Here is a 53,529-nt window from a genome sequence, read left to right on the forward strand (position 1 = left end):
GGCCCAGGTGTCGACGGTGGCCTGGAGTTCGCGGGCGTGGTCGGTGTCGCCGCGCAGGGCGGCGAGCAGACCGAGATACGCCCGGCTGTGATGGGAGAGCAGCAGATATCCGTGGGTCGCGGTCAGCTCCAGCACCCGCTGTCCGGTCCGCTCGGCCTCCTCCCATTCACCTACCGCGATCTGGTCCAGCATGATCAGGTGCAGCATGGTCATGCTGTTGCGCACGAACCCGGTCTCGGTCTCACGGTCCATGGTGCGCTGCAGATGCGACCGGTACCGGCTCAGGGTGTCCACGTGGTACGCCGCCACCCCCAGCCGGGTGACGTCCCAGGGGTCCATCTCCGTAAGGCCGTGGAACTGGGTCTCCACCCGCTCCCGCACCCCCGCGCCGTGCAGGACCACGTCGCCCCACGCGTCCCGGTAGATCAGTGAGCGCGCCGGAACCGCTTCGCCGAGCGATCCGAGCAGCGCGCGGGTCTCCTCCCACTGGGCCGTGTCGGCGGCGTACTGGTCGATCGCCAGCAGCAGGTCGACCAGCCGTGTGAGCGTCTCCGAGGCGCGGGGTGCGCCGTCGTCGCGGAGGTTCTCGATCGCCGACGCCACCTGGCGGTGCGAGTGCCGTACGTCCCCGTCCTCGAAGAGCGCCATGTACGCGGAGGTGACCACGGCGGCCGGCGACTCGTCCGTGCCCGCCCCCCGGTCGGACCGGACGAGCCGCTGCGCCTGGTCGAAGAGTCCCGCGTGTCCGGCGACGAAGGCGGCGTCGGCGATCCTGCGGGAGCGGTCCTCGCGCTGCTCGCTGAGTTCGGCGGCCCGGGTCAGCCAGGCGACGGCGGCGAGCGCGCCGCCGCGCCGGGTCGCGGACTCCGCGGCCTGCTCCAGGGCGGCGGCCACCTCCTCGTCCGGGTCCACGGCGGAGGCCGCCAGATGAGTGGCCCGCCGCTCCACGTCGTCCCGGTGCACCCCCGCCAGCACCGCGTGCGCAGCCCGCCGCTGGTTGGGCGTGGCGGTCCTGACCACGGCCGAGCGCACCAGCGGGTGCCGGAAGACGTAGTCGCCGCTGACCGGGTCGACCCCCAGCAGCCCGGCCGCCACCGCCTCGTCGGCGTCGCGCATCCGGTAGCGCCCCCGCGCGGGCACGGCCGTCGGTGCCGCTGCCACACCGTCGAGGGCGCCGCGCAGCAACTCCTCACGGACACCGGAGGCGAGACCGGTGAGCCGTGTCCCGAACACGTGCTGAAGGCGCCGGGACAGCGGCTGCGATGCGTCGCGCGGGCCGGGGACTCCGACGACCGCCGGGTCCGTACGGCCGGCCGTGACATGAGCGGGCAGTTCGAGAAGCGCCAGCGGGTTGCCCCGGGCCTGGTCCAGCACCAGCCGCCGTACGGCCGCGTCCAGATCCGGGTGACGCAGGTCCAGAAGCCGTCGGGCGGCCGTCTCGGAGAGGGGCCCGACCGGCAACTCGGGCAGGGCGGTGGTGTCGAAGCCCGAGCTGATGTCCGCCCGCAGCCCGACCACCAGCTTCACCGAACTGCCGGTCAGCCGGCGCCCCACGAACCCGACCACCGCGACGCTGGAGGCGTCCAGCCACTGGCCGTCGTCCAGGACCAGCAGGAGCGGCCGCGCCGTGGAGGCGAGGGACAGCAGATCCAGTACGGCGATACCGAGGGACATGACGGACGGCGGCTTGCCGCCGCTGCGGCCGAAGACGGTCTCGAAAACGGTGCGGTGCACCAGGTCCAGACCCCCGACGGAGGGGAGCAGAGGGTGCAGCAACTGGTGCAGGCCCGCGAACGGCAGCCCCGTCTCCGCCTCCACCCCGGCGGTCCGGATCACCTCGTGCCCCGCCCGCTCCGCCAGCCGGGCGACATGGCCCAGCAGGGCGCTCTTGCCCACCCCGGTCTCCCCCCTGAGCACGAGGGCCTGCCCCTCGGCGGCCGCCACGAACGCGGACAACCGCCCCCGTTCGCCGTCCCGGCCGATCACCGTCACGAGCGATTCCACGGTGCCCCACTCCCTTCACCACCGGACCAGCCACGTGCCTGCACTCCGAGCCTAAGTGTGTGGAGCATCGCGCTCGCGGCGAAGGACCCTTCGAGGAACATGTCTCAAGCCTCGGGGCAATGGCACACACACGGCGCGGCGTCCTTGGTCACACATCTCCGGAGCAGAGTAAGGGCCGATGTGCAGATTCGTCATCAGAAAACCGGACAGCGGTCTGGGTGAAAGCATCCGCTCCCGCCCGAGCGGCCGGAAATGCCGACATCGCGTCAGACAACGGACGAGTTGCTCTCCGGCCGATCAATCGTGATCACATGTGAGACCGAAACCCACGTCCCAAGTGGATCACATGTGACAGGGTGCACCTCGGCGAGCCGACCGTTCCCTCTGGGTGTCACGACAGGTGTTCTCGCCGGCCGGCCCGTCCGTGTCGCGACGACCGGGCCCTCACCCGCTTCACTCTGGAGAGAGCATGCAAGGTCCGAGACGCCGACGGGGCGGCCGACGGGCGACCACGGTCGCCATCGCGCTCGCCGTCGGCCTGACGCTGGCGACCCCGTACGCCATCGCGTCACCCCTGGCCGCATACGGTGGAGACGCATCCGCATCGGCTGCCACCCCCATCTACAAGGACACGAGTCATTCGTTCGAGGAACGGGCGGCCGACCTCGTCTCCCGGATGACGCTGGAGCAGAAGGTACGCCAGCTCATCACCAACGACGCCCCGGCGATCCCCAGCCTCGGCGTCCAGGGGTACACCTACTGGAGCGAGGCCCTGCACGGCATCCAGTCGCTGGGCAACGCGAAGAACACCGGGGACGACACCTCCTGGCCCGTCAAGGCCACCGGGTTCCCGACCAGCCTCGCCACCTCGATGGCCTGGGACCCCTCGCTCCAGTACCAGGAGGGCTCGGCGATCGGCGACGAGGCCCGCGGCTTCCTGGACAAGTCGCTCTTCGGCACCGGCCGCAACAACCTCGGCAGCTCGGCCGACAACTACGGCTCGCTCACCTACTTCGCCCCGACCGTCAACAACGACCGCGACCCGCTCTGGGGCCGCCACGACGAGTCCTACGGCGAGGACCCCTATCTCCAGGGGCAGCTGGGCAGCCAGTTCGTCGACGGCTTCCAGGGACAGAACTCCGACGGCACGTCGATCAACGGCTACCTGAAGGCCGCGGCCACGGCGAAGCACTACGCGCTCAACAACGTGGAGGACGCCCGCACCTCCATCAGCTCCGACGTCAACGACTCCGAGCTGCGCGACTACTACACCAGGCAGTTCGCCACGCTGATCGGACAGGCCCACGTCGCCGGCCTGATGACCTCGTACAACGCCATCAACGGCACCCCTGCGGTGGCGAACACGTACACCAACAACACCCTCGCCAAGCGCACCTACGGCTTCGCCGGCCTCACCACCTCCGACTGCGGCGGCGTGGGCACCACGTACAAGCTCCCCGACGACGGCCACGACTGGGCACCGGCACCCTGGTCCACCAACGGCTCGAAGACCGACCCGCAGTGGATCGACGACGAGACCGGCGACACCGTCGACGCCCGCGCGGCGGGCCAGGCCTTCGCGCTGCGCTCCGGCAACGACCTCAACTGCAGCGGCGACGAGATGACCACCGCCAACGTGACGGAGGCCGTCCGCGCGGGCCTGCTCAGCGAGGACGTCCTCGACACCGCGCTGGTGCGGGTGTTCACCGTCCGGATGAAGACCGGCGAGTTCGACCCGGCCGGCAGTGTCCCGTACACCTCCATCGACAAGTCGGTCATCCAGAGTGCCGACCACGTGGACCTGGCCACCAAGGCCGCCGACGCGTCGATGGTGCTGCTGAAGAACGGCAACCTCGCCGCCACCGGCAAGCCGCTGCTGCCGCTGAAGGCGTCCGCCGTCAACAAGGTGGTCGTCCTCGGCGACCTCGCCGATTCCGTCAGCCTCGGCAGCTACGGCAACAATCCCGACCAGCAGATCTCGATGCGCCAGGGCATCACCGACGCGCTCAAGGCGGCCAACCCGAACGCCACCGTCACCTACGACGCGGCGGGCACCAGCACCACCAGCACCGCCGACGTCGCTCTCAGCGCCGCCACCCAGGCCGCCGTCAAGGCCGCCGACGTGGTCGTGGTGGTGGCCGGCACCGACCAGAACACCGCGAGCGAGGGCAAGGACCGCTCCAGCCTGGCGATGCCCGGCAACTACAACTCGCTGATCGACCAGGTCGCGGCCCTCGGCAACCCGAACGTGGTGCTCGACGTCCAGGCCGTCGGCGCCGTGGACATCTCCGCCCGCCAGTCCAAGGCCGCCTCGATCGTCTACAGCGCCTACAACGGCCAGAGCCAGGGCACCGCCCTCGCCGACGTGCTCCTAGGCAAGCAGAACCCGCAGGGCCACCTGACCTTCACCTGGTACAAGGGCGACTCCCAGCTCGCAGGGAAGAACGACTACGGGCTGACCCCCGCCGAGTCCGACGGCAAGGGCCAGACCTACCAGTACTTCACCGGCACCCCGTCCTACCCCTTCGGCTACGGCCTGAGCTACTCGACGTTCTCCTACTCGGCCGCGACGGCCGACAAGAGCAGCATCACCGCCGACGGCACCGTGAACGTCTCCTTCGACGTGACCAACACGGGCAGCGTGGCCGGCGCCACCGTCGCCCAGCTCTACGCCGCCAACACCTTCACCGTCTCCGGCGTGACCATGCCCAAGCAGCGCCTGGTCGGCTTCAAGAACACCGGCGTCCTCGCGCCGGGCGAGAAACTGCACGTCACGCTGCCCGTCAAGGCGTCGGACCTGAGCGTGTTCAACCCGTCGACCTCCAGGCAGACGGTCTTTCCAGGCGCCTGGGCGCTGAAGGTGGCCTCCGACTCTGCCACCGTGCAGAGCACCGTCACCGTCACCGTCTCCGGCACGCTGACCCCGAAGGTGTCCACCGTCACGGTTCAGCCCGGCAAGCTGGTCTACCACGCCGGCGAGACCCTGGACCTGACGAAGAAGAACCCCTGGATCAAGGACGACACCGACCCGGCCGAGGAACAGCGGGACACCTCGATCACGGCCGACGACATCGTCGAGGCGGTCAACAACGACCAGTCCCTCGTCGACCTGTCGAAGGCGTCGGTGACCTACGCCAGCAGCGACCCGGCCGTGGCCACGGTCAGCTCCTCGGGCATCGTGACCGCGGGCGCCGACGGCGTGGCTACGATCAAGGCGACCGTGGGCGGTGTGACGGGCTCCATGGTGATGGTGGTCAAGGACACCCTTGCCGTGCACACCCCGCAGTTCGTGACGGCGGGCCAGCCGGCCACCGTCACCACCACCCTCACCAACGGCACCGGCGCCGCGCTGAGCGGCGTGAACGTCTCGCTGCCGGCCCCGTCCGGCTGGACCGTTCAGGCCACCACCGCGACCTCGTTCACGACCGTCGCGGCAGGCGCGTCGGCCACCACCACGTGGCTGGTCACCCCGCCCTCCGGCGTCTCCGCGGGCACCTACCCGCTGACCGCCACCGCCACCCACACCGCCGGCTCCTACACCGCCGCCGGCACCCTCCTGGTCCCGTTCGCCTCACTGAAGGCGGCCTACACCAACGTCGGCATCACGGACGACGCGAACCCCACGCCCGGCAAGTACGACGGCGGCGGATTCAGCTTCTCCGCGCAGGCGCTCGCGGCCCAGGGCCTGGTCGCCGGCCAGTCCTTCACCCACGACGGCCTGACCTACCAGTGGCCCGACGCCACCGGCACCCCCGACGCCGTCGACACCAAGGGCCAGGCGGTGCTGATCTCCGGCACCGGCAGCGAGCTGGGCTTCGTCGGCAGCGGCACCAGCGGCCCGCACCAGGGCATCGGCACCATCGTCTACACCGACGGCAGCACCCAGCAGTACGGCCTGAGCTTCTCCGACTGGTGGGACAACGACAACGTCGCCCAGGGCGGCGGCCGGCTCGGCACCTACGCCTACATCAACTCCCACGACGGCAAGGTGAACCAGAAGGTCAGCCTCTTCACCACCAAGGTGGAGCTGGCGGCGGGCAAGACCGTCCAGGCCGTCGTCCTGCCCAGGTCCGAGGACGCGGCCGGCACCCCGCAGGGCCACGTCTTCGCCATGGCCATCGGCGGCACCCCGCACACCCCGGCTCCCCAGCCGGACGGCCCGACCGGTCACGTCACCGGCCAGGGCGGCAAGTGCGTCGACCTGGCGGCAGGTCCGGCCGCGGGCGTCCAGGCGACCCTGTCCACCTGCGACGACGACGCCTCCCAGCAGTGGACCATGGGTACCGACAAGACCGTGTGGAACCAGGGCAAGTGCCTGGCCACCGCCGACGGCGGCACCACCAACGGCACGGACGTCGTCCTCGACTACTGCGACGGGTCGAAGGTTCAGCAGTGGTCGGTGGATTCGGCGAACGGCTATCTGGTGAACGTGGCTTCGGGTCTGTGTCTGGAGAACGCGAACGGCTCTACGGCGGACGGTAATCCGTTGATCGTGTGGACGTGCAACAACGGTGATGTCGGTCAGAAGTGGACGGTTCCGGCCGAGGTGTCGGGTCCGTCGGGGCGGGTCGCGGGTTACAACGGCAAGTGTGTGGAGGTGGCGGGTGGTGCGACGGCGGACGGTACGGCGGTCCAGCTGAACGCGTGCGGTAGTGGTACGCAGCAGGTGTGGACGGCTGTGTCGGACGGGACGTTGCGGGCGCTGGGCAAGTGCATGACGGCCGCGGGCGGTGGGTCGGCGGACGGTACGGCGGTGCAGTTGTCGGCGTGTTCGGGTGCGGCGTCGCAGAAGTGGGCGTCGGATTCCAAGGGCCAGCTGGTGGGTTCGCAGTCGGGGAAGTGTCTGGACGCTGCGGGTCCCAGTTCGGCGAACGGCACGAAGTTGCAGATCTGGGCGTGTGCGGCCTCGGACAATCAGTTGTGGAGTGTGCCGTCGTCGCGTCCGGCGGGTGTGGTCAGCGGGTACGGCGGTAAGTGCGCGGAGGTGGCGGGGTCGTTGTCGGCGAACGGTACGGCGGTCCAGCTGAACGTGTGCGGGACGGGCAGCGGTCAGTCCTGGACGGTGGCCGCTGATGGCACGCTGCGGGCGCTCGGCAAGTGCATGACGGTCGCGGGTGGTGCGACGGCGGACGGTACGGCCGTGCAGTTGTCGGCGTGTTCGGGCGCGGCGTCGCAGAAGTGGGCCTCGGACAGCAAGGGCCGGCTCGTCGGCAGCGGGTCCGGCAAGTGCCTGGACGCCACCGGTCCCAGCTCCGCGAACGGGACCAAGCTCCAGATCTGGACCTGCGCGGCCAGCGCCAACCAACTCTGGAAACTCCCCGCCTGACCATCACCACTCTCCTCACAGACAAAGGCATGCACGTGTTGCGAAGACACAGGAACAGATCGGCGGCGCTGGGGCTCGCGGCCCTGACGATGCTCGGCGCGATGACGGTGAGCCCCACGGCCGCCGCCACCGCCGCAGACACCCCCGTCGTGGTGAACGGCGGCACCGCCCTCCCCGGCCGGGTCGCCGGAAAGACGGGTGCGCTCGGTGTCACCTTCGGCTTCTCCGACATCACCATGGCGGGCGGCCCCTACGACCAGCCGGTCAACAAGAACTACAACCAGCCGATGTACCAGCCCAAGGCCGACGACCCGGCCTCCTTCTGGGACAACTACGTCGAGGAACTGGTCACTGCTGGCGTCGACTTCGTCGCCGTCGACCTGCGCGGCTTCGGCCCCGACAACGCCGTACCGGACGGCGCCGGCGACCCCCGCGCCCTCACCCCGCTGATCGACGCGATCAACCGGCGAGGCGTCGCCGGCCGGCTCAAGATCGCCGCGCTGGACGACACCCCCGCCACCCTCACCGACAAGAAGAACCGGGCCGTCCACCACACCGGCGGCTACGACCCGCCCTTCGACGTCGGCGACGCCGACGGCACCGGCGAGGGCGGCTACAAGTACTTCTGGGACTACAACCAGCGCGAGTTCTTCGCCCGCGTCCCGAGCGACATGCTCTACAAGGTCGACGGCCGCCCGCTCGTCTACGAGTGGTCGATGAACGACTTCGCCTTCAGCAACCAGGGCGACGGCAACCTCTCCAAGCTGCTCCAGTACGCCCGTTCCCGCGCCCAGGCGGAGTTCGGGACGGACCCGTACTACGTCGTCGACAGCAGCTGGCCCGACCGGGACCCGAGCGTCGTCTCGCAGATCGACGGCATCAACAACTGGTTCCAGTTGCCGGCGGGCTGGTCCAACGACACCTACCGGCCGATCATCGACAACGGTCAGCTGAAGTTCGACGGCGCCTGGGACTACCTGACCTCGGACGGCGCGGGCGACTACAAGAACACCTACCAGAGGACCTCCACGGCAGGGGCCTCGGTCACCTACTCGTTCATCGGCACCGGCGTGCAGTACCTGGCCCGCACCGCGAGCGGCCAGGGCAGCGTCGACGTGTCGGTCGACGGCGGGACACCCGTCACGGTGTCGCTGTCGGGCAGCGCCCTCAAGACCCAGCAGACCGTCTTCGAGAAGACCGGCCTCACCGAGGGCACCCACACCGTCAAGGTGACGAACCGGGCGGCCGCCCCGGTCACCGTCGACGGCTTCAAGGTCCTCTCCAGCCGCCCCGCCTCCCTGGACGGCCGCACCTACGGCGTCGCGACACCCGGCTTCCGGGTCGTCAACGACACCACGAACATGGTGATGGACGCCGACCACGGCAACCACCTCAACCGGACGCTGGACGCGACGGTCAACGGCGGCGCGGACATCACCCTTGTCGAGGGCTTCACGGACTGGGAGGAGAACGCGATGCTCGCGCGTACGGCCGACGGCACGTACGACGAGCGGCTGACCGACTATCCGAACCAGATGATCGACATCCTCCGCCAGTACTCGACCGACCCGTTCCCGGCCGACCTCAAGATCGAGGCGGAGACGGCGGACGCGTACACCGGAGCCACCCCCGGCAACGACTGGGGTGTCTACCGCGGTGGAGACATCGACGTCCAGACCACCGGCGACACGGGCGGCGGCTGGAACGTCGGCGACATCGCCGCGGGGGAGACCCTGACCTGGGACAGCGAGCCGATGCAGGGCACGGTGAAACTCTCCGCCCGGGTCGCCACGCCCAACGACAACGCCCAGGTCCGCTTCGTCGTCGACGGCGTGGCGGGCCCGACCGTGGCCGTCCCGAACACCGGCGACTGGCAGACGTACACCACCGTCGACGCGGGTACCTTCCAGCTCCCGGCGGGCACCCACCACACGGTCCGCCTGGAGTTCCCGAACGGCTCCCTGAACGCCAACTACTGGACGGCGACCACCCTCACCCCGCCCGCCACTCCGGCCCCGCCGGGTCCGACCGGTCACGTCACCGGCCAGGGCGGCAAGTGCGTCGACCTCGCCGGCGGCAGCGCTGCGAACGGCACCCAGGTCGTCCTCGACACCTGCGGTTCGGCGACCACCCAGCAGTGGACGGCGGCCCCCGACAAGTCGCTCCAGGTGCTCGGCAAGTGCCTGAGCACCCAGGACGAGGGCACCGCCAACGGGACCAAGGTCCAGATCGCCGCCTGCGACGGGTCGAAGGCTCAGCAGTGGTCGGTGGATTCGGCGAACGGCTATCTGGTGAACGTGGCTTCGGGTCTGTGTCTGGAGAACGCGAACGGCTCTACGGCGGACGGTAATCCGTTGATCGTGTGGACGTGCAACAACGGTGATGTCGGTCAGAAGTGGACGGTTCCGGCCGAGGTGTCGGGTCCGTCGGGGCGGGTCGCGGGTTACAACGGCAAGTGTGTGGAGGTGGCGGGTGGTGCGACGGCGGACGGTACGGCGGTCCAGCTGAACGCGTGCGGTAGTGGTACGCAGCAGGTGTGGACGGCTGTGTCGGACGGGACGTTGCGGGCGCTGGGCAAGTGCATGACGGCCGCGGGCGGTGGGTCGGCGGACGGTACGGCGGTGCAGTTGTCGGCGTGTTCGGGTGCGGCGTCGCAGAAGTGGGCGTCGGATTCCAAGGGCCAGCTGGTGGGTTCGCAGTCGGGGAAGTGTCTGGACGCTGCGGGTCCCAGTTCGGCGAACGGCACGAAGTTGCAGATCTGGGCGTGTGCGGCCTCGGACAATCAGTTGTGGAGTGTGCCGTCGTCGCGTCCGGCGGGTGTGGTCAGCGGGTACGGCGGTAAGTGCGCGGAGGTGGCGGGGTCGTTGTCGGCGAACGGTACGGCGGTCCAGCTGAACGTGTGCGGGACGGGCAGCGGTCAGTCCTGGACGGTGGCCGCTGATGGCACGCTGCGGGCGCTCGGCAAGTGCATGACGGTCGCGGGTGGTGCGACGGCGGACGGTACGGCCGTGCAGTTGTCGGCGTGTTCGGGCGCGGCGTCGCAGAAGTGGGCCTCGGACAGCAAGGGCCGGCTCGTCGGCAGCGGGTCCGGCAAGTGCCTGGACGCCACCGGTCCCAGCTCCGCGAACGGGACCAAGCTCCAGATCTGGACCTGCGCGGCCAGCGCCAACCAACTCTGGAAACTCCCCGCCTGATCAGAGTATCTCGTGAGTTCCGGGCCCGGTGGACGTCGTTCCGCCGGGCCCGGAGCCGTTCGGTGGCCGGGACAGGTGCCTCATGACGCGCCGAGGCCGTTGAGAAACGTGTCGACCACCACGTCCGCCGCCTGTGCCGGGCTCAGATGAGCCTGCCGGCGTGGCACGAGGGTGACGAGGCCGGCCAGCAGCGCTCCGGCCCACCCCGGCTGCGGCGTGCGGCGCAGCAGCCCCTCGTCGACGGCCCGGTCGAGGAAGGTGTCGACCTCGGCGATACAGACGTCCCGGCGCCGCCGGATGGCGTCGTCGGCGAGCATCAGGGCCAGGTCGACCGGCCAGGTCCGGTTGACGTCGATGACGTTCTCCACGTAGCGGTGCAGGGCGACGGCCACGGGTGCCTCGCGCAGCCGGGCGTCCTCGATGGCCCGCTCCACGGCCGTGACGCGGCACTCGTGGATGGCGGCGAGCAGTTCCTCCCGACAGGCGAAGCGCCGGTAGACGGTACGCCGGTCCACGCCCGCCTCGGCGGCGATGCCCGCGATGCTCGCGCCGGGGTCGTCGGCGAGCATCCGTGCTCCGGTGGTCAGGACGGCTTCCAGGTTGCGTGCGGCATCGGCTCTCATTTTTCAAGAGTACCGATAGTGAGGCGAATGACCTGGCTAGAGCGATCGGTGTGTGCAGCTAGAGAGAGGAAGTGCTACATTGAAGTGGCAGTTGGATGGCACGTCCGAATGAGCTGAACCGAAAGCACCGGAAGAGAGAACGCACATGATCACCTACGACCGGCTTTTCATCGGGGGTTCCTGGGTCGAGCCGAGCAACCCCGAGCTGCTCGACATCGCCTCTCCGCACGACCGGTCGGTGGTCGGCCGCGTTGCGCAGGCCTACCCGGCGGACATCGACCGGGCGGTGGCCGCGGCCCGCGCCTCCTTCGACGCGGGCGACTGGCGGCTGACCCCGCCGGCCGAGCGGATCGCGGTGCTGCGGCGCTTCAACGCCGTCCGTGAGGAGAACGCGGAGAAGATCGCCCACCTGATCTCGCTGGAGAACGGTTCGGCCGGCTGGTTCACCCGTGCCGGTCAGCCGGGCCTGACCCGGCAGGCCAACGCCTATCTGAAGGCGGCGGAGGAGTTCGGCTGGGAGGAGACCCTGGTTCCCTCCGACCCCGCGTCGCCGGTGCGCAGCGTGGTGCGCCGTGAGGCCGTCGGTGTCGTGGCCGCGGTGATCCCCTGGAACTCGCCGTTCTCCTCGGCCACCTCGAAGATCATCCCCGCTCTGGTGGCCGGCAACTCCGTGATCCTCAAGGTGTCCCCGGAGAACTCGCTGAGCATGGCGTTCCTGGCCGAGCTGCTGGAGCAGGTGGGTCTGCCCGAAGGCGTGATCAGCGTGCTGCCCGCCGACCGGGAGACCAGCGAGCACCTGGTGTCGCACCGCGACGTCGACAAGATCGCCTTCACCGGCTCCACGCGCGCCGGCCGCCGTATCGCCTCGATCGCGGGTGAGCAGCTCAAGCGGGTCAGCCTGGAGCTGGGCGGCAAGTCCGCCGCCGTCATCCTGCCGGACGCCGACATCGCGAAGGCGGTCGCGGGCCTGAAGTTCGGCTCCCTGCTCAACAACGGCGAGTCGTGCATCGCGCAGACCCGGATCCTGGCCCCGCGCGAGAAGTACGAGGAGGTCGTGGCCGCGTTCAAGGATCTGGTGGAGTCGCTGAAGGTGGGTGACCCGAACGACCCCGACACCTTCATCGGCCCGATGATCCGCCCCGACCAGCAGGAGCGGGTGCGCGACTACATCCGGCTCGGCATCGACGAGGGCGCCCGCCTCGTCACCGGCGGCCCGCAGATCCCCGAAGGCCTGGAGAAGGGCAACTACGTCACGCCCACGGTCTTCGCGGACGTCGACAACTCCATGCGGATCGCACAGGAGGAGGTCTTCGGTCCGGTCCTGGTGGTCATCGCCTACGACGACGAGGACGACGCGGTCCGCATCGCCAACGACTCCGAGTACGGCCTCTCCGGCGGCGTCTGGTCCTCGGACGAGGCCCACGCCCTGGAGGTCGCCCGCCGCATCCGTACCGGCACCATCACGGTCAACGGGGCGTCCGTCGCCTTCGACGGCCCGTTCGGCGGCTTCAAGGCCAGCGGTATCGGCCGCGAGTACGGCGCGGTCGGCCTCGGCACCTACACCGAGTACAAGACGATCACCGTCTGATCCGGTCCCAGGGACCAGGAGTGCGGCAGGTCCGGACATGGCGGCGGCAGGTGGCGGAACCACCTGCCGCCGCCGTGGCGTTCCCGCTCGTGCTGTGACGACTCCGGCACGGAGCCGGCCGGCGGGGTTCAGAGCACGGCGTTCTCGGCCGCGCCCGGGAAGTCCGTGCTGAACGCCAGCTCCCGGCCCGCCTCGAACTCGGTCCGCAGCTGGTCGAGCTTGACGCCGATGCGCCGCTGGGCGTCGCTGCCCAGGACGACCCAGTGCGCCGGCTTCGAGGCGAGGACGGAGCGGTGGATGGCCTCGGCGGCCCTCTCCGGGTCACCGGGGAACATCTCCGGTGTCAGGCTGCCCATCATCGCGCGGAAGGCACCGGCCGTCGCGGCGTAGTCCTCGATGCCCTGGCCGGACACCCTCGTCCGGTTCTCGATGCCGGTGCGGAACGAACCCGGCTGGATGATCATCGCGTGCAGACCGATGGGCTCGATCTCCTGCCACAGGGCCTCGGTGAAGCCCTCCAGCGCGAACTTGCTGGCGGAGTAGTAGCCGTTGGCGGGCAGGCTCGCCAGGCCGTCCATGGAGGACACGTTGACGACGGTGCCGCTGCGCCGGGCGCGCATACCGGGCAGCACCGCCCTGGTGAGGGCGACCGCGCCGAAGAAGTTGACCTCGAAGAGCCGGCGGTAGTCGTCCTCCTCCTGCTCCTCCAGGGCGCCGACGAAGTCGATGGCGGCGTTGTTGACGAGGATGTCGATACCGCCGAAGCGCTCCTGCGCGGCGCGCACGGCCGCGGCACGGTCCTCGGCTTCGGTGACGTCGAGCTTCACCGCCAGCGCGGTCTGCGGGTAGCGGGCGGCCAGTGCGGTGGTGGCCTGTGTCGAGCTGGCCGTCGCCACCACCTGGTCCCCTTGGGCCAGGACGTGTTCGGCGAGGGCCTTGCCGAGGCCGCTGGACGCACCGGTGATGAGCCAGGTCCTGCGAGACATGAGTGATCTCCTTCAGCGGAGTGAGTGGGGTGAGAGGGGGTGTCGCGAGAAAAAGGGCGAAGACGGCGGCCGTCCGGCGGCCGGCCTACTCGCCGGGGAAGTCGGCCGCGCTGCCGGCCTCGGCCCACTTCCGGGTCTCCGCGGCGCGCGCCTCGCCCGCTTCCAGGGCCATGGCCACGGCCTGGGCGCCGAGCAGCAGCCGGCGCGGCGGGTCGTCGTGGCGGGCCACGTCGATGAGGACCTTGGCGGCGCGGACCGGGTCCCCGGGCTGGTTGCCGTTGTTCGACGCCCGGTAGGTGTTCATGACGCCGACGGTCTCCTCGTAGTCGGCGCCGACGGCGTGCAGCTCCATCGACGAGCCCTGCCAGTCCGTGCGGAACGCGCCCGGCTCCACGATGACGACCCTGAGTCCGAAGGGCGCGACCTCGTTCGCCAGGACTTCGGAGAAGCCCTCCACGGCGAACTTCGCGCTCTGATAGGCGCCCATGCCCGGAGTGCCGCCCACCCGTCCGCCGAGCGAGGAGAACTGCAGGAACGTCCCCGAGCGCTGCGCGCGCAGCACGGGGAGCGCGGCCCGGGTCACGTTGACGACACCGAAGAAGTTCGCCTCGAACTGCCCGCGGAAATCGTCCTCCGCCATCTCCTCGATGGGGGCGCTGTTGGCGTACCCGGCGTTGTTCACCACCACGTCCAAACGGCCGAAGGTGTCGACTGCCGCTTGTACCGCGCGCCGGGCCGCGGCGGTGTCCGTGACGTCCAGGGCGACCGCCCGCACCCGGTCGCCGTGGCGGGAGACCAGATCCGCGAGCTGCTCAGGACGGCGCGCGGTCGCCACGAGCCGGTCGCCGGACTCCAGTACCGCTTCCGCCAATGCGCGTCCGAACCCCCGGGACGCGCCTGTGACAAGCCAAGTCTTGATCATTTGTATCCTTTGCCGGCTTTCCGAGGAAGATGTCCTTATCGGCGGGACATCGCTCAGCTTTGGCGTACATCCGGCGCTGGGCGACAGTCGTTTGACTGCCGGGTCCGCACCCGTCGGCCACAGCCCGCGCACCTGAGTCATCGGCCGTGCGCCCTGACCGGCGGGTACCGATGCCCGGTCTGCCTCACCGGTTCCGCTTCGGACGCGGCGGGTCGGGCGGGAGCGGGACCTGGAGGGCGTACGGATCTGCTCACCGGCTCCGGGAAGTGACTCCGCGAGCGGTGTGGAGGTTCCGGGCCTACGAGTCGCCCGGTTCGGCCGTACCGTCCGCCGGCGCCTGCGGCGGCAGCGCCTCGGCCTTGGCCCGCATCGCCGCGGCGGCCCGCCTGCTGCCCAGCTCGTCCAACAGGCGTGTCGCCTCGATCCAGTTCGCCCGTGCCCCGGCGATGTCCCCCTGTTGCAGCCGGGCAGACGCCAGATCGTCCAGAACCAGGGCGGGCCGGTCGCTGGTGTCGGAGTTCTCCCGCTGGAACCGCAGGGCCTGTTCGTAGCCGGCGACAGCGGCCGTGGTGTCGCCCAGAGCCTGCTGCGCGTAGCCGATGGTGTGCCAGACGGCCGCCAGGTCCTGGTACTCCCCGTGGCCCCTCAGCAGGACCAGTGCCTCCTCGCACGCGGCGATGGCTTCCTTGTGCTCGCCCATGACCGTGAGGGACCAGCCCACGGCTCCGAGCGCGGGGGCGATCTCGTCGCTCTTCCCGAGTTCCCTGGCGATGGCCAGGGCGTTGCGCGCATGCCGCAGGCTTTCGGCACTGCGGCCCTGCCGGTCACGCACCAGGCTGATGTTCCGCTCGGCATGGGCCCGGTGGTCCGCGGGCAGCCGGTGCAGTTGCGCGAGCATCAGGTCGAGCGGCTCGTCGGCCTCGTCGGTCCGGCCGGTCGCGACCAGCGCACGCGACAGATGTCTGGCGCACCACATGACGGCGATCGGGTCGTCGAGCGCGAGGGCCGCGTCGAGTCCGGCCCGCGTGGCTGCCATCTCCTCGGTCCAGCGGCCCGTGGCCGCTGTGTAGCCGGCTCTGTCGTGCGTGAGGTCGACCCGGTGGCGCAGCAGCCGCGGATTCTGCAGGGTGCGCAGGGCCGCCGCGATGGTCGCCTCCTCCTGATGGAACCAGGCCAGTGCCTCGTCGCGGCTGTCGATCACGACGTGGACCAGGCCTTCGGTGAGCGGCGTGGTGAGTGTCGACCTGTAACGCGTCACGAACCGGCCGGCCGAGCGTGCGTTGTGCCGCAGGTAGTCCAGCAGGCGGGTCTCCGCACCGAGCCGGTCGTCCCGCTCCGCCACGACCAGCTCGGTGCCGTACGCCCTGACCAGGTCGTGCATCACGAACCGGCCCTCGGCGTCACGGGAGAGCAGGCTGGCCGAGGTCAGCTCGCGCATGTGCCGGCGTGCCGTCGGCAGTGCCACGTCCGCCAGCGACGCCGCTGCCTCCACGGACACCGTGGGACCGGGATGGAGGGACAGATACCGGAAGAACCGTGCGGTCCCGGCGGTCAGAGCCTGGTAGGACCAGGAGAACACGGCACGTATGTCGGTCCGGCGTTCATCGGCCGAGAGGGCGTCCAACTGCGGCCGGATCGCGCGCAGTTCACGAACGCTCAGCCGGAGCGGGATCTGCGGCACCGCGCTCAGCTGGGCGCCGACGACAGCCACCGCCAGCGGCAGCCGTCCGCACAGTTCGACCAGTTCGGTGGCGGCCTCCGGCTCCGCCGCGCAGCGCGCCTCGCCGATCCGGGCGGCGAGCGCGGCCACGGCCTCGGCCGTTGTCCACACGTCCAGACCGATCAGCGAGGCGGCCTCCGTCACGGCCACCCCGGGCAGCCGGTTGCGCGAGGTGATGATCGTCAGGCATCCGGCGCTGCCGGGGAGCAGCGGTCTGACCTGATCCGCGTCCCGGGCGTTGTCCAGGACGACGATCAGCCGTCGGGACGCCGTCCGCTCGCGGAACAGGGCACCGCGCTGCTCGGTGCTGGTCGGCATCTCGCCACCGGTCACCCCGAGCGCGTTCAGGAACCCGCCCAGGGCCTCCCCGGGATCCAGAGGTTCGCCCGCCTCCTCGAAGCCGCGCAGGTTCACGTACAGCTGTCCGTCCGGAAAGCGGTCCGCCACCCGGTGTGCCCAGTGCACGGCCAGAGCCGTCTTGCCGACCCCGGCCAGGCCTCCGATCGCGGCGACGACCGCGTGCTCGCCCCTGGCGCTCCGGTCGGTGATGTCGCGGGCCGCCGCCAGTATCTCGTCGCGCCCGCGGAACACCGGCAGGTCGGGGGGCAGCTGCCGGGGGATCCGGACTTGCCGTCCAGGCCGTACCGCCGCACGGACGAGTCGCTCTCGCTCGGGTCCGGCCAGGCCGAGCGCGTCCATCAGTTCGGCGAGGGTGGCCTGCCGGGGCAGGCTCAGCCCTCGCTCCATGTCGCTGATGGCGCGGACGCTGACTCCGGACGCCTCCGCGAGGCTCTCCAGTGTCAGCAACGCGCGCTGCCGTCCCTCGCGCAGCAGTTGGCCGAACGTGTCCCTGTCCATCCCCGTCCCTGGGAACCGCACTGCCGTGAGGTATCCATCGAATGCCGGAACGGACAACCTAGCAGTGCTGGAACGATCATTCAGGAGTGCCGTCCGTCCGGCCGCCCGACACCGCCACGGTCCTGGAAACGAGGCGTGGCAGGGACCGCAGGGACCCGGCCGCGGAACGGAGCGGAGCAACGGGGACCGCCGCCCGCGGACCCCGTACGGCGGCCGGCCGCACCCCGAGACGCGCACGTTAAAATGCGGACACCTCAGCATTTGGAGAGCGCAGCCCGATGAACGACCTGGACCAGCCGTCTCGTCCCGCTTCGGCGCGGCTGGTCGGGCGGGAGCGGGACCTGGAGTTCATACGGACCCACTTCACCGGCTCAGCGATCCACGGTGCGGCCCTGCTGCTGACCGGTGAGGCGGGCATCGGCAAGAGCGCCCTCCTCGACGTGGTCGCGGCACAGGCCAGGTCCGAGGGCACCCGTGTGCTGCGGGCGAACGGCGTGCAGTTCGAGACGGACGTGGGCTACGCCGGCCTCAACCAGCTCCTCGTTCCGCTCTTCGGCTCCATCGACCTGCTGGAGCCCGGCCACCGCGACGCCCTGCGCATCGCGGTCGGTATCGGGAGCGGGCCGCCGCCCAGCCGCCTGTTGACCTCTACCGCGGCGCTGCTGCTCCTGCGCCGGATCGCCGACGACACGCCGCTGCTGATCGTGGTCGACGACCTGCTCTGGCTGGACCGGGCCACCGCCTCGGTCCTGGGCTTCGTGGCCCGGCGGCTCGTCGGCAGCCGGATCAGCTTCCTCGCGGCCTCCCGCACCACCTCGGACAGCTTCTTCGAGTCCAGCGGTCTCACCGAGTACCGGCTCACGTCGCTGGACGACGCGTCGTCGGCCGCCCTGCTCGCCCGGACACACCCCGGGATGGCCCTCGCCCTGCGCCACCGGATCGCGGCGGAGGCGTACGGCAACCCGCTCGCGCTGGTGGAGTTGCCGGCCGCCCTCGACCGCGAGCAGCGTACGGCGGCGACGCCGGTGGTTCCCGCGGTGCTGCCACTCGGCGAGCGTCTCCAGACACTGTTCGCCGCCCGCGTGGCCGACCTGCCCCAACAGAGCCGCGAACTGCTGCTCATCGCGGCCCTCGAAGGCACCGGCGACCTGTCCGTCATCGAGGCGGCGGCGGGCGGCCGTACCGCCGTCGACCTGCTGGAGCCCGCCGAGCGCAACCGCCTGGTGGCCATCTCGGTGGCCGCGCGGCGGCTGTCCTTCCGGCATCCGCTGATCGGCTCCGCCGTGGTCGGTCAGGCGACGGCCGCCGACCGGCGCAGGGCGCACCGGGCGTTGGCCGATGCGCTCACCGATCACCCCGAACGCCGCGCCGGCCACCTCGGCGAGGCGACCACGAGCCCGGACGAGACGGTCGCCGAGCTCCTGGAACAGGCCGCCCGCCGCCGGCTCGGCCGCGGTGACGCGCTGGGCGCGGTGGCGGCGCTCACCCGTGCCGCCGTGCTCAGCCCCGCACCGGCCGACGAGAGCAGACGGCTGGCGGAAGCCGCCTACATAGGCGCCGACGCCGGCGGCGGACTGGCGGACGCCTCACGACTGCTGGCCGGAGCCCGCCGGGCGGCCCCCACCGCCCGGGAGTCGTTGCACGCGGCGGCCGCGTCGGCTCTCCTCCTGATCAACCAGGAGGGAGACGTCGGCACCGCCCACCGGCTGCTGACGGCCGCGATCGAGGCGGGCGGACACGGCTGGGACGCCTCGGACGACGCGCTGATCGAGGCCCTGTTCACCCTGATCACCCTGTGCTGGTACAGCGGTGACCCCGCCACCTGGCCGCCGGTCTTCCGGGCCCTGGACCGGGTGACCCCCCAGCCCCCCGACCTGCTGCGGGTGTGCGCCCAGACCTTCGGCGACCCGGCCCGCACCGGACACCAGGCTCTGGACGTCCTCGACGCGCTGCTCGCCGACATCGGCGAGGACCCGACCCGGGTCGTCCGTGTCGGTATCGGCTGCGTCTACCTGGACCGGCTCGCGGACGTACGGGAGCCTTCGCTGCGGCTGGTCGAACAGGGCCGGGCGGGCAGCGCGCCCGCCCGCCGGCACGTGGCCGCCCTGATGCACCTGTGCCTGGACTTCCACTCCGCTGGCCGCTGGGACGAGGCCGTACGGCTGGCCGGTGAGGGGCTGGACCTGTGCCGGGAGTACGGCTACCGCTTCTTCGACTGCAAGTTCCAGTTCGTCCAGGCCCTGGTGGCCGGGGCACGGGGCGACACGGACACCGGCGAGGCCCTGTGCGAGGAGATCATCCGCTGGGCCGTGCCCCGCGGTGCCCAGGGTGCGCGGGTCCTCGCCCTGCACGCCGGGGGCCTGACCGCGCTGGCGTGCGGCGACTTCGAGGCCGCCTACCGGCAACTGGCCGCGATCACCCCGCCCGAGCCCTTCGCCTCCTATCAGCCGCACGCCCTGAACTGCGCCCTGGACCTGGTGGAGGCGGCCGTACGCACGGGACGGGCCGCCGAGGCCGCCGCGTACACGGCGGCCGTGCGGGCCTCCTCGATGGCCCGGCTCTCGCCCCGCCTGCACATGCTGGCACTGGCCTGCGAGGCATTGACGGCTCCCGACGACGAGGCGCTGGGCCTGTTCGATCAGGCCCTGTCGCTGGTGAAGCCCGCCGACTGGCCCTTCGACGTCGCCCGGGTACGGCTGCTGCACGGCGAACGCCTGCGGCGCCGGCGGGTGACCAGGGAGGCCCAGGAACAGCTGGTGCGGGCCTCGAAGACCTTCGAGGAGCTGGGAGCGACGCCGTGGGCGTCGCGTGCCGCCGCCGAACTCCGGGCCAGCGGCCACGGCCCGTCCGCCGGCGCGCAGCGGGCGAGGGGTGTCCTGACGGCCCAGGAGTGGGAGATCGCGACCCTGGCGGCGACCGGACTGACCAACAAGCAGATAGCCGAGCGGCTCTTCCTGTCGCACCGGACCATCGGAACGCATCTCTATCAGATCTACCCCAAACTGGGCATCGGCTCCCGGGCCGCCCTGCATGACGCCCTGGCCGCCCTCAAGCCGGCGGACATCGGCTGAGGCCGGTCACGGCCGCCCAGTCAGATGACGTATGCGTTCGCCCGTCACCGCCCGCACACTGGGTCGGGGGGACGCGCTGAGACTGTCGTGCCGCCGGCACCGTCGCCGGCACAACGGAAAACGCACAGAAGTACGAAAGAGAACGCGGATGTACGACACCTCAGACAGCCACCCGGACATTCACTGGCCGTCCGGATTCTCGCCCGCCGACGCGCACAGCTTCCACCGGGCGCAGGCCGTCGTGCCCGGTCCGCCGGAGCGGTCGTTCACCCTGCTCACCGACGTGGCGAACTGGCCGAAGTGGGTGCCGGGCTGCGAGGAGGTCAGCTCCGTCACCCTGACGCAGACCTTCGAGGTGGTCTGGGCGGGACACCGGTTCGAGGTCTTCGTGGGGGAGAGCGTGCCGCCCCGCCGGATCGGCTGGCTGGGCATCGGCGGGGGCGTCATGCTGTACCAGGCCTGGCTGCTCACGGAGACCGCGGACGGCACGGAGGTCGTGGTGGAGAACGCCGTCCGCGCCGACGTACCCAAGCCCCTCGACACCCTGTCCCGCGACTGGGCCGAGCGGTTGAACGAACTGTGGCTCGCCCAGCTGGGGAAGCTGTCGGAGGACCCGCGGGACGGGGACCGGGCGTCCTGAGTGCCGCGTGGCGTCGCCCGTCAGGCGTTGGCCTCCGGCAGGCGTCCGCCATCCCCGGCCGCTCTCAGCAGGCTGTTGTAGCTCCGTCTCAGGAGCTTCGCCGACTGGCATGTGCCGGAACTGCCCGCACAGCTGCGGCAGGTCCGCAGATGTCCCTCCCAGACCGCACGCGCGTGTTCGAGGCGGTCCTGATCTGACTGCATGGCGCTTCCTCGCACGTACGGCCGTCTGGGGTATGACGGCGGGCTCCCGATCTTCGTGGCCGGGGGTCTCGGGTGCCGGAGCACCGAAGCCGCGAAGAGCTTTCAGCGGGTAGACGATCGTGATCCATGCCCGGGTTCACCTTCTTCCCGCGCCGTGCGCGGGCCAGTCCCCGAAGCCGGACCATTCCACATGTGCGGGTCGGGACGATCACACACCTGACAGGAACAAAGGTATCTCGTAGGCTCTCACGCAAACATGTGAATCCCTGGCGAGAGGTGTGCGGGTATGAGAAGAGTGTTGAGGGCGGTCGTCGCGGCGGTCGCGATGGTCGTCGCCACCGTGGTGTTCGTCCAGCCGGCTTCGGCGGCCACGTACAACGCCTCCTACGGCGGTGTCGAGGCCCAGCTGGACACCGCGCCCGGCAACGGCTACCAGAGCTGGATCTGGCTGTACGTGCCGGGCGACGCCGCGTCCGGGCGCGTGGAGTACAAGTACTTCGACGGCACGGGCGGTACCGAGTACACCGCACCCGACACCACGGCGACCTGGAACTTCACCAAGAAGGTCCAGACGATCCGAGCCTGCCGGTTCACGCTGTTCGGCGGTCAGTACTACTGGATCTGCTCGGCGTGGACGAGTTGCTGCGTCGACAGGGTGGCCGCCGCGGCGGCCCAGGAAGGCGCCGTGACCGACACACCTCGCGCGTTGGACCGCCGCGCGCGGATCTGAGTCCGGCCGGTGGTTTCCTCCGTGGCCGTGACGGCGCCCATGATCTCGTCCGTGACCTCCCGCAGGACCTCCGGCTCCGACGCCCTGCCCCGGAAACGGGAGAGATCCAGGGGAGGACCGGCCAGCACGTGGTGTGTGTGGCGGGGCAGGATCCGGCCCCTCTTCCCGTACGGCGGCAGCAGCAGGTTGGCACCCCACTGCGCCACGGGGATCACCGGACACCCGGTCTCCAGGGCGACCCGCGCGATCCCGGTGCGGCCCGCCATCGGCCACATCTGGGGATCACGGGTGAGAGTGCCCTCCGGACAGAAGACGACACCCTCGCCCGCGTGGACCGCGTCGGCGGCCGCCGCCAGCGCCGCCGCCGCGCCGGTGCCGCCCCGGGGGACGGGGATGTGCCGCATCGCGCGCATGAGCCGCCCGAACGCCCCCGGAACAGGCTCTGCTTCGCGAAGAACCGTGGGGGACGCCCGGTGGCGTACTGGAAGTGCCCGTATGCCACCGGGTCGAGGTAGGAGTTGTGGTTAACCGCCGCTATGAACCCACCGGACGTCGGGAAGTGGTGCATACCTGCCCAATTCCTCCTGAAGAGCAGCAGCATGACCGGGCGCGCGATCCCGGCCATCATCCGGTAGGTGGTTCCGATTCTTCGGCGTGGCATAGGTGTCGTCTCACCATGTGAAGGAGGTCTGTCCTCGGACGGGCCCGACACGAGGGGCCTGGCAGGGCAAGGCCAACGGTGCCGGGGCGGAGTCCCCCTTGTATACCGCTCCGCGGTGCATGGCACGGCGGACACATGTGACCGTCCCGCGCACCCGCACACCTGACGGCTCCGGTTCACCCGACCTGCCCGCCGACCGCCTGCGGTACCGGGAGCGCACTGGCGCGCGCCGCCGGAGCCAGCGCCGCGAGCGCGCCGAGCCCGCCCGCCCCCGCCACCAGCGCGGTCAGGGACGACCACGGCACCGAGACCACCGCGCCCGGCTGCCCCACGACCGCTGCCACCCCGGCCGCCCCACCCGCCAGGACGCCCAGGCCGGCACCCAGCACCGACACCACCACCGACTCCAGCAGCAGCGTCGACCGCACCTCGGCCCGGTCCAGCCCGACCGCGCGCAGCAGCCCGATCTCCCGACTTCGCTCGAAGACCGCCATGCCCGTGGTGTTGGCAATGCCCAGCGCCGCGACCGCCGCCGTGACACTGAGCATGGCGTAGAGCACGGACAACAGCGGGCCGTAGCCCGCGGCAGCAGCCCGGCCGGCGTCCACCCGGTCCTGCACGAGCAGCACCGGATCGCGCAGCGCGGCGCGGATCTCCCGCTTCACCTGCGCCGTGTGACCCGCTTCAGCCCGCACCAGCACGGCGGTCACCTCGACGCCCGGCGCCACGGCGCTCTCCGGCAGCAGGGCGGGGCCGAGGGCCTCAGGACCGTCGTAGACGGCCACGATCCGGCGGTCCAGCGCCGGACCGCCGGGACTGCCCGTGTCGGACAGCGCCGCTCCCGTGACACGGTCACCCACCCGCCACCCGTGCTCCGCGGCCAGTTCCCCGGTGACGGCGATGCCGTGGGCCAGACCGTCCAGATCTCCGGACCGCACCGTGAGCGCGGCCAGCCGGCCCCGGCCGACCGCACCCGGGTCCACCGCGACCGCCCACAGACCTGAACCGTCGTCCAGCCGGAAGCCGGCCTCGCGCACCGCGCTGACCGCCGCCACCTGTGGCAGCCGCGCCACCTGCCCGGCCGTCCCCGCGCCGATCCTGGCGAAGTCGACCGCGGTGATCCGCAGATCCGTGGGCATCCCCGTCTCCGCCTGCCGCTGTGCCGTGGCACTCAGCGAGGACATCGCCACGGTGACCGCGCCGACGAGCGCCACGCACACGGCGACGGCACCGGCGGTCAGCGTGGTACGCCGGGGATCGCGGCGGGCGTTGGCCAGGGCCAGGGCGCCGCGCACCCCGGCCAGGCGTCGCACCGGCGCCCGCAGCGCGGCCGTGACGACCCGGGTGACCTGGGGGACGAGCAGGATCAGCCCGGCGAGCAGGACCAGTGTGGCCAGGGACAGGAGGGCGAGATCCCCCTTTCCCGCGGCCAGCGACAGGGCACCGACCACGGTCGTCGCGCCACCGGACAGGCCCCGGCGCCGCCGCGTCCCGGCCGTGACAGGCCCGTCGGCACCCAGGGCCGCCACCGGAGCGACGGCGGAGGCCCGCAGCGCGGGGACGTAGGCGGCGGCGGACGTGAACCCCACCCCGACACCTACGGCGGTCAGCAGCGCGGTCGGAGAGAAGATCTCCAGCGGTGCCGCCGCCGAGGCCGCCGCGCCCGGTCCGAACAGAGACCCGAGCGCGGCGGCGACGCCGACGCCGAGCGCGTAGCCGGCCGTGGCCGCCACGGCGCCGACCAGTGCCGCCTCGGCGAGCACCATGCGCAGCACCCGCCCCCGGCTCGCGCCCACCGCCCGCAGCAGGGCGTGCTCACGGGCACGAGTCGCGCTGAGCATGGTGAAGGTGTTGCTCACCAGGAACGCGGAGACGAAGAGCGCGATCCCGGCGAAGAGCAGCAGCAGGGTGCCGAGTTTCCTGCGGTCGGGTGCCGCGGCTGCCTCCGCGTCCAGCCGGTCCCGGGCGACGGCCTCGTAACCGTGCGGCAGCACCCGCGCGGCCCGGTCCGCGAGCACATCAGGGGAGGTACCAGGGGCGGCCCTCAGGGTCAGCGACGCGTACCGGCCCGCGGCCGGCTCGAACAGAACCCGTGCAGTTCGGACGTCGAACGCGGTGACGGTACCGCCGGCGGCCGTGGCGGGGTCGTACACGGTGAACAGCCCGGTGAGCCGCGCCGTTCGGACCTCCCCGGCGACGACGATCCGCACCCGGTCCCCCACGCGGTACCCGGCGCGGCGGGCCGACCAGCGGTCGACGGCGACCTCTCCCGGGCCGTGCGGGCCACGCCCCTCGGTCACCGGGTAGCGGAGGTCCCGACCGCGTCCGCCGGGCAGGAAGTCGACGCCGACGTCGGCGGCCGGCGGGCCCACCAGGGTGCCGTCACGCGCCACCAGGAAGGCCGGCCCGCGCAGAGTGCCGCGTACCGATGCCACTCCTGGCAGCGCGGTCAGCCGGCGGCGCAGCGCCTCACCGGGCGGTCCGCCGCCCCCGGCCGGGCGTACCTCCACCGACACGTCGGGCCGGGAAGCCTGCTGCAGCCGTGCGGCCCCCCGGGTCAGTGACTCGGTGTACAGCAGCGAACCGCTGACACAGGCGACCCCGATCAGCACGGCCAGGGCGGGCAGCACGAAACGGCGCAGATCACGGCGGACGGAACGTACGACGGTGGGGAGCATGAGGCCTTTCCAGTGCTGCGGGCGCGGAAGAGGAGACCGTGGCGGTCGACGCCGTGGGGACACCCGGCCGGCGCCGGTTGCGGGGCACTGGTGGTCGTTGATCGGGTCGATCCTGGCCCGGCGGCCGTCCGCGCGGATCCACCGGACGACCGAATGCCCGACGGCCCGGTGCGTGCGCCTCGGCCGTTCGGCCGAGGCGGCGTCCGGACCGGGCCCGTAACCTCCACCTTCATGAACCAGCTCTTCGACGTCCCGGCGGGAGGCAGGAGGATCGCCGCGGTCTGCGTGGCGGTGCTGCTGACGGCCGCGATCGCCACCGAGGGCGCGGACACCGGCTCCGTGTTCGTGACCGTCGCCTGGACCGTGTCCGGTGGACTGCCGCTGGCGGCCCTGGCCGCCCGCCGCGACCGCTTCGGGACGGTGGCCGCCACGGGCGTCCTCGCGTCCTGCCTGGTCACCTTGGTGGAGACACGGACGGCGGTGCGGCCGGAGACGACCTTCGGCATGGTCGAGACCAGCGCTCTGCTCCTGCTCGTCGTCCGCGCGGTCCGCCGGTGTCCGCCGCTGCGGGCGGCGGGCCTGACCGGGGGAGCGCTGGCCGCGCTGACCGTGATCGTCCTGCGGCTGCCGCCTTCCGAGTACGAACGGCTGGTGCCGTTCGCCGTCCCAGCCCTGTGGTGCGCGGCAGCGCTGGCCGGCGTGCTCGGCCTGTATCTGCGTCTGCTCGACCGCTACCGGGCACAGGAGCACCGGACCGTGCTCCAGGCGGAGCGCCTGGAGCACGCGCGGGAGCTGCACGATTTCGTCGGCCACCACGTGACCGCGATCATCGCGCAGTCCAAGGCCGTACGCTACGCGACGGCGGCCGGACACCCGCCGACGCCCGGTGAGTTGGACGGCATGCTCGCGGACATCGAGGAGGCCGGGGCGCAGGCCATGCGGTCCATGCGGTCCATGGTGGCCGTCCTGCGCAGTCCCGGCACTGCCGCGCACCCCGGCGGCGACGTCACCGAACTGCGCGCACTGACGCAGCGGTTCGCGCGGACCGGGCCGGCCACGACGCTCGCCCTCGACCCCCGGCTGGAGGCAGGCGGCCTGCCGCCCGGTCTCGCCACCACCGTGCACCACATCGTCCGCGAGTCGCTGACCAACGTTCGCAAGCATGCGCGCCGTGCCAGGACCGTCACCGTCGACGTGCGCCTGGAGGGCGACACCGCCCGTCCGGCCGTCCTGGTGTCGGTGACCGACGACGGACCGGAAGCCGCCCGCGCCGGCGAGCCTGCCGGCGCGGGCGCCGGTCCGCGCTCCGGCTATGGCCTGGCCGGACTGGCCGAGCGTACGGCCATGGTCGGCGGCAGCGTCACCGCGGGCCCGCGGGCGGGTGTGGGCTGGCTCGTCGAGGCACGTATCCCGCTTCCCGGGCCGCTCCCGCAACCCGGGGACGACCAGACGAATGTCACCCTGGACGCATGACGATCAGGATCCTCATCGCCGACGACCAGCAGATGATCCGGTCCGCCTACGGCATGATCCTCGGCTCCCAGCCCGACATGGAGATCGTCGCCTCGGTGACCGACGGGGCATCCGCTGTCCGGGAGGCCCGCCGGCTGCGCCCGGACGTGTGCCTGCTCGACATCAGGATGCCGGGCCTCGACGGCCTGGAGGCGACCCGGCTGCTGGCCGGTCCCGAGGCTGCGGACCCCCTGCGTGTGCTTATCGCCACCACCTTCGACCTCGACGAGTACGTGTACCGGGCGCTGCGGGACGGGGCGTGCGGCTTTCTCCTCAAGGACGGCTCCCCGGCACTGCTGGTCGAGGCGGTACGGGCGGTGGCCGCCGACAACGCCCTGATCTCGCCGTCGGTCACCGTCCGCCTGCTGAGACACATGAGCGACGCCGCGGCGCAGGTCCTTTCCGAGGCTGCTCCGCGGGAACCGGCCGCCCGCAGCGGGCGCAGGTCCGGCGCCTCGGAACTTCCCCTCACCGCCCGGGAGCTGGATGTCGTACGACTGGTCGCGCGAGGCCGTACCAACGAGGAACTTGCCGTCCAACTCCACATCACCCTGTCCACCGTCAAGACACACCTCGGCAGCGTGCAGCGCAAGCTCGCGGCCCGCAACCGCGTCGAGATCGCCGCCTGGGCCTGGGAGAACGGCATCTGCACGAGCCGGGACACCCCCTGACACACTTGACACTTGTGGCACACAAACCGTAGGGCTCCCCCTATGGCCCGGCCGCGAGCGGGTTCGGCATGCTGAGGACATGTGCATCAACATCGTCGTCGTCGACGACGACCCGGGATTCCGCCGCATCGCCACGACGCTGCTGACGGCACGGGGCCTGCGTGTGGTGGCAGAGTCGGGGGACGGCGCCTCCGCTTTGGCCGCGGTGCGGGCACACCGCCCCGACGGGCTGCTTCTGGACCTGCATCTTCCCGACACGGACGGGCTGACCGTGGCCCGGCTGCTGACCGGGGAGGAGTGTCCGCCGCGGATCGTCCTGACCTCCACCGACAGAACGCTGTGGTCGCGGGAGGAGCTCCGCGTCGCGGGTATCGAGTGCTTCGTCGCCAAGGACCGTCTCTTCGACGCCGACCTGCGCGGGCTGTTCGCCCGGTCGGCACCCTGAGGGCACGTCATGCCGGGCCGTGCCCCGGCGCGGCCGGAACGGCGGGGAGACCGGTCTACTGCCCGTCATGGGCGGTGGACCGGTCCTGCGGCTGCGGCAGATCGTCCAGCCGGGCCCGTATCCCCTCGGCGCGCGCGACACGCAGGCTGCTGAACAGGTCGGCCGACCGGGTCCAACTCGCACGAGCCTTTTCCACCGCCCCCTTCCGCAGGTGAGCGGAGGCGAGACGGTCCCAGACCTCGGCCTGGCCGTAGGTGTCGAGGACCGCTTCGTACAGGCGCAGTGCCCTCTCGTAGTGGTCGATGGCCGCGTCCGGATCGTCCAGATTCTCCAGCGCCTGGCCGATGTTGGACAAGGCGACACCTTCGGTCCGGCGGTCGCCTGCCTCGCGCAGCAGGGGGAGCGCCTCCTCCGTTGTGGTGATGGCACCCCGGTAGTCGCCGATTTCGTCGAGGACGGCTCCGAGCCCGACGAGGGCGACCGGGATCTTGTCCCGCAGGCCGTGCGACCGGCAGAGCGCGAGGGCGTTGCGCGCGTGCTGGAGGGCCTCGGGAATGCGCTTCTGTTCGAAACGCAGCCGATTGAGGTTCTGCTCGGCGCGGACCTGGCGCGCCGGCGGCAGGCGGCCCAGATGGCGGAGCATCACGGTGGCGGGTTCGTCGGCTTCCCGGTGGCTACCGGTCTCGACCAGAGCGCGTACGAGATTTGCTCCGCTCTGCACGATGGCGACCGGATCGTCGAGGGTGAGCGCTGCCTCCAGGGCGATACGTTCGGCTACGATCTCCTCGGTCCAGCGGCCCGCGACGGCGTTGTAGCCGACCCATTCGAGGGCGAGGTCGACGCGGTGGCGCAGGAGCCCGGGGTCTTCGACGCCGCGCAGCGCGGCCGCGGTGGCCGCCGATTCCCGTTCGTACCAGTCGAGGGCGTCCTCGCGGCCGCTCACCGGGACATGCACCACTCCCGGGACCGCAGGGCCGGGCGGATCGGCTTTGTAGCGGGAGACGAAGAGCCCCGCCGAGTAGGCGTTGTGGCGCAAGTAGTCGAGGAGGCGGACCTCGGCGGCCCGACGGTCGTCGTGGTGCTCGTCCAGAAGTTCGAGGCCGTGGGCGCGGACCAGATCGTGCAGGACGTAGTGACCGTCCACGTCGCGGGAAAGCAGACTGGCGGAGGCCAGCTCCCGCAGACATCGCCGGGCCGTTGCCATGTCCACACCGGCGAGGGAGGCGGCGGATTCGGCTGATGCCGACGGTCCCGGGTGCAGGGCCAGCAGCCGGAAGAAGCGCGCAGAGCCGGGGGTAAGGGTCCGGTAGGACCAGGAGAAGACGGTCCGCACGTCGGCCCGCAGATCACCTGTCGACAGAACATCCAGCCGGGCCTCCGCCAACTCCCGCACGGCGACCCGCAGTGGCATGCCGGGCGCGGCGCTGAGCTGTGCGCCGACCACGGCCACGGCCAGCGGCAGGTATCCGCACAGCCGGACCAATTCTGCGGCTGCTCCGGGTTCGGCCCCGCACCGCTCCTCCCCGATGCGGGCGGTCAGGGCCGACAGGGCTTCGTTCTCGTCCCAGATGTTCAGCCCGACCAGGGTGCACCCCTCGGTCGCTGCCAGCCCCGAGAGCCGGTTGCGGGAGGTGATGATGGCCAGGCAGCCCGGCGAAGCGGGCAGCAGGGGTCTGACCTGTTCCTCGTCGCGGGCGTTGTCGAGTACGGCAACGAGCCTCCGGGACGCCGTCCGCTGCCGGAACAGCGCCGAACGTTCCTCGGTGCCCGATGGCATGTCCGCGCTGGGCACACCCAGAGCCGTCAGGAACCCGCCGAGTGCCTCGCCCGGGTCCAGGGGCCGCTCGGAGGCCTCGAACCCACGCAGGTTCACATACAACTGTCCGTCCGGGAACCCGTCCGCGACCTGGTGGGCCCAGTGCACCGCGAGGGTTGTCTTGCCGACACCCGCCATACCTCCGATGGCGGAGACCACGACATGACCGCCTCGTTCGGCAGTCTGTGCGGTGAGTGAGTGAACCCTGCGCATGACTTCTGCCCGACCACGGAAGACGGCCAGGTCGGGCGGCAGCTGCCGGGGGACGTCGTGGGTGTGACGGGCAGCGGCCCGCACCAGCTGCCTGCGCTCGTCCTCGGCCGGGTCCAGGGCCTCCAACAGCTCGGTCAGCGTCGCCTGCCGCGGCAGGCTCCTGCCGCGTTCCATGTCGCTGATGGCCCGCACACTGACCCCGGAGGCCTCGGCGAGGGCCTCCAGGGTCAGCAGGGCTCGCCGACGCGCCTCACGCAGCAGTCCTCCGAACGTCTCCTTGTCACTCATGCCATCCCCGGTGTGCGCATCAAGACATCCGCCGCGTTCAGTGTGTTTCTCGGATGCCATGAAACGTAGCAGTTCTGGAATGCTCGTGCAGCTACGGTCCCGGATCATGAACTGAGGCGCAGTCGGTCTGGTCCGCGGCCCGGATCCGGCCTACTGGCCGAGGTAACGCAGCACCGCCACCACCCGGCGGTGCTGACCGGTGGCTGCCTGGCTGAGGTTCAGCTTGGTGAAGATGCCGGTCACATGTCTCTCCACGGCGGCCACGCTCACGAAGAGCCGTTCGCAGATTCCAGTGTTGGAACGGCCCTCGGCCATCAGCGCCAGGACCTCGTGCTCCTTCGGCGTCAGTGTGGCCAGCGGGTCCTGCGGGCGGTTGCGGCCCAGCAGCGCGGATATAGGAACCGGGACAGGACGACGACGGCGGTTTCCGGCCGGGCGGCACGTATGGACCGTACGGCGCGCAGGCCGTCGTCCGTAAGGCCGGGCGGCATCCGAATGTCGGTGATGACCACGTCGTCCGAGGAGGACTGGGGGCCCAGGAAGGACGCGCGGGTGTGGCGGCACGCCGGCGACGTGCTTGCCGTGCCCCAGAGCTGCCGGATGTCCGGCGGCGTTGCGCCCCGGGCCGCGGCTCGCCCCGAGGACGTCTCGCGCGGCGAGGCGTCGCGGCTGGGGTTCTACTACATCTCCGGGTCGGCCCTGCGTCTGCTGGGCGGCCGGTGAGGGCGCGAACGCCCGGGGACCGTACTCAGTGCCTGACGTGTGCACGCGGTTGGTGAGCGTCCATGACGGCCGGCCAGCTGTGCAGACCCACCCTGTCGATGATCGTCGCGAGGGTTGGTGTTCTCCCCGGGCCCGGCCGGCACATTCGGCTCGGCGACGAGACAGCTGCCGTCGGCGGCCAGGGCCGCATCAGCACCGCAGCCCCGGGGTGTGGTCGGAGAGCCTGGGGACGACGTGTCCGCCCACCGTCCGCGGCGGCAGCTCAAGCCGTGTGAACTCCGCACACCCCGAATTACGTTCACTTCCCGCGCCGATGAGGCCCGGGTAATGTCCACATAAAGATGCGGATTTCTGTTCGCACACCTTATTTTGTCTACTTTTCACCGGGAAGAGGTCGTGTGAAAGCACGTTTCAGACGTTGGCGCCTCGCCGCCGTAGTCATCCTGACGGCCGTCTCGGTCCTTCTCTTCTCCAGCTCCGCCTATGCCGGACAGGTCGGGGAGAGCAGCCAATGGGCCAAAGAGGGGGTGTCGGCCGGAAGTGACATGACCGAGGCGCGGGATCCTGCCGGAAACGCGGTGGAGGTCTGGCGTGGTGCCGACAACTTCAACATCTACATCCGAGTCAATGGCTTCGCGCCGGTGGCACTGTCGAACGCACAGACCCACGTCACCCCACAAGTGATCTACGCGAACGGCAACTTCATTATCTTCCACACGGGAGTGGAAGGGAACGTGTACTACACGTTCATGGAACTTCGCTGGCCCTCGACCGGTGGCGTCGTCTACGTCACGTCGGGCTGGATCCAGGTTCCCAACGGTGTGCGGACGACGGACGCGCGGTCGGTGTCGGCCACGACCACGCCCGACGGCATGTATCTCGCTTTTCGCAGCGCGACGAACAACGATCTCTACGGCGCCTTCTTCAACGGCGTGACCGGCCAGTGGGAATCCCCTTCCAGAATCTCCGTCGCGGAGAGCGAGTCCTCACCCGCGGTCGCCTACAGCTCACGCAACAGGCGCCTGGTCCTCGCCTATCGGAGCCTGGACAACCGGGTGTTCGTCCGGTATGCGGCTTACGGCGGCAACGCGTGGTCGGACTCCGCGGTCCTGGTCGGGGGAGAGACCGGTGATCCGTACACGTACGCGCAACCCGCCCTGGCGATGGGGACCGACGGAACCGGACAGGTCGCCATGCGAGTCGGCGACAGCGACCAGATCCTGCTGAACACGATCACCGACACCGGCGTGGGGCAGGGCTGGACCTGGGACATCGGCGGCTTCATAGCGTGGTTCGCCCCCACCCTCGTGCGCTACGCGGCCGGCTACTACCTGATCGCCACCGCCGACGATGGGTCCGTGTGGTGGAAGAAGTCGCGAAGCTGAGACTCCCGCGCCGCGTGTCACATACGGCGGGGTGAGCGGGCATGCGCGGACCGGGTTCCGGGAATTCCCGGTCCGCGCATTCTCACCGACGGAACTGCCGTGTCGCGGCGTCCGGCGCCCGGTGGAGCGACTCGCGGCCCATCTGGGGCAGACCGTGACGGAGGGTCAGTTCGAGCAGTCGCCGTCGGGGCTCCGCACCGAGGAAGCCGTGGACGTGGATCACGGCCCGCATGCACACTTCCGGCTCCAACTGCGTCAGCAGCGTGTCCAGTTCGGGCCACAGGGAATCCCACGGCGTGTCGTCGAGCACCTGGTGCGGAACACCGATGTCGAGCGCGACGGAGTCCGCGCGGACGGGGCGGGTGACGGCGAGAAGCGGTGGCTCGGCGGCGCGGGGGCCGATCCACAGCCCCGCAGGGGTCACAGCTGCCTTCCAGTGCCGTCCGAGCGCCAGAGCGTCGGGCCCATTGCCCTCGCACAGCACAGGAGGCACCCGCCACTGGGTCACCCGCACCGAACCGCCGTCCCGGGCCGTGGCCGACGCGTGAACGACGGTCTGGGCGAAGGGGCGCCAGGCGGGCCGGCCGGCGGAGTCGAGCAGGTACTGGTCGGTGGCGGCGTCGGCCGCCGGGGCGCCGTCCGCCAGATCCACGGTGCGGCGCACGGGCGCTCCCACCATCACCTGGACGTCGCAGCCCAGCAGGTCCGCCGCCTCCTGCGCGGTCCGTGAGACGGGTCGTCCGGCCAGGGACACCAGCCGCAACGACCCGCGGACGTCCTCCGGGAGAGCCGCCATGACGACCGCGACGGCGGCGGCGGGGATCTCCGGTGAGGTGAGGATCAACTGGGGCCGGTCACGTTCTGGCGGAACGGCCTGCAACCGGGCCTGGACCGCGGGCGATGCGGGGCCGACAGGCCGGACGGCGAGTCCGGCCGCCACGGGCTCGACGACGTGCCCGGCCACTGTCTGACGACCCACCCGTCGCGTGGCGGTCTCCCAGGCCGGAACCGGCAGATGGCTGCTCACGTGCCGGGCGAGGCTGCCGGGCGAGAAATGCCACCAGCCGCCGGACGCATGCGTCGGTCCGGGGGAGAAGAGCGCTCCGTCCGCGGTCACGAGCGCGGGGCCGGCGGGGGCCAGGACGTCGTAACCCCACCGCTCGCAGATCAGCCGGGCCGCCGACGGACGGCCTCCGGCCTCGTCGGCTCCCTCGGACATCACCAGCGTCAGCAGACGCGGCCGCGTGTCCGGGCTCGCATCCAGCACGGGAGTCAGCAGCCGGCACAGCTCCTCCGCGCCGTCTTCACCCACAGGTGCGCCCACCAGGACGACGGCCTCGTTCGGCCGGGTGGGACCGAGGCGGTCGGCCAGCCGGGTGAGCCCCAGCGGCGGCCTGCTCCCCGTGTGCACCAGGTGCGGATGGGCGCCGTCGGGGGAGACGGTCAGCGTGGCGGCGGTGCCGGGGTCGGCACGGGCACGGTCGCTGTCGGGTTTCACCACCGTGTCTCCCGTGGGGATGACGGTCATGCGGTCCTCACAGTCCCTGTCGCGACGCCGGCATCACACGGATGACGGGACGCGGATCCGATGCGAGGCACCGTCATCGCCCGTGTGAACACATATGAAATGGAGTTCTGGTTAAGGCACGTGTGGCGAAGTCTACTGCCCACCCATGTGCCGACGTATGTGGGGACGACGGTCGGCCGTCCAGAGGAATGCCGGCCCTGCGATCATCACCCGTGCACGACACGTACCGCCGAGGGAGTACAGAGTGATTTCCGAGCCAGAGATGACAGAGGGGTCCGGCCCGCTGGACGCACCGGAGACCGTGGGCGACCACGCGGGGCAGCGAGGTGTGCGGCGCCTACGGCCAAGGCCGTGGTGGTGGGCCCTGGGGGGAGCGGCCATGGCGTCCGCGCTCTGGGCGCCAGCGGTGTCGGTGTACGACGTTGGCGGTCACAAGCCCGACACGCTGGGCTACCGGCTCGAGCACGACCCCTGCCGGTCGATCCGGTTGGCCTCGCTCGGGACGGCCATTGCGCCGGGAGCCACCGACTACATGAAGAGTTCGGGTCTCTTGCGGAGTGACGCTCTCGATCAGGTCCGGTGCTCCATACCGCTCGACACCAGCGAGGCGGACGGGAAGACCGGTGGCTGGCACATGAACTACACGGTGACCGTCACCGTGGCGCTCCACAAGGAGGCCGACCCAGGCATCGAGTTCGAAGCGGAGAGCCGGATGACCGAGCTGGGCGCTGTCCCGTCGATCGACGTGCTGGCCGTTCCCCGGCTCGGCAGGCAGGCGTACTACATTGCCGCGGACGCAAGTCATGCCGAACTCCGTGTCCTGGAAGGCGCGGCGGTCATGTCTGTGGGTCTCTCGGTCGGCCGCTACTACGACGGCGACGGCGACGTCGACGAGATCGGCGACGGGCCCGCCTTCCCCGACCTGTCGGAGTTCCGGCCCGCCATGATCGATGACATGCGGGACCTGATGGCCTCCCTCAAGAGCTAGGGAGCGGTTACCGGCTGCGAGGACACTCAGAACACGTATGCCCGTTAGTGGGTGTCTTGACGTAGATGTGTTTCAACATAGGATGTGTTCAGGTGTGTGCGTCCGGGGCAGACTCGCCCACCCGTATGCTTCCCGGCCAGGAACTGTCATGCCTCGACCCATGCGAAGAAGCACCGACCGAGGAGCCGATCTTGTCCGAGCACGACCACAATTGGCTGACGACGGCTGCCGGCGCACCGGTTGCGGACAACCAGGACTCCCTGACGGCCGGTCCGCGCGGCCCCATGCTGCTGCAGGACGTGTGGTTCCTGGAGAAGCTCGCCCACTTCGACCGTGAGGTCATTCCGGAGCGCCGGATGCACGCCAAGGGTTCGGGCGCGTTCGGGACGTTCACGGTGACCCACGACATCACGCGGTACACGAGCGCGAAGATCTTCTCCGAGGTCGGCAAGAAGACCGAGCTCTTCGTCCGTTTCTCCACCGTCGCGGGCGAGCGCGGCGCGGCCGACGCCGAGCGTGACATCCGCGGGTTCGCCGTGAAGTTCTACACCGACGAAGGCAACTGGGACCTGGTCGGCAACAACACCCCGGTGTTCTTCTTCCGCGACCCGCTGAAGTTCCCCGACCTCAACCACGCGGTCAAGCGCGACCCACGCACCAACCTCCGCGACGCCGAGAACAACTGGGACTTCTGGACCAACCTCCCCGAAGCCCTGCACCAGGTCACCATCGTGATGTCCGACCGGGGCATCCCCGCTTCCTACCGGCACATGCACGGCTTCGGGTCCCACACGTACAGCCTGGTCAACGCCGCAGGCGAACGATTCTGGGTCAAGTTCCACCACCGTACTCAGCAGGGCATCGAGAACCTCACCGACGCCGAGGCCGAGACCCTGATCGGCAAGGACCGCGAGTCCCACCAGCGCGATCTCTTCGACGCCATCGACAACGGCGACTTCCCGAAGTGGAAGCTGTTCGTCCAGGTCATGCCGGAGGCCGACGCGGCGACGTACCGCTTCCACCCCTTCGACCTCACCAAGGTCTGGTCGAAGAAGGACTACCCGCTGATCGAGGTCGGCCAGCGGGAGCTCACCCGCAACCCCGACAACTACTTCGCCGACGTCGAACAGGTCGCCTTCACCCCGGCGAACGTGGTTCCGGGCATCGGATTCTCCCCCGACCGGATGCTCCAGGGCCGCCTCTTCTCCTACGGCGACGCTCAGCGCTACCGCCTGGGCGTGAACCACCACCAGATCCCCGTCAACGCCCCGAAGAACCCGGTGAACTCCTACCACCGCGACGGCGCGATGCGCGTCGACGGCAACCAGGGCGCCACCCCGGGCATCGAGCCCAACTCCTACGGCCGCTGGCAGGAACAGCCCGCCTACCGTGAGCCGAGCCAGGCCGTGGGCGCCTTCGCCGACCGCTTCGACTTCCGCACGGACGACGACAACTACTTCGAGCAGCCCGGCGACCTGTTCCGCCTGATGACCCCCGAACAGCGGCAGAGCCTGTTCGAGAACACGGCTCGGGCGATCAACGGCGCTTGCCGGCCCACCGTCGAACGGCACATCCATCACTGCACCCAGGCCGACCCGGCCTACGGCGAGGGCGTCCGCAAGGCGATCGAGGCCCTGGCCGCCGGCGAGCTCTGAGGCCTGCCCCGTTGTGATCCGGCATGCTCCCGAGCGACACCCGCGAGGCCTTCCACCCCAATGCGTTGCGAGCCCCGGACGCACCCACACTGCACTCGTGGCCGGGCACGATGAGCCGTGTGGCGGGCACGGCCGTAAGGTACCCCGAGGCCGTGGGGCAGGGAACATGGAGGACGCACCATGAGTGGTGGCACGTTGACTCCTGAGCAGACGCGGCGAGTCATGGTCTTCGCCATGGATCTGGCCCGCGACGGCGACACCGATGAACTGGTGGACTTCGTGAACCACGGGCTCCCGGTGGACGCGAGCGACGGGGCGGGCAACACCCTTGTGATGCTCGCCGCCTACCACGGACACAGCGACACCGTACGGGCGTTGATCCGGCTCGGCGCCGACCCGGATCGGCGCAATGCCCGCAACCAGACCCCGATCGCGGGTGCGCTCTTCAAAGGCGCGGACGACGTGGTGGCGGTCCTGGTGGAGGCCGGGGCCGATCTCGACGCGGGCACGCCGACTGCCAGGGACACCGCGTCCCTGTTCGGCCGCACCCATCTGCTCACACCCTGACCCCGGAGGCCCGGAACGTACCGGCCGCCGCCCGGCCGGCCGGACGCCGGGCTCACACCACACACGTATGAGCGAACACATGCCCAGAAGTCGGCTAGGGTGTCCCCTGCCCGGCCGAGCCGGATGACGCCCACCGCCGTCTTCTGCGGATTCCCTAAGAGGTAGTGTGTTCAACAGAGTTACGCTCTTCACGTCCCGGGTCATCGAGGCGGTGCTGATCCTGCTCGGGGTCGCCATCGCCGTGCTGGAGAAGCACACGCTGCTCTACATAGGCCTGTGGGACCTGCTCGCCCTGATCTATCTGTCCACGCGGGTGTTCCGGCTCCGGACGCGGAAGAACCACGTCGACAGCGACGACATGGAGTGGCTCAAGAACATCCAGGGCCGGCGCACGGGCTACCTCTTCACCGTGCTGACCGCCGTCATCGGAATCACCGCGGGTGTGCTGATCGTCCTCAACAAGGGCAACGACGACGCGGAGGCCCTGTCGAAGCTGGTCGGTGTCCCGGCCGTCATTCTGGCCTGGGTGATCCTGCAGTTCGGCTATGCGGAGCGGTACGCCCAGGAGTACTACCGGGCGTTGCCCGAACAGGTCCTCGTCTTCCCCAACGCCGAGCGCCCGAACTTCGTCGACTTCGCCTACTTCTCCTTCACCCTGGGCACCACGTTCTCCGTGTCGGACGTGGAGACCCAGACGTCCAGGATCCGCTCCCGGATCCTGTCGCACAGCATCCTGTCGTTCATCTACAACACCGCGACGCTCGGTATCGCGGTGGGTGTCATCACCGGCTGACCTGTGCCCAGGGACCCAAGGGACCCGGTCGGCCGATTCCCGGTCCGCCGGGCGCCATCGCGGCCCGCACGGTGATGGCTCCCGGTGTGGGGCGGGCACCCTCTCCCACTCGGGGCGAGGGTGCCCGTCCCGTAACCGGCTCGCCCTGCGGTCAGCGGAGCGCGAGCCGGAAGACGCCCGCGTTGCCGGTTCCCGCGAACAGCCAGTGACCGTCGGGCGACGGCGACAGGGAACGCACGTCGCCGGTGACGAGACCGGCGGACACGACGGCGGTCCAGTGCCCGCCCCCGTCGCCGCTGCGGAAGACGCCCCCGCCCGGCTCGTACAGGTCGCGCGAGGCGGCGAACAAGGTCCCGTCCGGGGCGAAGACCACGTCGCCGTAGGTCAGGTCGGGGGTCCCGCTCCCGTCGCGGAACGTCTTCCCGCCGTCATGGCTGACCTTGACCAGGTGCTCGCCGACGGCGACCACGTGATCGGGGTCCGAGGGGTCGACAGCGATCCGGTTCACCGCACCGTCGAACACCTTGACCGCCGCGTCGCCGGAGTCCGTGCCGCGGTAGAGGCCGGTCACGTCGCCGATCCACAGCGCCCCGGGGGCACGCGGATCGATCGCGACCGACGTCACGCCCTCGCCCTGCTCCAGCGGGTGGAACAGCAGGGTCGTACCGCCGTCCCGGCTCGTGTAGACGCCGTTGGGGGAGTAGGAGGCGGCATAGAGCCACGACGGGTGGCGCGGGTCGACCGCCAGCGTCGAGGAGGTGCCGTCCGCCAGGGACAGCTGCCGCCAGGTACGACCCCCGTCGAGGGAGCGTTCCAGGGCGAAGCAGTCGAAGGAGCAGTACGTGCTGCGCGTCCTCAGCACCGTCGCGCTCGTGCCGGGCACGGCGGCCAGTGCCGTGACGGAGTTCCCGACGGTGTCGGGCGCCTGTCCGGTCCATCCCCAGTCCTGGTAGCCGGCGGGAAGGTTGCGGGCCAGCGGTGCCGCGGAGCGGTAGGTGCCGCTGGACGTGCCGGCGACCAGGGCCGGCCCGGAGACGGCCAGCGCGTCGACCTGCACGTCGGGTACGCCGATGCGCCGGTAGTCGGCGGAGTTCTTGGTGGTGTAGATGCCGGCGGACGCGGACACGACCTGTTCGGCGGGACGGTCCGGGAAGCTTCCGGTGTCGCTGTACAGGTCGACCTTGGCGGTGGCCTGCGGCTTGGCCCTCCAGGAGCGGCCGAGGTCGGCGCTCACCCAGAGGTTCTTCTCGCCCGATCCGTCCGCGGCCGCCCCGATCGTCTGCACCTGGAGTTCACCGGTCGCGGTGATCCCGGTGTAGGTGGTCGCGTCCGCGGCGTTCCACGGGCCGTCCGGGCGGGTCCAGCTCCTGCCGCCGTCGGTGGACAGCAACGCTCCGCCGTAGGTGTCCGAGGACAGGACGACCCGGCCGTGCGCCGACAGGTCCCTGACCGCGGGATCACCCGGAACGGGCAGGCGCCTGGCAGTCTTCGGGTGGTCCAGCGCGTCCTCGACGAGATAGGTCCCCGCGCCGGTGCCGACGAACAGGTCGTCGCCGTCCAGGGCCAGCCGGGTGACCCCGGTGGGGGGCGCCGGGCAGGTGTCGCCAGTGCCGGCCCCGGTCCGCGCTGGTGAAGACGCCCGTGTCACCGGCGGCGAAGACGTCGCGGCCCGATGCCGACGTCACCACGTCTGTGAAACCGGCGGTGTCGTCCAGCACGGGCCGGAAGGTGCGGGCGGCGTCGTCGCTGCGCAGGACGTACCCCTCACCGCTGCCCGTGACGGTGGCCGCCACGTACAGGGTGTCGGCGTCGCGGGGATCGGCGGCGAGCCGGTGCCCCACGGCTCCGGGGATGCCGAGGCCGGACTGCGTGACCCAGGTGATCCCGTGGTCGTCGGTCCGGTAGACCCGCTCGCCGACGTCGGGCAGCACATAGAGCCGTGCGGGACGGGCCGCGGTGAACGCCAGATGCCCGCCACTCGCGTTGGGTCCCGTCAGCTGCCACGATCCGGCCTGCACCGGCCCGGAGGCGGCCGTGGCCGTCGCCGCCGCGGCCGGCACGCACATCGTTCCGGCGACGGTCAGGCCCAGCGCCAGCAGGGAGCGTCTGAGATTTCTCGCACGCATGGTCGCCTTTCAGGTCACGAGCCGGGCGGCAACCTGCCGGTCCCAGACTCCGGCGTATGACCAAAACAGAAGGTACTTGATGATCACATGTTGATCCGTGCACACCTTAGAGTCGGTGCCGAGATACGTCCAGAGACCGCCAGGACAGACGGAGTTCGCCGGGTCGCGACATTCCGGAGCAGCACGTCGAGTCCTAGCATGGGCCGCATGTCTAGTGAACATGTATTAACTCGTAGAGGTGTCCTGAAGGCCGGAGTCGGCGGCCTTGGTGTCGCCGCGCTGGCGCTGCCCCCGGGAGCGGCCGCCGCCGCGACACCGGGGGATGAGTCCGCCGTGTCGGGCGGTGGCCGGATCCTCGAATTCACCGCCGGCACGAACGCATCGGTGATCGTCTCCCCCGATGGACGGCAACTGATCGCGGAAGTACAGGGAGTTCTGTGGTCGGTGCCCCGCGAGGGCGGAAGTGCCACGGTACTGACCCGGCCCGAACTGGAACCCGCCAGGACGGCCTGGTCGCCCGACGGCTCGCTGATCGCGGTCTGCGGATACCAGGGCGGGGGTTTCCACGTATGGACGATGCGTCCTGACGGCTCGCGGCTGCGGCAGTTGACCTCCGGCCCCTGGGACGACCGCGGGGTGGCCTGGTCCCCGGACGGGACCCGCATCGCGTTCGCGTCCGAAAGAGGCGGGGACCCGGTGACCGGCAGCTCCTACTCGATCTGGACGGTGGACGTCGGCTCCGGTGAGCTGACCCGGCTCACCGACCAGACCGGCGTGGAGGACTACGACCCGGCCTGGTACCCCGACGGAGACAGGCTGGTCTTCGTCCGGGCCGGCAGCGCGGGCGGCCGTACCCTCGCCTCCGTACCGGCCGGCGGCGGCACGGTGACCGTCCTGCGCACGGTGGACGCCGGCGTCCTCGTCGGCCCCGCGGTCGCCGCCGACGGCCGCGTGGCATACGTGCACCTCGGCGACGCCGTCCCCCCGTTCCATGCGGACAGCTCCACTCTGCTGATGGACGGCGAGCCGGTGACCGACGGTGAAGACGTCTCCCCGCACCCCCCGGCCTGGGGCACCGGCGGCGAACTCTTCTACGTCGCCGACGGGCAGTTGCGGCTACGGCGCCCCGGCCGGCTGACCCCGAGTCATACCGCCGAGCCGATCTCCTTCACGGCGGCCCTGAGCGTGCCCGCGCTCTCCTACCCGCAGAAGACGTACGACTTCGACACGACGGGCGACGGGCCGGTCCGGGGCATCCACCTCCCGGTGCTCTCCCCGGACGGCGCCTCCGTGGCGTTCGCCGCTCTCAACGCGCTCTGGGTCATGCCGATCGGCCGTCGCCCGCGCAGACTCGTACAGGCCGACCCCTCCGGCTACGTTCAGATGCCTTCCTGGGCACCGGACGGACGCAGCGTCCTGTACTCCTACGAAGGCGGCCCGAACGGCAACGGGCTGATCAGCGTCCACCGCCACTGGCTCGACGAGGACCGGGACGAGATCGTCGCGAGCGGTGGCCGGCTGAACGCCACGCTTTCGCCGGACGGCACCCGACTCGCCTGCCAGGACTCTTCCGGCAGTCTGCTGGTCAAGGATCTCGTGACGGGCACCGAGAAGACCCTCGTCACCCCCCTCGGCGCGAACGGCCTGCCCAGCAGGCCCACATGGTCACCGGACGGCCGGTACGTCGCCTTCTGCGACCGGAACCGGCTCAACCAGCGGTTCCGCGAGGGATACAACCTCATTCGCGTGGTGGACACCGCGACCGGGCAGTGGGCAGCGCATCAGCCGATGCCGCACGCCTCGCTCTCCGACCGCGGCAACGCGGGCCCGGTATGGGCCCCCGACGGGTCGGCCATGGCCTTCGTCATGGAGTCCGCACTGTGGATCCTGCCGGTCCACCCAGACGGCTCGCCCGCGGGTGAGCCCCGGCGCGTCACGGACGAGGCGGCCGACCATCCGTCGTGGTCCGGCGACTCACAGACCCTGCTGTACCAGGCCGCCCGCACACTCAAGCTCATCAGCCGCGACGGCACCCGGGCTCGTACCCTGTCCGTGCGGTTGCGCCACGGCCGCCGCGCACCCGCCCGCTCCGGCGTCACCCGCGTGCACGCGGGACGGCTGTGGGACGGAACGGGAGACACGGTCCGGGAGGACGTCGACATCGTCATCCACGGCAACCGCATCACGTCCGTGGAACCCCACCGGGCGGGCGCCCCCTCCGGCGAGACGTTCATCGACGCCTCCGCATCCACGATCATCCCGGGGCTGTGGGACTCACACACCCACCCCTGGCAGTACACCTACGGCGGGCGGCAGAACAGCCTCATGCTCGCCTACGGTGTCACGAGCAACGTCTCCCTGGGCGGCTTCGCGCACGAGGCCGTCCGCATCCGGGAGGCCGTCCGGTCGGGGCACATGGCGGGGCCGCGCCTGTTCGCCACCGGCGAGCTGATCGACGGCGCCCGCGTCGCCTACAGCATGGGACGGGCACACCGCACACGCGACGGTGTCCGGCGTTCCCTGGAACGGGCCGTCGCGCTCGACTGCGATTTCGTCAAGACCTACGTCCGCGCCCCCGCCGAGACCATGCGCGAAGCGGCCCGCACCGCGCACGAGAGACTCGGCGTACGGACCGGAAGCCACTTCCTGTCGCCCGGAGTCAACGTCGGACAGGACCTCACCACTCACCTGTCCGCAACCCAGCGGACGGAGTACGGACGTGCGTCCTCCCCGACGGGCCACTCCTACCAGGACGTCCTGGAGATCTACCAGGGCGGCGGCTTCGCCCTCGTCATCACCCCGTTCACCGCCGTCGCCCTCCTGGGCGCCGATCCCTCGCTCGCCGACGACCCCCGGGTCACCGCTCTCATGCCACCGTGGGACACCGCGCTCGTCGGCCACTACGCGGCGAACCCACCGACGCGGGCCGCACTGCAGGCCGTCGCCGACGAGGTGGCCGTCTACCGGCGCGTCCTCGATCAGGGCGGCACCCTGGCCCTCGGCACCGACGCGCCCATCGCGCCGATCGGCCTCCACGTCCACCTGGGACTGCGGGCGCTGCGCTCCCACGGGCTCTCCGCCGTGCAGGCGCTGCGCACCGCCACGGTCGTCCCCGCCCGCGTCTTCGGCGTCGCGGACGACCTGGGCACCGTGGAACCCGGCAAGCTCGCCGACCTCACGGCCGTCGACGGAGACCCCTTCGACGACTTCGACACGCTGATCCGCACCACGTGGGCCATGCGTGACGGCGTCGTCCACCGGCAGGACGACCTGGTCGGGGCGTTCGACACGGCCGAAGGGCGAAGGCAACGGGCGGACGCCGCCGACTGGCCGGCCGTCAGCCGCCGGCTCCGTCGCGAACCCTGCTGCGCCGAGCACGTCTTCGACGTCTAGAGGAGGGCACCCCGTGCGCCGGCGGTCGAACGGGCCGGTGGTCGCCGGCGCACGGGGTGTCCGGTCAGCCGGGGGGAGCGGCGGAACCTGCCGAAAATGCGGCAGATCCTCGGGCGCGAGCCCGGTTCCCACCCCGTGCTCACGCCGGGCGGTACCCGGCGTCCTGCGCGGCTCGGGTCAGCGCAGGAACCCCTCGTAGTGGCGCTGCTGGAGCTGGCTCTCGATCTGCCGGACGGTTTCCAGGCCGACACCCACGATGATCAGGATGCTGGTGCCGCCGAACGGGAAGTTGTTCGTCGCCCCGAACCCGACGAGCGCGATGGTCGGGACGAGGGCGATCACCCCCAGATACAGCGAACCCGGCCAGGTGATCCGGTTGAGCACGTACGACAGGTACTCGGCGGTCGGCCGGCCCGCCCGGATGCCCGGGACGAAGCCGCCGTACTGCTTCATGTTGTCCGCGACCTCGTCCGGGTTGAAGGAGATGGAGACGTAGAAGAACGCGAAGAACACGATCAGCAGGAAGTACAGGCTGATGTAGATCGGGTGGTCGCCCTTGGTCAGGTTCTGTGTGATCCAGGTCTTCCAGCCCGAGTTGCCGCTGGAGAACTGCGCGACGAGCGTCGGGATGGACAGCAGTGAGGACGCGAAGATGACCGGGATGACGCCCGCCTGGTTCACCTTCACGGGGATGTAGGTGGAGGTGCCGCCGTAGGACCGGCGGCCGATCATGCGCTTGGCGTACTGGACCGGGATCCGGCGCTGGGCCTGCTCGACGAAGACCACCAGGGCCACGATGGCGAGGATGACCAGGACGACCGCGCCGAACTCGATCCAGCCGCCGCCCAGCGTGCCCTGCTTCTTGATGGACCACAGGGCGGACGGGAAGGTCGCGGCGATCGAGATGAACATCAGGATCGACATGCCGTTGCCGATGCCGCGGTCGGTGATCAGCTCACCGAGCCACATGACGAGCGCCGTACCGGCGGTCATGCAGATCACCATCGTGACGGTGGTGAAGACCGACCGGTCCGGGACGATGCCGTCGGCGACGGTGCACCCGGAGAACAGCGCGCCGCTGCGGGCGGTGGCGACCAGCCCGGTGCCCTGCAGGACGGCGAGCGCCACGGTGAGGTACCGGGTGTACTGGGTGATCTTCGCCGTGCCCGACTGACCCTCCTTCTTCAGGGCTTCCAGCCGCGGGATGACCACGGTCAGCAGCTGAAGGATGATGCTGGCGGTGATGTAGGGCAGGATGCCGAGCGCGAAGATCGTGATCTGCAGCAGCGCGCCCCCGCTGAAGAGGTTGACCAGCCCGAACAGCCCCTGGTTGCCGGACGCCTGGCTCACACACGTCTGGACGGCCTTGTAGTCGACCCCCGGGATCGGGACATGCGTGCCGATCCGGTAGAGCACGATGATGCCCAGCGTGAAGAGCAGCTTCTTACGCAGGTCGGGCGTCCTGAACGCCTGGGTGAACGCGGTGAGCACGGAGCCTCCTGCTACGACAGCACAGCGGGACAGGCGACATACCTGGATGGCTCCACATGTGCGCAGCCCGACACCTGTTCAACGCAAATTACAGCAGATGGAGTCACACGTGTAGTTGTGCGCCATGCGGTGAGGTGAGGGGTGGATCACACGTATGTCCGAGATGCCTGATCGCGCGACGCACGACCAGTTCCGGCTCGCACCCGTCGAGGGCCCCTGACAACAGATACCTGCCCTGACTAGATATAGTAGACATGTCTATACGTATTATGGACAGGCGGCTCCCGGTGCCAGATGCCGGGAACCGCGGCAGGCCAGTTTCAACGCGGGTGTCCCTGGGGGCGCCGGGTTCTGCGCCGGTGCGCGGAGTCCTGGACGACGCTGGTTCGCCGGGTGGCGGTGTGGCGGCCGGATAACCGCCGTGACGGCGATGCCGGCCCCGCCCGGCTGTCCGTCGCGCCGATCGCATCCAGTGGCCCGCCGTCCCCGACCGCCCCCGTCCGACGACGGACACCGTGTCCCCGCGAGGAGATCCACCGATGGCCGCACCCGTACCACCCAGAAACGATCCGCAATCCCCGTGGCGCTCCGAGGGAGTGCCCGGCGGCCCGCCGAAACGCGACGGCCGGCGCCGCCGCGGTGGCTGGCTGGTGCAGATCGTGATCTTCCTGGCCATTTATTTCGCGACCGGCCTGCTCTACAACGACATGTCCGGCGACGGAACCACGTCGATCGACTACACCGCCTTCACCGCGCAGCTGGACGCGGGCAACGTCAAGACCGTCTACTCGCAGGGCTCGCAGATCCAGGGAATGCTGAAGAAGCCGGGCCGGACGCCCGGTGGCGGCAGCACCTTCGTCCGGTTCAAGACGTACAAGCCCTCCTTCGCCGACAGCGGGCAGCTGTGGCACGAGATCGAGCAGAAGAAGGTCTCGGTCTCCGCCTCGCCGGTGGCGCAGGGACCGGGCCTTGGCCAGTCACTGCTGGTGTCCCTGCTGCCGACCGCGCTGCTGATCGGCGTATGGGTGTTCGTGTCCCGTAGGGCCGGCGGCGGCCTCGGCGGCAGGGGCGGGGTCCTGGGCCGCAAGCCTCCCAAGCCGGTCGAGACGGAACAGGCGCGGACCAGCTTCGCCGACGTGGCCGGCATCGACGAGGTCCAGGGCGAGCTGAACGATGTCGTCGACTTCCTCAAGCGCCCCGACGTCTACCGCCGCATGGGGGCCAAGATGCCCCGCGGCGTGCTGCTCGCGGGCCCTCCCGGCACCGGCAAGACGCTGCTCGCGCGGGCTGTCGCGGGTGAGGCCGGAGTTCCGTTCTTCTCCGCCTCGGCCTCCGAGTTCATCGAGATGATCGTCGGCGTGGGAGCTTCCCGGGTACGGGAACTGTTCGCCGAAGCGCGCAAGGTGGCCCCCGCGATCATCTTCATCGACGAGATCGACACCATCGGGCGGGCCCGAACCGGCTCGGCGGTGGGAGGCCACGACGAGCGCGAACAGACCCTCAACCAGATCCTCACCGAGATGGACGGGTTCTCCGGCTCCGACGGTGTCGTCGTGGTGGCCGCGACCAACCGGGCCGAGATCCTGGACGCGGCGCTGACCCGGCCCGGACGCTTCGACCGGGTGGTGACCGTCTCCCCGCCGGACCGCAAGGGCCGTGAGGCCATCCTGCGGATCCACACCCGGTCCATGCCGCTCGCCACGGACGTGGACCTGGCCCGCATCGCCCGTACGACCCCGGGCATGACCGGCGCCGAACTGGCCAACCTCGCCAACGAGGCCGCCCTCCTCGCGGTCAAGCACGACCGGGACCGGATCACCGGGCACGACCTGTCAGAAGCACTGGAGAAGGTGCAGCTGGGTGCGCAGCGCCCGCTGGTCATGCCTGAGGAGGAGCGGCGGCGCACCGCTTACCACGAGAGCGGACACGCGCTGCTCGGCATGCTCCAGCCCGGCGCCGACCCGGTCCGCAAGATCACCATCGTGCCGCGCGGTCGCGCGCTCGGTGTGACGCTGTCCACGCCCGACTCCGACAAGTACGCCTACACCGAGGAGTACCTGCGGGGCCGGATCATCGGGGCGCTCGGCGGCATGGCGGCCGAGCAGGTCGTCTTCGGTGTGATCACCACCGGTGCGGAGAGCGATCTGGAACACGTCACCAACCTGGCCCGGGGCATGGTGACACGGTGGGGCATGAGCGAGCGGCTGGGACGCCTGTCGGTGCTGCCCGCCGACTCCCAGCAGCCCTACGGGATGTCCGCCGCGCCGCGGACCCTGGACCTGGTCGACGAGGAGATGCGCCGCATCGTCGAGGACTGCTACACCGAGGCATGCCGCACGTTGGAGGCCAACCGGCCCCGCCTCGACGATCTGGCCGCGGCGCTCCTGGAGCACGAGACCCTGGACGAGGCGGATGCCTACCGGGTGGCGGGGATCGGGAGCGTCACGGAGGCGGCCCAGCAGGTGTGAGCCGGGCGTGCTGCGAGACACCCTGGATCGTGCGCGCAGCCGCGCGTTCCAGGGTGTCTCGCCGATACGACGGGATCACGGGCGCCGGATGTCCGGCGCCCGCCCACGCCCTCACCGGCGGGACGCGCTCACCTCCCACGGCCGAAACGACGACCCGGGCCGGGCAGACCGTGCGGCGCCTGTGCTCCGCCCGGCCGACGGACGCACCGCCGCGTGGCCGCCGAGGGCGTGGAGGCCGCGCCTCAGCAGGCCGGCTTGTCCGTCAGGTGCTTCTCGGCCCACGCGGCGAGTTCCCTGAGCGGGGACTCCAGCGCGGCGCCCTTCTCGGCCAGGCGGTAGGAGACCCGCAGCGGCGGACCCTCCGTCACCTCGCGCAAGAGGAGGCCGGTGGCGCCGAGTTCGGCGAGGCGGTCGGAGAGCATGCGCTCGCTGATTCCAGGGATGGCCCGGCGCAGGTCGGCGAAGTGCGCCGGGCCGTCGATCAGGACCGAGATGATCGGGCCGTTCCAGCGTTTCCCGAGCACCTGGAATACACGTGTGATGCCCTCGTCCACCACCTTGCACTGCTCCGGGGCATGTTCCTGTTTCACCGCCATGCAACCAGGTTATAGCCAGAGTGGGGCGAAGGCGGCGGGCATATGTGTTCGCCATCGCGGCCAGGAGGCCGGCCAGATTCTCCGCACCGGCATCGTGGCCGAACGCGTGTCCCGGCCGGCTGCCCGGATCAGCCGAGTGAGAGACCCCGGGCCAGCAGGTCGAGCAGGGCACACAGGAACAAGGCGATGCCGATGAACCCGTTCACCTGGAAGAAGGCGCGGTTGAGGCGGGACAGGTCGTGCGGGCGGACCAGGGTGTGCTCGTAGCCGAAAGCCCCCGCCACGACGAGCAGACCCAGCCACAGCAGCAGGCCGCCGTGAGTGGCGACGGCGTACCAGACGAACAGGGCCGTCGTGACGGTGTGACAGGCCCGCGCCCCCCAGACGGCGGCCGGAACACCGAACCTCGCGGGCACCGACCGGACACCGATGGTGCGGTCGGTGTCGACGTCCTGGCAGGCGTAGATCAGGTCGAAGCCGCCGATCCAGACACCGACCGCGAGACCGAGGATCAGCGCCTTCCAGCTCCAGGCACCGGTCACGGCCAGCCAGGCACCGACCGGCCCCATCGACTGGGCCAGGGCGAGGAACGCCTGCGGGAAGTTCGTGAAGCGCTTGGCGTACGGATAGACCACCATGGGCACCACGGCGACCGGCGCCAGAGTCAGACACAGCGGGTTCAGCAGGGCCGCGGCACCGAGGAAGACCACGACGGCGATCAGCGCCCCCGTCCGTGCGTGCCGAACGGACATGGCACCGGTCACCAGTTCACGGCCGGCGGTACGCGGGTTGCGGGCGTCGATCTCCCGGTCGATGATCCGGTTCGCGGCCATCGCGAAGGTCCGCAGGGCCACCATCGCCACGGTGACCAGCAGCAGGTCCACCCAGTGGACCGCGCCGTCGCGCTCGTACATGGCGGTGAGCGCCGCGATGTAGGCGAACGGCAGCGCGAACACCGAGTGCTCGATCGTCACCAGCCGCAGAAACGCCCGGGTACGCCCCGGGACGGGCGCCGCCATGGAAGCTGTACTCACCTGCTCATACTCCTTGCTCCACCTTGGGCCGGGGAAACGGCGACAAGTGTCAGATCCGCAGTGATGTCTCCGGCCGCTCATGCTAGTCACGTGTGAAGCCACCGCCCGCCCCGGGATACCTGACCGCTGCGACCGCACCCGTCTAAGGTGTGTCGGGAGCGGGATTCAGTTCGCTGTACGCGACCCCGTCGAACACGCCGTTCTTCACCGCGTCCTTCGCCGTGAGATACATGGCGTAGTACGACCACGAGAGGGGAGTCTCGGCCAGCCACCGGTTGATGACCAGACCGCCTTCCGGCTGGTTGCGGTAGGCCCACTTCTCACCCACGGAGCTCCACTTGTAGATACCGTGCCGTGCGAACGCGAGACCTCCTCCGAGCAGTTCGAAGGCCCACTCGGAAGCGGTCATGCGCTGCCCCGTGACACGCTGCACCATACCGTCGGTCGCGAGGTTGCCGACGATGACGTTGAACGCCTCCTGCCCGGCGGCCTCGGCGGCCTCGGCGAGGCTCTTCTCCTGGTACGTGCTCCAGGTGACCGTGGGCTCGGACCGCGCGGACGCCGGTGTCGACGGCCGCGCGGCGGGTTGCAGCGGTGACTCCGGGCGCCCGACCGGGGCGTCCACCGGCCTGGGCGCCGCCTTGGACGCCAGGCTCCGCGTCGGCAGGGGGCCGGGTGAGGGTGGCTGCGTGCCGCCGCGCGCTTCGCCGGACCGCGGCCCGGGTTCGGCGGCGTGGGGAGAGCCGGGCCGGGCAGAGGCCGGGACCGGATCGGCGGGCTTCGCGCCGTCCGTCGCTCTGCCCGGATTGAGAATCGCCTCGATGTCCTCGGCAGTGGTCCTCACACCGTCAGGGGTCCCGTTGACCGGGGCCACGGCGACGGCGGGTTCCGGTACCTCTCCGGGAGGCGGCGCGGGTGTGTCCCTGACGGGTGTCGGTGCCTCTCCGAGGGGCGGCGCGGGTGTCTCGCCGCCGCGGCCTTCGAGGCGTTCGGCCCGCCCCTCGGTTCCGGGGCCGGCCACACCGTCGCCCGCTCCCTTCCCACCTGCCTCCACACGCTCCGCTCCCACACGCTCCGTTCCCACACGGGGCGGCATTTCGGCGCGTACGTCCCGGGCCGCAACGGCAGCGTCCGTGGCGGTGCTCCTGGCCGCGGGTCGAGTGGCTGCCGCCGTGTCGGGCCCGGTGGCCCGGCCGGGCACGGGCTCGTGCGGGTTCCCCTCGCCGCCGCGTGCGACCGTGGGCTGCTCTCCCGGGCGCGATGCCGACTCGGCGCGGACCGTCTCCGGCCGGCCGGCCCGGGACTCGGTGACGAGGCGGTCACCGCGGTGTGCCGCCGCCGGCTCCTCTGTGGGCGTCGGTGGCCGTGACCCGACCTCCTCGCGGGGGGTACCGGCACGCACCGTGCCGGTCGTGGACCGCGACTCAGCGGTGACTGGTTCGCCGGCCCGCCCGGCCGTCGGCTCCGACGTGGCGTGCACCGGTTCCGGGGGCGTTCGCTCCCCGGTGGCGCGCGTCAGGGAGGAGGGGCCCGGCGAAGGTTCCGGCTTCACCGACGTCACGTCCCCGCCGCCCGGTGTCTCGCGCGGGGCGGGTGCCGTTCCTCGTACGGCCTGGGAAACCGGCGTCGCCTCGGGTGCCGCCGACGGCGCGGGCGGACGGCCGGGTTCGACGGGGGAGGGCACCGCGTCCGCCGCTCCCCGCTCCCGCTGGGCGCGTGGCGCCGTGCTCCGGCTCGTGGACGCCGTGTCCGCCGGGGCTTCGGACCGGACCGGGGGTGTCCGAGGGGCACCGGTGTCGACGGGCCGTACCGGCGCCGGTGTGACATGAGGTGGCGCCTCCACCGGCGAGGCCGGTGCCCTGGTCTCGCCGTCGATCCCGGTTCTCAGCGGCTGCGGCTCCGGCACACCGCCCGGACCTGGCGAGGCGTCGGGGACGCTCCCTTCCCTGACGGCGGTCCCGGTCGTCGAGCCACCGACGTCCGCCGGCGCCACCTGGCTCCCGGGCACCTCCGACGGGGGCCCGCCGTCCGCCGGTTCGGCTTCCCGGGCTCCTGTCGCCGGGGCGGGTTCTTCCGCCGGGGTCTTCGCCGCGCCTGCCGCGTCCCGTTCGGCCACACCTGCGTCGTCGAGGTTCCTGTCCCCCTTGAGGAGGCCTTTCAGACCGGCGCCGAGTCCCGCGTCCTTGATGGCGCCCTCCGCCAGTCCGAGGGCGGTGTCGAATCCGAAGAACACCCCCAGTTGCCAGGCGTTGCCCTTCCAGTCCACCGGCCTGCCGCTCAGCAGCTTCGGCACGGCCAACGCCAGATAGAAACCCGGATAGGCGCGAATCTGGGCCGGCAGGGAGTCGACGAAGAAACTCTCGGCCAGTTTTCCGAGACCTTCACCGATACGGGCGCCCGTCGACCCGAAAGTACTTCCCGCCGAACGCAGGAATTCGGTGAACTCGGCCAGATATCCGCGGAACTTGGCGAGCGCTTCCAATATGCGCTCCATCAGTGGGATCACTCGGGCCAGCACCCAGTCCAGTGCCAGCCCTCCCAGCCAGCTCAGCAGCATGCCGACGGCAAGGATCTCCAGGATCTCCAGGACGATCCCCAGGACCTGCTTGACAATGGCCCAGGCCTTCTCGGCATGTCCCTGAGCCTGTGCACCGGTGACCTCCAGCGCGTCGGCCGTGTGGGTCAGGAGGTTCAGCTGGGCATCGAGCGCCTGCCGGTAGGCATCCGCGTCGGGCCCGACCCACGCCACGTTGCCGGCCGTCTCCTCCACCGTCGAACGCAGGTCACGCAGCTGTTCCGCGTGGGCGGAGACCTCCTGCGCGTGATCGTGCAGCGAAGAGGGGTCACCCAGCTCCTGCATGACCCTGGTCACCCACTCGACGATGGCCCCGTTGATGTCCACGGGCCTGTTCAGCCCTGCCGGCTGATCGCGTCCACTGCGCTTGTGCGGGCCGATTGGAAGGAGTCGGTGGCTTGCCGCATCGCGGCGCTGATCAGCGCGAGCCGCGCGCCCACCTCGGACGTCCGGTCGGTGAGCTCCTGATGAACCCTCAGGTACTCGGCGTGTGCCGCCTGACCGCCGGCACCGTTTCCGAACGCGTGGCCGGCCGGGGCGGGCAGATTCCTCAGTCTCTCCGCCGCTTCGAACGTGGTCCCGGCACTGACGGTGATGTCGTGCGCAACACCGTGGAGGGTGTCAGTGTGAACTGCGGTGATGTCCGGCATTCTTGAGCAACCTACCGTTTCAGCTGTCGCCGATATCGGGTGGGAAAAAATCCATGCGTCCGCGATTCACTGGAGGCGTCCGTAGCGAGGAAGCTAACAGAGCGCCTGTGGAATTGGGACTCCGGTGCGTAGATTCCGTGTTGCTTCGATATTTCGTCGTTCACGCGGACCGGGCCGTTCCGTGCGGCAGGCGGGGAGCAGCCCGAGCGCGTAGGTGTGAAGACGCGTCAGCCGGTCTTGGAGAGCACCGGCTCGTCGCGTCCGCCGGTCTGCGGGTTGCGGTTCTTGAGGACCAGCCAGCCGATGCCGAGGGCGGCGGCCCAGCCTGCCATGACGTAGAGGCAGACCCGGGAGTCGCCGTCGTAGGCGATCAGGCCGTTCACGAAGAGCAGGAAGACGATGGCGATCCAGCTGCACACCGCGCCGCCCGGCGCCGGGAAGGCGGAGGCGGGCAGCCGGCCCGCGTCGACCGCGCGGCGGTACAGGACGTGGCTGATCAGGATCATCAGCCAGGTCCAGATGCCGGCCGCGGTGGCCGCCCCGGCACCCAGGAAGAGGCCGACGCCGATGGCGCCGCCGATGGCGATCATCTGGACCTGGCGGCTGCCGAGTCCGCGCTCGTACCCCTCTTCCGAGGCTTCGGAGGACTGCTCCGACGAATCGACCTGAGCGGAGGTCATGTGTGGTGTGCGCCTTTCTCCATGCCGACCCGGGCCTCTGGTCGGCCGCGGGGTATGGATCCGCCGGGCTGGAGGGCAGTCGCCCTCAGCACGGAGTGCATGCTGCATGACAGACCTGACGCGGCAAACACGTGATGTACACCAGGTGTCGTGAACATGTATCACGCTCTCCGCTCGTCCGAACAGGGAGGCAGACGGCAGGTGGCCGGAAGTCCGGTGATCGAGACGGGACAAGTGACGCGTACCGTCTCGTATGTGTCACCCGGAAGGCTTGAATGCCGCGTGTACACCAAAGTCAAGAATATCGAAAAGTCGGCGACCTGGCCTGATGGCCGAGCTTTCCAAGCCGACTCACCAGTCGCGCCTCGCAATTAATTCGAGCCTTCAGCGGGGCGAACGTGCTGGTACCGAGCGGGCGCGGCCGATGCGCCTGTAACACACGTATGGGACTTACTGAAGGTACGTGTCTCGTCGGGTAGAGCTATGCTTGCCCATCTACCGGATGAGGATGCCGCAAGGGCCGTGCCTCCGTCTGTACGGATGAGCGGGCCCTGCCCGGCGCAAGGTGTTCTGCGTGCGGTGTGCAGTGCTGTGTCGGTGGTCGTTTCTCTCGAGTGTGCGGGTGACGTGTGGTGACTGAGGAGCCTTGGTACAACCCGATCGTGGTGTTCATTTCGGGTATGTCTGTTCCGTTGGGGTCGTCGGAGCGGATGCGTAGCGAGGTGCAG

33 protein-coding genes and 2 pseudogenes are annotated in these 53,529 nt (G+C 70.6%); 17 read left to right on the forward strand and 18 right to left on the reverse strand.

Features of this window, described 5'->3' with window-relative positions; genetic code table 11:
* Window positions 1–2,004 (reverse strand): AAA family ATPase (locus ACFY3I_RS42425; protein ID WP_390866301.1); only part of this gene is annotated, 2,004 nt, incomplete at its 3' end.
* A 469-nt stretch (window positions 2,005–2,473) separates the two neighbouring features.
* On the opposite strand from ACFY3I_RS42425, the gene ACFY3I_RS42430 reads away from it, so the two are divergent.
* Window positions 2,474–7,330, forward strand: coding sequence for a ricin-type beta-trefoil lectin domain protein (locus ACFY3I_RS42430; RefSeq protein ID WP_390866302.1), 4,857 nt, complete (start codon window positions 2,474–2,476; stop codon window positions 7,328–7,330).
* 29 nt (window positions 7,331–7,359) lie between these two features.
* Complete coding sequence (locus ACFY3I_RS42435) at window positions 7,360–10,524, forward strand: DUF5010 domain-containing protein (RefSeq protein WP_390866303.1); 3,165 nt, start codon at window positions 7,360–7,362, stop codon at window positions 10,522–10,524.
* A gap of 80 nt (window positions 10,525–10,604) precedes the next feature.
* Here the strand turns inward: ACFY3I_RS42435 and ACFY3I_RS42440 are convergent, their stop codons facing one another.
* Window positions 10,605–11,093, reverse strand: a complete 489-nt coding sequence (locus tag ACFY3I_RS42440; protein ID WP_390866334.1) for a TetR/AcrR family transcriptional regulator — start codon at window positions 11,091–11,093, stop codon at window positions 10,605–10,607.
* 199 nt (window positions 11,094–11,292) lie between these two features.
* On the opposite strand from ACFY3I_RS42440, the gene ACFY3I_RS42445 reads away from it, so the two are divergent.
* Window positions 11,293–12,735 carry an aldehyde dehydrogenase gene (locus ACFY3I_RS42445; RefSeq protein ID WP_390866304.1) on the forward strand — a complete coding sequence of 481 codons (1,443 nt, stop codon included), beginning with the start codon at window positions 11,293–11,295 and terminating at the stop codon, window positions 12,733–12,735.
* Window positions 12,736–12,863: 128 nt separating this feature from the next.
* Here the strand turns inward: ACFY3I_RS42445 and ACFY3I_RS42450 are convergent, their stop codons facing one another.
* The 3 genes from ACFY3I_RS42450 to ACFY3I_RS42460 form a co-directional block, all read right to left on the reverse strand.
* Window positions 12,864–13,721: an SDR family NAD(P)-dependent oxidoreductase gene (locus tag ACFY3I_RS42450; protein WP_390866305.1), complete on the reverse strand. Its 858-nt coding sequence runs from the start codon at window positions 13,719–13,721 to the stop codon at window positions 12,864–12,866.
* 85 nt (window positions 13,722–13,806) lie between these two features.
* Entirely contained in the window at window positions 13,807–14,643 is an 837-nt protein-coding gene (locus tag ACFY3I_RS42455) for an oxidoreductase (RefSeq protein ID WP_390866306.1), read from the reverse strand.
* A 298-nt stretch (window positions 14,644–14,941) separates the two neighbouring features.
* Complete coding sequence (locus ACFY3I_RS42460; RefSeq protein ID WP_390866307.1) at window positions 14,942–17,221, reverse strand: ATP-binding protein; 2,280 nt, start codon at window positions 17,219–17,221, stop codon at window positions 14,942–14,944.
* A 278-nt stretch (window positions 17,222–17,499) separates the two neighbouring features.
* Here ACFY3I_RS42460 and ACFY3I_RS42465 point away from each other — a divergent pair, with 278 nt between their 5' ends.
* Together ACFY3I_RS42465 and ACFY3I_RS42470 are read left to right on the forward strand one after the other, a co-directional pair.
* Window positions 17,500–20,292, forward strand: a complete 2,793-nt coding sequence (locus tag ACFY3I_RS42465) for an AAA family ATPase (RefSeq protein WP_390866308.1) — start codon at window positions 17,500–17,502, stop codon at window positions 20,290–20,292.
* A gap of 148 nt (window positions 20,293–20,440) precedes the next feature.
* A complete protein-coding gene (locus ACFY3I_RS42470; protein ID WP_390866309.1) occupies window positions 20,441–20,932 on the forward strand; it encodes an SRPBCC family protein in 492 nt (163 codons plus the stop codon).
* 20 nt (window positions 20,933–20,952) lie between these two features.
* On the opposite strand, the gene ACFY3I_RS42475 is transcribed toward ACFY3I_RS42470, so the two are convergent.
* Window positions 20,953–21,135 (reverse strand): hypothetical protein, encoded by a 183-nt coding sequence (locus ACFY3I_RS42475; protein ID WP_390866310.1) that lies wholly within the window; start codon window positions 21,133–21,135, stop codon window positions 20,953–20,955.
* Between the two features lie 286 nt (window positions 21,136–21,421).
* Between ACFY3I_RS42475 and ACFY3I_RS42480 the strand changes: the two genes are divergently transcribed.
* Window positions 21,422–21,865, forward strand: coding sequence for a hypothetical protein (locus ACFY3I_RS42480; protein ID WP_390866311.1), 444 nt, complete (start codon window positions 21,422–21,424; stop codon window positions 21,863–21,865).
* Here ACFY3I_RS42480 and ACFY3I_RS42485 read toward each other — a convergent pair.
* Window positions 21,748–22,526: pseudogene (locus tag ACFY3I_RS42485) on the reverse strand (lysophospholipid acyltransferase family protein). The gene ACFY3I_RS42480 and the pseudogene ACFY3I_RS42485 sit on opposite strands and share 118 nt — an antisense overlap.
* Before the next feature lie 176 nt (window positions 22,527–22,702).
* A complete protein-coding gene (locus ACFY3I_RS42490; protein WP_390866312.1) occupies window positions 22,703–25,204 on the reverse strand; it encodes an FtsX-like permease family protein in 2,502 nt (833 codons plus the stop codon).
* 231 nt (window positions 25,205–25,435) lie between these two features.
* Between ACFY3I_RS42490 and ACFY3I_RS42495 the strand changes: the two genes are divergently transcribed.
* From ACFY3I_RS42495 to ACFY3I_RS42505, 3 genes are all read left to right on the forward strand, one after another.
* Window positions 25,436–26,677, forward strand: coding sequence for a histidine kinase (locus tag ACFY3I_RS42495; protein WP_390866313.1), 1,242 nt, complete (start codon window positions 25,436–25,438; stop codon window positions 26,675–26,677).
* Window positions 26,674–27,387, forward strand: a complete 714-nt coding sequence (locus ACFY3I_RS42500; RefSeq protein WP_390866314.1) for a response regulator — start codon at window positions 26,674–26,676, stop codon at window positions 27,385–27,387. Before ACFY3I_RS42495 ends, ACFY3I_RS42500 begins: the two co-directional genes overlap by 4 nt.
* Before the next feature lie 79 nt (window positions 27,388–27,466).
* Complete coding sequence (locus ACFY3I_RS42505) at window positions 27,467–27,832, forward strand: response regulator transcription factor (RefSeq protein ID WP_390866315.1); 366 nt, start codon at window positions 27,467–27,469, stop codon at window positions 27,830–27,832.
* A 55-nt stretch (window positions 27,833–27,887) separates the two neighbouring features.
* Here the strand turns inward: ACFY3I_RS42505 and ACFY3I_RS42510 are convergent, their stop codons facing one another.
* Both ACFY3I_RS42510 and ACFY3I_RS42515 read right to left on the reverse strand, forming a co-directional pair.
* Window positions 27,888–30,149: an ATP-binding protein gene (locus tag ACFY3I_RS42510; protein ID WP_390866316.1), complete on the reverse strand. Its 2,262-nt coding sequence runs from the start codon at window positions 30,147–30,149 to the stop codon at window positions 27,888–27,890.
* Between the two features lie 150 nt (window positions 30,150–30,299).
* The gene (locus ACFY3I_RS42515; protein WP_390866317.1) at window positions 30,300–30,464 is read right to left on the reverse strand and encodes a LuxR C-terminal-related transcriptional regulator; all 165 of its coding nucleotides are present in this window, start codon (window positions 30,462–30,464) and stop codon (window positions 30,300–30,302) included.
* Window positions 30,465–30,653: 189 nt separating this feature from the next.
* Here ACFY3I_RS42515 and ACFY3I_RS42520 point away from each other — a divergent pair, with 189 nt between their 5' ends.
* Window positions 30,654–30,872: a hypothetical protein gene (locus ACFY3I_RS42520; RefSeq protein ID WP_390866318.1), complete on the forward strand. Its 219-nt coding sequence runs from the start codon at window positions 30,654–30,656 to the stop codon at window positions 30,870–30,872.
* 398 nt (window positions 30,873–31,270) lie between these two features.
* The gene (locus tag ACFY3I_RS42525; protein ID WP_390866319.1) at window positions 31,271–32,257 is read left to right on the forward strand and encodes a hypothetical protein; all 987 of its coding nucleotides are present in this window, start codon (window positions 31,271–31,273) and stop codon (window positions 32,255–32,257) included.
* Window positions 32,258–32,339: 82 nt separating this feature from the next.
* On the opposite strand, the gene ACFY3I_RS42530 is transcribed toward ACFY3I_RS42525, so the two are convergent.
* Complete coding sequence (locus tag ACFY3I_RS42530; protein WP_390866320.1) at window positions 32,340–33,785, reverse strand: hypothetical protein; 1,446 nt, start codon at window positions 33,783–33,785, stop codon at window positions 32,340–32,342.
* Between the two features lie 379 nt (window positions 33,786–34,164).
* On the opposite strand from ACFY3I_RS42530, the gene ACFY3I_RS42535 reads away from it, so the two are divergent.
* From ACFY3I_RS42535 to ACFY3I_RS42550, 4 genes are all read left to right on the forward strand, one after another.
* On the forward strand, window positions 34,165–34,773 hold the full coding sequence (locus ACFY3I_RS42535; protein WP_390866321.1) for a hypothetical protein: 609 nt from the start codon (window positions 34,165–34,167) through the stop codon (window positions 34,771–34,773).
* 191 nt (window positions 34,774–34,964) lie between these two features.
* The gene (locus tag ACFY3I_RS42540; RefSeq protein WP_390866322.1) at window positions 34,965–36,428 is read left to right on the forward strand and encodes a catalase; all 1,464 of its coding nucleotides are present in this window, start codon (window positions 34,965–34,967) and stop codon (window positions 36,426–36,428) included.
* 180 nt (window positions 36,429–36,608) lie between these two features.
* A complete protein-coding gene (locus ACFY3I_RS42545) occupies window positions 36,609–36,995 on the forward strand; it encodes an ankyrin repeat domain-containing protein (protein ID WP_390866323.1) in 387 nt (128 codons plus the stop codon).
* Window positions 36,996–37,161: 166 nt separating this feature from the next.
* Entirely contained in the window at window positions 37,162–37,788 is a 627-nt protein-coding gene (locus ACFY3I_RS42550; protein ID WP_390866324.1) for a DUF1345 domain-containing protein, read from the forward strand.
* 151 nt (window positions 37,789–37,939) lie between these two features.
* On the opposite strand, the gene ACFY3I_RS42555 is transcribed toward ACFY3I_RS42550, so the two are convergent.
* The gene (locus ACFY3I_RS42555) at window positions 37,940–39,436 is read right to left on the reverse strand and encodes a WD40/YVTN/BNR-like repeat-containing protein (RefSeq protein ID WP_390866326.1); all 1,497 of its coding nucleotides are present in this window, start codon (window positions 39,434–39,436) and stop codon (window positions 37,940–37,942) included.
* 685 nt (window positions 39,437–40,121) lie between these two features.
* On the opposite strand from ACFY3I_RS42555, the gene ACFY3I_RS42560 reads away from it, so the two are divergent.
* On the forward strand, window positions 40,122–43,307 hold the full coding sequence (locus tag ACFY3I_RS42560) for an amidohydrolase family protein (protein WP_390866327.1): 3,186 nt from the start codon (window positions 40,122–40,124) through the stop codon (window positions 43,305–43,307).
* Between the two features lie 177 nt (window positions 43,308–43,484).
* Here the strand turns inward: ACFY3I_RS42560 and secY are convergent, their stop codons facing one another.
* Entirely contained in the window at window positions 43,485–44,798 is a 1,314-nt protein-coding gene (secY, locus tag ACFY3I_RS42565) for a preprotein translocase subunit SecY (protein WP_390866328.1), read from the reverse strand.
* A gap of 539 nt (window positions 44,799–45,337) precedes the next feature.
* On the opposite strand from secY, the gene ftsH reads away from it, so the two are divergent.
* On the forward strand, window positions 45,338–47,266 hold the full coding sequence (ftsH, locus tag ACFY3I_RS42570) for an ATP-dependent zinc metalloprotease FtsH (RefSeq protein WP_390866329.1): 1,929 nt from the start codon (window positions 45,338–45,340) through the stop codon (window positions 47,264–47,266).
* Between the two features lie 242 nt (window positions 47,267–47,508).
* Here ftsH and ACFY3I_RS42575 read toward each other — a convergent pair whose 3' ends face one another.
* The 5 genes and pseudogenes from ACFY3I_RS42575 to proY form a co-directional block, all read right to left on the reverse strand.
* Complete coding sequence (locus ACFY3I_RS42575; RefSeq protein ID WP_390866330.1) at window positions 47,509–47,862, reverse strand: winged helix-turn-helix transcriptional regulator; 354 nt, start codon at window positions 47,860–47,862, stop codon at window positions 47,509–47,511.
* A gap of 128 nt (window positions 47,863–47,990) precedes the next feature.
* Window positions 47,991–48,896, reverse strand: coding sequence for a menaquinone biosynthesis prenyltransferase MqnP (mqnP, locus tag ACFY3I_RS42580; RefSeq protein ID WP_390866331.1), 906 nt, complete (start codon window positions 48,894–48,896; stop codon window positions 47,991–47,993).
* A gap of 142 nt (window positions 48,897–49,038) precedes the next feature.
* The gene (locus ACFY3I_RS42585) at window positions 49,039–51,798 is read right to left on the reverse strand and encodes a hypothetical protein (protein WP_390866332.1); all 2,760 of its coding nucleotides are present in this window, start codon (window positions 51,796–51,798) and stop codon (window positions 49,039–49,041) included.
* 8 nt (window positions 51,799–51,806) lie between these two features.
* Window positions 51,807–52,121, reverse strand: a complete 315-nt coding sequence (locus ACFY3I_RS42590; protein WP_390866333.1) for a hypothetical protein — start codon at window positions 52,119–52,121, stop codon at window positions 51,807–51,809.
* 227 nt (window positions 52,122–52,348) lie between these two features.
* Window positions 52,349–52,657 (reverse strand): annotated as a pseudogene (gene proY, locus ACFY3I_RS42595) (proline-specific permease ProY); the annotation flags it as partial.
* Between the last annotated feature and the right edge of the window lie 872 nt (window positions 52,658–53,529).

This window comes from Streptomyces sp. NPDC001068 (genome assembly GCF_042897315.1).
Lineage (GTDB): Bacteria > Actinomycetota > Actinomycetes > Streptomycetales > Streptomycetaceae > Streptomyces.

What these genes read in the sequence shown, in the direction of transcription:
- ACFY3I_RS42560 (WP_390866327.1), top strand. Translation starts at nt 40,122, where the DNA reads ATGTCTAGTGAACATGTATTAACTCGTAGAGGTGTCCTGAAGGCCGGA.
- ftsH (WP_390866329.1), top strand. Translation starts at nt 45,338, where the DNA reads ATGGCCGCACCCGTACCACCCAGAAACGATCCGCAATCCCCGTGGCGC.
- ACFY3I_RS42440 (WP_390866334.1), bottom strand. Translation starts at nt 11,093, where the DNA reads ATGCTCGCCGACGACCCCGGCGCGAGCATCGCGGGCATCGCCGCCGAG.
- ACFY3I_RS42465 (WP_390866308.1), top strand. Translation starts at nt 17,500, where the DNA reads ATGAACGACCTGGACCAGCCGTCTCGTCCCGCTTCGGCGCGGCTGGTC.
- ACFY3I_RS42535 (WP_390866321.1), top strand. Translation starts at nt 34,165, where the DNA reads ATGGCGTCCGCGCTCTGGGCGCCAGCGGTGTCGGTGTACGACGTTGGC.
- ACFY3I_RS42510 (WP_390866316.1), bottom strand. Translation starts at nt 30,149, where the DNA reads ATGAGTGACAAGGAGACGTTCGGAGGACTGCTGCGTGAGGCGCGTCGG.
- ACFY3I_RS42575 (WP_390866330.1), bottom strand. Translation starts at nt 47,862, where the DNA reads ATGGCGGTGAAACAGGAACATGCCCCGGAGCAGTGCAAGGTGGTGGAC.
- ACFY3I_RS42590 (WP_390866333.1), bottom strand. Translation starts at nt 52,121, where the DNA reads ATGCCGGACATCACCGCAGTTCACACTGACACCCTCCACGGTGTTGCG.
- ACFY3I_RS42460 (WP_390866307.1), bottom strand. Translation starts at nt 17,221, where the DNA reads ATGGACAGGGACACGTTCGGCCAACTGCTGCGCGAGGGACGGCAGCGC.
- ACFY3I_RS42520 (WP_390866318.1), top strand. Translation starts at nt 30,654, where the DNA reads ATGACCACGTCGTCCGAGGAGGACTGGGGGCCCAGGAAGGACGCGCGG.
- ACFY3I_RS42445 (WP_390866304.1), top strand. Translation starts at nt 11,293, where the DNA reads ATGATCACCTACGACCGGCTTTTCATCGGGGGTTCCTGGGTCGAGCCG.
- ACFY3I_RS42515 (WP_390866317.1), bottom strand. Translation starts at nt 30,464, where the DNA reads ATGGCCGAGGGCCGTTCCAACACTGGAATCTGCGAACGGCTCTTCGTG.
- ACFY3I_RS42495 (WP_390866313.1), top strand. Translation starts at nt 25,436, where the DNA reads ATGAACCAGCTCTTCGACGTCCCGGCGGGAGGCAGGAGGATCGCCGCG.
- ACFY3I_RS42430 (WP_390866302.1), top strand. Translation starts at nt 2,474, where the DNA reads ATGCAAGGTCCGAGACGCCGACGGGGCGGCCGACGGGCGACCACGGTC.
- ACFY3I_RS42490 (WP_390866312.1), bottom strand. Translation starts at nt 25,204, where the DNA reads ATGCTCCCCACCGTCGTACGTTCCGTCCGCCGTGATCTGCGCCGTTTC.
- ACFY3I_RS42545 (WP_390866323.1), top strand. Translation starts at nt 36,609, where the DNA reads ATGAGTGGTGGCACGTTGACTCCTGAGCAGACGCGGCGAGTCATGGTC.
- ACFY3I_RS42450 (WP_390866305.1), bottom strand. Translation starts at nt 13,721, where the DNA reads ATGTCTCGCAGGACCTGGCTCATCACCGGTGCGTCCAGCGGCCTCGGC.
- ACFY3I_RS42500 (WP_390866314.1), top strand. Translation starts at nt 26,674, where the DNA reads ATGACGATCAGGATCCTCATCGCCGACGACCAGCAGATGATCCGGTCC.
- ACFY3I_RS42470 (WP_390866309.1), top strand. Translation starts at nt 20,441, where the DNA reads ATGTACGACACCTCAGACAGCCACCCGGACATTCACTGGCCGTCCGGA.
- ACFY3I_RS42435 (WP_390866303.1), top strand. Translation starts at nt 7,360, where the DNA reads ATGCACGTGTTGCGAAGACACAGGAACAGATCGGCGGCGCTGGGGCTC.
- ACFY3I_RS42505 (WP_390866315.1), top strand. Translation starts at nt 27,467, where the DNA reads ATGTGCATCAACATCGTCGTCGTCGACGACGACCCGGGATTCCGCCGC.
- ACFY3I_RS42530 (WP_390866320.1), bottom strand. Translation starts at nt 33,785, where the DNA reads ATGACCGTCATCCCCACGGGAGACACGGTGGTGAAACCCGACAGCGAC.
- ACFY3I_RS42480 (WP_390866311.1), top strand. Translation starts at nt 21,422, where the DNA reads ATGAGAAGAGTGTTGAGGGCGGTCGTCGCGGCGGTCGCGATGGTCGTC.
- ACFY3I_RS42475 (WP_390866310.1), bottom strand. Translation starts at nt 21,135, where the DNA reads ATGCAGTCAGATCAGGACCGCCTCGAACACGCGCGTGCGGTCTGGGAG.
- ACFY3I_RS42455 (WP_390866306.1), bottom strand. Translation starts at nt 14,643, where the DNA reads ATGATCAAGACTTGGCTTGTCACAGGCGCGTCCCGGGGGTTCGGACGC.